A 57,457-nucleotide genomic window follows, 5' to 3' on the forward strand; every position below is an offset into this window, starting at 1 on the left:
GTGATCAAGAGACAGACCCTAGCCCTCCCCTTGAAGGGGAGGGAATGTAAGAGCAAACATTCGTTGAGATCTCCCCTTTCTAAGGGAGGGAAGGTTATGTCACGCATCGAAAGAAGAGAAATATCAAGCCGTTACTTCGCTTCGAGGTGATCAATCATCAATTGCAGTGACTGATTGCCGCGAAACTCATTAATATCAAGCTTATACGCAAGACGCACCGTTTTCACCGACGCATCTGGCCAGCGTCTTAAATCGACATTAAAAGCAATGCCATCGATCATAATGTTGGTTGGGTGGCCTTTGAATAACGGTTCAAGCATCAGTTTCAAATGCTTTTCCCCCACCAGCTTTTGGTGCAGTAGTTTGAACTCACCGTCAAAGAGAGGTTCAGGAAACGCCTGCCCCCATGGGCCACCGGAACGCAAGGTTTCAGCGGTGTGCATCGAGAACTCTTCAGGTGTTAACTCTCCATCGGATAAAATCACGCCCTTGAGCGCGCTTTCATCTAACTCGCGACGTACGGCTTGATCAAACAGCTCAGCAAAACGCTCAAACTCTTTTTCGGCAATAGTTAAACCTGCCGCCATCGCGTGACCGCCAAATTTGGCGATTAAACCGGGGTTTTGTGTATCAATGCGATCCAGCACATCGCGCATGTGTAACCCAGCAACAGAGCGGCATGACCCTTTGATACTGCCATCGCCACCATCGGCAAACGCAATCACAGGGCGATGATATTTATCTTTAATACGTGAGGCTAAAATACCAATTACACCTTGGTGCCAATCACGTTGAAACAGCACTAAACCGTGCGGCAATTCGCTATTTTCACTCAGTTGTAAGCGCTCACAAAAAGCCAGCGCCTCTTGCTTCATACCCTCTTCAATCTCTTTACGAGTTTGGTTAAGGCTATCCAGCTCACTGGCCATTCGACGCGCAGCGTGAATGTCATTGCACATTAGCAGCTCAACGCCAAATGACATATCATCCAAGCGCCCTGCCGCATTGATGCGTGGCCCTAACGCAAAGCCAAAATCCGAGGCAACTAAACGCCTCGCGTCACGTTTAGCAACCTCAATCAAAGCTTGAATACCCGGCCTTGCATGCCCGGCGCGAATGCGTTGCAAACCTTGATGCACTAAAATGCGGTTGTTTTCATCGAGCGGCACAACATCAGCGACAGTACCCAGTGCGACTAAGTCAATCAGCTCCATCAACTTGGGTTCACTCATACCTTGTCGAGTAAACCAGCCGTTTTTTCGCATATGCACGCACAGCGCCATCATCAAATAGAAAGCCACCCCTACGCCGGCTAATGCCTTCGAGGGAAACGGGCAGTTAGACAAATTGGGATTCACCATCGCATCAACCTCTGGCAACTCGTGTCCCGGTAAATGGTGATCGGTCACCAAGACAGTCAGCCCTTGCTGCTTGGCATAACGCACCCCGTCGATAGAGGAGACGCCATTATCGACCGTCATGATCATCTGCGCGCCAAGCTCAATCGCTTGATCGACCACTTCAGGGCTTAAGCCATAACCATCTTCAAAACGGTTAGGCACGAGATAGTCCACATTGTTCGATCCCAACATTCGCAACGCCAAAACAGATAAGGCGCAACTGGTTGCGCCATCAGCATCAAAATCCCCGACGACTATGATGCGCTGCTGCTGCTCAATGGCGTAAAAAAGTAGTTGTACCGCTTGCTCTATACCACCTAATTGTTGGTAGGAATGCAGTGCTTTCGCAGCCTTGTCGAGTTGTTCAAGGTTCGTGATACCACGGTTGATATAGATACGTTTAAGCAGTGTTGGAATCGTGTCAGGAAGTTGCGAAAGATCGGGGGCTGGTCTTTGTTTTATCTCAATCATAAATCAGCGGGCTCAAGAACACTCAAGCCCGACTCCTAAAGTTATTGAATCTGCTGAAGGCGTTGCAACAGTTGCTCTGGTGGTAAATAACCGCCAACCATTTCGCCATTCGGTAGGAAAATCGCAGGCGTGCCGTTGATGCCTAACTCACGCCCGAGCTGATAGTGTTTGGTAATCAACTGCTTAGCTTGTTGGATGTTCTGCCCTGCTTCTGGCAATTGATGATTGGTTTTTGCCTCATTCATCGCTGCCATTTTATCATCTGCATTCCAGATAGCGGCCATTTGATCAGCTACCTGCCCCGTAACGCCTTGACGCGGGTAAGCCATGTAGCGCACGGTGATCCCTAGGTCGTTATACCCTTTCATTTGACTATGCAAACGAGTGCAATAACCACAGGTAATATCAGTAAAAACAGTCACCACGTATTTTTCATTGGCGGCTTTGTATTCGATCATACTCGATTCAAACTGCGCGATCTTCGCCGCATTAACGGGCGCTTGGCGTTTGGCTAACACATCGACATAACCACCATTCTTATCTAATTCATACAAGGTTCCGGCGATAAAATGGCTCGCGTCAGGCGCAGAAAACAGCACGCCACCGGAAGTTTGCACTTCAATCACTCCCGGAATATCAGAGGCTTGAACACTCAGTACTTCCAATCCGAGTTTAGAAAAACGTTGTTCAAAAACCGTTTTATCAAGCGCAGCCGCTTGCACAGCCGCTTGCACAGCCGTTGACGTCACTTGCTCTGTGGTTTCGGCGTTACACGCCACAGCAAAAAGTGGCAATGTAAGAAGAGTCAGTTGGCGTAATACGCTCATTAAATTCACCTTTTCAAGCCCTTGGATGGTGCTCGCTATGTAATTGTTTAAGTCGCTCAGTCGCAACATGAGTATAAATTTGCGTGGTCGATAAGTCACTATGACCGAGCAGCATTTGCACTACACGCAAATCGGCACCGTAATTGAGTAGATGCGTGGCAAAAGCATGCCTTAATACGTGTGGGGAGAGTTTTTCCACATCGATTTGTGCGATCACTGCGTAGTGTTTAATTCGGTGCCAAAAGGTTTGACGAGTCATCTGCCTTGCGCGTCGGCTGGGGAAAACCACATCCGACGTTTGTTCGCCCAGCAGAGTAGACCGCCCTTGTTCAAGAAAAGTTTCAATCCAATCAACGGCATTTTCGCCCATCGGTACAAGACGCTCTTTGCCACCTTTACCAATCACTCTTACTACGCCTTGACGTAAACTGATATTTTCCATGGTCAGTGAAACCAATTCGGTCACCCGTAGCCCTGTTGCATACAAGAGTTCCAACATCGCTCTGTCACGTAATTCTAGAGGATTATTAGTATCGGGAGCATTCAATAAATCTTCCACTTGCTGCTCGGATAAATCTTTAGGCAGACGCTGCGGCAATTTAGGGCTAATTAAGAGCGCGCTCGGATCATCGCCGCGGAGCTTCTCACGGTGAAGATATTGAAATAAACGACGAATCGCCGACAACATGCGCGCCCGCGAGGTTTGCTTATAATCTTGATCAGCGAGCCACGCTTGGTACTGCTGCAAACCAGTGACACTAATAAAATCGAGGCGATAATTATTGTGCTGCATCCATTGCAACAATTTCGTCAGATCATTGCGATACGATGAGAGCGTGTTTTCAGCTAAACCACGCTCCATCCACATCGCATCTAAAAACTGTTCCACAACCCCTTGATCAGGAGAAATATATTCAGACACATCAAACCTCTGTGGTGAAAATCGAGTTGCTCAGGTTATGTGAGCCACTGGTTTAATACCATAAAAAAACATCATCGGCAGGATAATCGCTGCAAAGTGCGTCATTTTATGGTTAGAATTCACTATTCTTGATTTAAAACGAACACAAAATTATGAAGATCGGTCTTTTTTACGGCTCAACAACTTGTTATACCGAAATGGCAGCAGAGAAGATCCGTGCGCTCATCGGTGAGGATTTGGTGGAGATTCACAATGTGAAAGAAACGCCACTCTCTTTGATGAGCAACTATGATCTTTTAATACTGGGCATCTCAACTTGGGACTTTGGCGAAATCCAAGAAGATTGGAGCGCAATATGGGATCAAATCGGTGGCGTGTCGCTAAAAGGCAAGTACGTCGCATTATTCGGCTTAGGCGATCAAGAAGGTTATGGCGAATGGTACCTCGATGCGATGGGGATGCTGCATGACGAGCTAAAACAAATTGGTGCTCAATTGATTGGCTACTGGCCCAACCAAGGCTACCATTTTGAAGCGTCAAAAGCTCTAACGAAAGATGGCCGCCACTTTGTTGGTCTCGCACTCGATGAAGATTCGCAATACGAGCAAAGCGACGAACGCATTCAATGCTGGGTTGAGCAAATTTTAGTGGAATATCACGATTCGATTTAATTCGTTGTTCGCTATTTGTTGTTAGCCATTTGCTGCCAACAAGGCTCGATAGCAACGCCAATCAAACACCAAACCGGGGTCAGTTTTGCGTAGTGGTGCAATGTATTGATGCCCGGTAATGCGTTGATTGGTGATGAGCGGATAACGCCGCTGCAATGCACACGTCAAAGTCGCTAAGGCTTGATATTGCGCAGGTGTATAAGCCGTCTCATCGCTCCCTTCCAATTCAATCCCAATCGAATAATCATTGCATTTTGCACGGCCAGCAAAGCTTGACTGGCCCGCATGCCAAGCTCTGGCATTAAATGGCACAAATTGCACTACTTCTCCCTCTCGCCGAATAAGGCAGTGAGCCGAGACGCGCATCTGGTGGATGGTTTGAAAAAAAGGGTGTTGATTCGGGTCAAGCGTGCCAGTGAAAAACTGCTCAATATATGGGCCGCCGAACTGGCCCGGAGGCAAGCTGATATTATGTACCACCAGCAATGAAATATCTTGCGCATCGCTTCGCTGATCATAAAACGGCGATGGCACTCGACGTGCGCTTTGATACCAACCCTTTTTATCGATCATCAGTTGACCCCTTACACTCACACAAAAATGAACCTTAGCCAGAGGAAATGCGAGATTAGTGGCTGAATTTGAGTAAAACTCAGCGTATCATTCTCACTCTGTTCAACACCATATTAGATTTGCGATGAAAAATACACACAACAGCCAACAACGCCTTGATTATCTGAAACAGCAACTCCCATTGGAAATTACTCGTGCCGTTAGCGATGCACTCAGAGAAGATCTCGGTGGCAGCTTGGATGCGACTGCTGATATCACCGCAAACCTTATTCCAGCGGATGCGCGCAATACTGCGACTCTCATCACCCGTGAACATGGCGTATTTTGTGGCCAAGCATGGGCAGAGGAAGTCTTCAAACAACTTGGTGGTGAAGTGAAAATTGACTGGCATGTCCAAGATGGCGATCAAGTTAAGCCAAACCAAATTTTGTGCACCCTTGAGGGCCCAGCTCGCGCGCTGCTGACTGGTGAACGCAATGCGATGAACTTCATTCAAACCTTGTCAGGTTGCGCCAGCATTACTGCTCAGTATGCCAAACAGCTAGAAGGCACCGAATGCCGACTACTTGATACACGCAAAACTATCCCTGGCCTGCGCAGCGCACTAAAATATGCTGTCGCGTGTGGCGGCGGCTTTAACCATCGTATTGGCGTGTTTGATGCTTATTTAATTAAAGAAAACCATATCATTGCTTGTGGCGGTATAACCCAAGCCATCAGCACCGCTAAACAGCTCAACCCCGGTAAACCTGTCGAAGTCGAAACCGAAAGCCTGCAAGAGTTAGAAGAGGCGATTCAAGCGGGTGCTGACATCATTATGCTGGATAATTTTAGTATTGAGATGATGCGCGAAGCGGTAGCAATTAACGCAGGCCGCGCGGCTTTAGAAAATTCTGGTAACGTCACATTAGAAACCATTGGCGATTACGCGCGAACCGGTGTCGATTACATCTCAGTCGGCGCGCTGACTAAGCACATTAAAGCGCTCGATCTCTCAATGCGCTTTCAGTAATTAATTACATCAATTAATGGAATAAAGATCAAAAATTTCAAATAGTTAAGGAAGCCGGACGAGCTTCCTTTTTTATTGCTTGCGTATCAAAATCAAGACGGCATTTTTAAGTCAGTCGTATTTCAGTGATTGATATATGCAACTAAACAGGTAAAAAATCCAAATCGCTCGCGCACTGCTCTTTATCTCATTCCCACCAACCCACAAGCTTCTTATGCTCTGCCCATCCTTATGCGTTCAAACGGAGCAAATCAAATAATGAACACAAATAAGAAAACGAAACAAAGTGGTTTTACCTTAATTGAATTGATGATTGTGGTGGCAATTATTGGCGTACTCTCTGCGATTGCCGTTCCTGCTTATAAAGATTACGTAACAAAAAGCGAGGTAGCTTCGACTGTTGCAACATTAAAGTCGATTATTACTCCTGCTGAATTGTACTATCAAGAGGAAGGTAGCTTTCCAGCAAATGTTACTGAACTAAATAAAGTAGGTGTCAGCCAGGGCGCGATAAAAAACGGAACTCTTTCTATTGGTACTAACGGTAAAAGTATAGAGCTTACAATCAATGGACTACCAACCGGGGCTAAAGCAATTATTACTAGAGACAGTGACCTCGGTTGGAGCTGTGCAACCTCTGGTTTCTCCACCAAATCAGCAGCAGCACCCACGGGTTGTCCACATAGTTAAAATATATGCTAACCAACCTCCCTGCGATTCTGCGTCAGGCTCAGATATTGAGCCCGACGCAAGAACACGCAGTTATTGAACATATCAAAGCGTCTGGTGCGAGTGTGCCAGAAGCTTTGCTCGCTTTGGATTTTTTCCATCCTCATGATCTGACTGAGCAGTTAAGTACCCTTTTTGGCCTACCGGACACCGACTTAACCCGCTACGACTACCCGCAGCTCTGCCAACAGCTTGGTTTGCGTGATCTCATCACCCGTTACCAAGCACTGCCGATTGCCCATAATGGCCAAACCCTGACCATCGCGGTTTCCGACCCGACCCATTTACAAGTGGAAGATGATTTTCGCTTTGCGACAGGCTTACAAGTCGAACTGGTTTTAGCCGACTACAAAGCGCTGCAAGCAGCCATCCGGCGCTTGTATGGCCGAACAATTCAAGGATCCTCTTCTTCAGGGAAAGAGATCAGCCAAGATGAACTGGCGAACTTAGTTAAGCTGTCTGATGATGAGATTCAATCGATTGAAGACCTCAGCCAAGATGACGCCCCAGTCAGTCGCTTTATTAACCAAATCCTGCTTGATGCGGTGCGAAAAGGCGCATCCGATATCCATTTCGAACCGTACGAAGCGCTTTACCGAGTACGATTGCGCTGTGATGGTATTTTGGTGGAAACGCAGCGTCCCTCAAGCAACTTAAGTCGCCGGCTTGCCGCGCGGCTCAAGATTTTATCCAAACTCGATATTGCCGAGCGGCGCTTACCACAAGATGGACGAATTAAACTGCGGTTGAATCAAGACACCGCCATCGATATGCGCGTTTCCAGCCTCCCCACTTTATGGGGCGAAAAAATCGTACTGCGCCTACTTGATAGCAGCGCCGCTAACTTAGATATCGACAAATTGGGTTATAACGACCAGCAAAAACAGCTCTACTTAGCTGCGCTGAAAAAACCACAAGGGATGATTTTAATGACGGGCCCGACGGGCAGCGGAAAAACCGTCTCGCTCTATACGGGGCTACGCATTTTAAATACTGCTGAAGTGAACATTTCTACCGCTGAAGATCCGGTTGAAATTAACTTATCCGGTATTAACCAAGTTCAAGTGCAGCCAAAAATTGGCTTTGGCTTTGCGCAAGCATTACGCTCCTTCTTACGGCAAGATCCCGACATTGTGATGGTTGGCGAAATCCGCGATTTAGAAACTGCCGAAATCGCCGTGAAAGCGGCACAAACCGGGCATTTAGTCCTTTCTACCTTGCACACTAACTCCGCCGCCGAAACGGTGATTCGCTTAAGTAATATGGGAATTGAAGCGTTTAACTTAGCCTCTTCACTCAGTTTAATTATTGCCCAGCGTTTGGCTCGTCGCCTTTGTCGGCACTGCAAAATTGCCGTCGTGCCCTCAATACAGTTGCAGCAACATTTTCAGCTACTAGCGACGGAAACCATTTATGAAGCGAACCCGCATGGTTGCAACGAATGCACAGGGGGCTATTCAGGTCGAGTCGGCATTTATGAAGTGATGGCGTTTAACCCACAGCTGGCCGAAGCGATTATGCAAAAAGCAAGCATTCATCAAATAGAGCAGATCGCGAAAGCCAACGGAATGCAGACACTACAAGAATCAGGCATTGAAAAGCTCAAAAACGGCGTAACCAGCTTCAAAGAGCTGCAACGCGTGCTCTATTTCTAACGCTTTGATCCCTCTTAGCTAGCCATTGGGTGACTCTATTGTATGAACACAAAAATCAAATCAGAACTCAAAAATTATCGTTGGAAAGGCATAAATAGTTCGGGCAAAAAAGTATCTGGCCAAACTCTCGCTTTAACCGAACTGGAAGTGCGTGACAAACTTAAAGAACAGCACATTCAAATCAAAAAAATCAAAAAAGGGGGCGTCTCTTTTATCACCCGCTTGACTCATCGCGTGAAGGCCAGAGACATCACCATTCTGACACGCCAATTGGCGACCATGCTGACCACGGGCGTGCCCATCGTGCAAGCCTTAAAACTGGTCGGAGATAACCATCGCAAAGCCGAAATGAAATCCATTTTGTCGCAAGTCACCAAAGGGGTTGAAGCCGGAACGCCAATTTCCAAAGCGATGCGTACCGCCAGCACCCATTTCGATACCTTGTATGTTGATCTCATTCACACAGGTGAACAGTCAGGTAACTTGGCTGAAGTGTTTGAGCGGCTAGCGACTTATCGAGAAAAAAGTGAACAACTGCGCGCTAAAGTTATTAAAGCACTCATCTACCCAACCATGGTGGTGTTGGTCGCGTTAGGTGTTTCTTACTTAATGCTTACTATGGTGATCCCTGAGTTTGAAAGCATGTTCAAAGGATTCGGAGCCGAATTACCTTGGTTTACACAGCAAGTATTGAAACTCTCTCATTGGGTGCAAAGTTACAGTTTGTGGGTACTAATCATCATAATCCTCACCACAATTGCCGTGAAAGCAGTACGCCAAAAATCTTTTTTAATACGCTTAAAAACCAGCCGATTAGGATTAAAGTTTCCCATTCTTGGCGGGGTGATAGGCAAAGCCTCTATTGCTAAATTCAGTCGCACACTCGCCACCAGTTTTAGTGCAGGCATTCCGATTTTAGCCAGCTTAAAAACCACCGCCAAAACCGCTGGCAATGTCCATTTTGAGACAGCGATTAATGAGGTCTATCGTGATACGGCAGCCGGTATGCCAATGTATATTGCGATGCGTAATACCGAAGCCTTTCCCGAAATGGTGCTGCAAATGGTGATGATTGGTGAAGAATCAGGCCGATTGGATGACATGCTCAATAAAGTCGCCACCATTTACGAATTTGAAGTCGATAATACCGTCGATAACTTAGGCAAAATTCTCGAACCATTGATCATTGTCTTTTTGGGTACGGTGGTCGGCGGTTTAGTGGTGGCGATGTACTTGCCCATCTTTAACTTAATGAGTGTATTAGGATAGTATTAGCTCTGCTAATCTTTTACTTATCGAGTCTGTGCATGGAAGTTTTTATTTATTACCCTTGGCTCTTTCCACTTTTTGCAGCGTTGTTTGGCTTAATCGTGGGGAGTTTTCTCAATGTGGTCATTTATCGTCTACCTAAAATCATGGAGCGAGAATGGCGACAAGAGTGCGCTGACTGCTTTCCCGAATATCACATTGCGCCACCGGAAGGACAACTCACGCTCAGTGTCCCCCGTTCTAGCTGCCCACACTGTGATACGCCAATCCGTATTATTGATAATATTCCGCTACTCAGTTGGCTCTTTTTAAAAGGGAAATGTTCCCGTTGCCAAGGCCCGATCAGTGCACGCTATCCTTTGATTGAACTGCTCACCGCCATTATGAGCTTTGTCGTGGCTAGCCACTTCGGTTTTAGTTATTTTTCACTAGCGCTATTGTTTTTCACTTTTGTGCTCATCGCGGCGACGTTTATCGATTTCGATACCATGCTGTTACCCGACAAGCTGACACTGCCACTACTGTGGGCGGGTCTCAGCTTATCATTGATGCACATTAGCCCAGTCAGTTTGCAAGATGCGGTGATCGGCGCCATTGCTGGCTATCTGAGCTTATGGTCGATCTATTGGCTGTTTAAACTCGTCACAGGCAAAGAAGGAATGGGTTATGGCGATTTCAAACTGCTGGCTGCTCTCGGCGCTTGGTTGGGCTGGCAATATCTGCCCATCATCATCCTCATGTCATCTGTGGTTGGCATTGTCTTTGGCCTAATTCAATTGCGCTTGCAAAAAAAAGGGATCGACAAAGCCTTTCCTTTTGGCCCCTATCTCGCCATTGCTGGCTGGCTAACCTTGTTGTGGGGTAACGATATGATGAGTTGGTATTTAGGTTCAATTATGGGGTTATCGTCATGGGGTTAGTGGTGGGTTTAACCGGCGGGATTGCCAGCGGAAAAAGCACCGTTGCTCATTTATTTCAGCAGCATTTCTCGATTGATGTCGTGGATGCTGACATCATCGCTCGAGAAGTCGTCGAACCAGATAGTGAAGGATTAACGGCGATTTGCGCGCACTTTGGCCTCACCATATTAAAGCCCGATGGACAATTGGATCGCACCAAGTTAAGAGAAAAGATCTTTGCTGATGAACAAGAAAAGGCTTGGCTTAATCAGCTTCTTCACCCAATGATCCGTGCAAAAATGATTGCTGATTTAGCAAAAACCACCTCGCCTTATGCTTTATTGGTTGTGCCATTATTGATAGAAAATAACCTACAAACCTTAGTTGATCGCATCTTAGTGGTTGATGTTGATCTAAAAACTCAAATCGCTCGCACTATGGCAAGAGACAAGGTATCAGAGCAACAAGTACGTTCGATCTTAGCCGCTCAAGCGAGCCGTGAGCAAAGATTGCAATACGCTGACGATGTGATTAAAAATAGCGCAGAAAACCAAAAACTTTTGCCTCAAATCACAGAATTACACAAAAAGTATCTAGCCATATGCAGCCTAAGTCTGTAAGAATAACCCAGACCGGACCTAAGGCTAGCTAGATGACCACGCATAAGTTTGAACACCCACTGAACGAAAAAACTCGTATCTATTTAAGAGTCGAAGCGCTGCTTAACCAGTTGATGCATTCCGCTCAGTTTCGTGACGGTATTCAACACCAACTCTTCTTTCGTTCATTGTTTGATTTACTCGAAATCTTCGAACAGATCCAACTCAAAAGCGAGTTGGCTAAAGATATTGAAAAACAGCGTTTGAACTACCGTAGCTGGCTCAATGTGGATGGTGTTGATCAAGAAATGTTGCTATCGCTCCTTGAAGAGATCGACGAGGTGCATCGTAATTTAATGAGCGCTGAACGCTTTGGCCAATCACTCAAAGAAGATCGTTTCTTAAGCACGATTCGCCAACGCTTTAATTTGCCGGGCGGGTCATGCTGTTTTGACCTACCAGCGCTGCACTACTGGTTACACATTCCGATAGAAAAGAAGACCCAAGATGCGCACCAATGGATGGAAACGCTGCGACCGTTATCAGATGCGTTGCAACTTTGGTTGAAGTTAACCCGCGAAACGGGCCATTTTAAAGCACGCCTAGCACGATTAGGTTTTTATCAAAGCGATGCAGAAGACGCCAATATCTTGCGCTTGTCGATCCCACTTGAGTATGGGGTATACCCCATGATCTCTGGACATAAAAATCGCTTCGCGATTAAGTTTATCGAATTCCAATCAGGCCAAGCAACAGGGCGCGATATCGAGTTTGATCTCGCCGTCTGCTGTTAATCAATTCCGCTTCAATTCCCGACTGACTCTTACTTTCCATTGCGTTAGGTAATACACTTACGCCTATCCATCGTTACTTGAAGTCCGTTATGTCAAAGAAAATTACCATTGTAAAATGCCCGCAGTGCAAAGCCGATGTCGAATGGGGAGAACAGAGCCCTTATCGTCCTTTTTGTTCCAAACAGTGTCAGATGATCGATTTTGGCGAGTGGGCCGATGAGGAAAAAAGTATTCCCGGTGCACCAGATATGTCAGACAGTGATGGTTGGTCAGAAGATCAATATTAGCGCACATATAAAACACATATAAAAACAGGGGTCGATTACTCGACCCCTGTTTATTACTATGAGAACGCTAGTTTATAGCATTACTTCTTAGCAAGTTTCTCTTTGATACGAGCTGACTTACCAGAACGCTCACGTAGGTAGTACAGTTTGGCACGACGTACTGCACCGCGGCGTTTAACTTCAATGCTATCAACCACTGGAGAGTGAGTTTGGAACGTACGCTCAACACCTTCACCGTTAGAGATCTTACGAACAGTGAATGCAGAGTGTAGGCCACGGTTACGGATTGCGATTACAACGCCTTCAAAAGCCTGTAGACGCTCACGATCACCTTCTTTTACCTTAACTTGAACAACAACAGTGTCACCTGGTGCGAATTTAGGTAGGCCTTGTTTCATTTGCTCTTCTTCAAGAGCCTTGATGATGTTACTCATTTTAAAAATTCCTAGAATAAACTGATACTAAATTAAATAGGTTACTGATGTATTTGAGTTTCTTTAATGAACTCAACCAGTAATAGTTCCTGTTCGTCAGTCAGAGCTAGGTTTTCCAGGAGCTCTGGCCTTCTATGCCAAGTTCGGCCCAACGACTGTTTCAGCCGCCAGCGACGAATATCCTCGTGATTACCGGATTTCAGTACCGCAGGTACTTCTTTTCCATCTAACACTTCAGGACGCGTATAGTGCGGGCAATCTAGCAAGCCATTTGCAAAAGAATCCTCTTCTGCTGATGCGAAATCTCCTAATACTCCCGGAACAAACCGAGAGACAGAATCAATCAACGTCATGGCTGGCAGTTCGCCGCCTGTCATCACAAAATCACCAATCGACCATTCTTCGTCAACTTCTGATTGGATGATACGCTCATCTACCCCTTCATAGCGTCCGCAAATAAGAACCAGGTTCTCATTCGTCGCCAGCTCTTCAACTCCTTTTTGGTCGAGTTTTCGACCTTGAGGAGAAAGGTAAATGACTTTCGTCTTTCCCGGTGCGGCTTGTTTTGCTGCATGAATGGCATCGCGCAAAGGCTGAACCATCATGAGCATTCCAGGACCACCACCGTAAGGTCTGTCATCGACGGTGCGATGTTTGTCATGAGTGAAATCTCGAGGATTCCAAGCTTTAATAGACAGCAAACCTTTTTTAACCGCTTGACCTGTTACTCCAAAATCAGTAACAGAACGGAACATTTCAGGAAATAGGCTTATAACGCCAACCCACATGTGTTCTCTCGCTCTGAAATTTTAGAGTTAGAATGCCGGATCCCAGTCAACTTCGATCCGTCGAGCTTCGCGATCAACATTCTTGATCACTTGCTCTTCAAGGTACGGTACCAACCGTTCCTTTTGGCCAAAAGCATCTTTCAAATTCGCTTTCACAACCAGAACATCGTTGGAGCCAGTTTCTAATAGGTCAGTGACCTCACCAAGGTTATACCCCTTAGTGGTAATAACTTGCATACCGAACAATTCACGCCAGTAGAATTCATCTGCTGACAATTCTGGTAATGATGCGGGATCAATAGCAATTTCAAAGTTGGTGAGTAGATGTGCGTCTTCTCGAACATCTAAACCTTCAAGTTTTACCACCATACTCTTACCATGGCGCTTCCAACTCTCTACTTTGTACTCGATCCACTGGCCTTTTTGGTTAATAAACCAAGGGCTGTAATCAAAAATACTTTCAGCTTCGTCTGTGTAGGAAAAAACTTTGAGCCAGCCACGAATGCCATAGGTAGCACCAAACTTGCCCATAACAATCTTTTCGTTTTCTTTGCTCATTGTTTCTTTACCTTTCATCGACATAAGCTAATGTTCTTCTATAAAAGTAAGAATTAAGCCGCTTTTTGAGCGTCTTTTACTAGCTTAGCTACGCGATCAGATAGAGATGCGCCTTGACCAACCCAATGGTTAACGCGATCTAGATCAACACGTAGGCCTTCTTCTTGGCCAGTAGCCGTAGGATTAAAGAAACCTACTTTCTCGATGAAACGGCCAGTTACTGCGTTACGGCTATCCGCAACTACGATTTGATAAAATGGACGCTTTTTAGCGCCGTGACGTGCCAAACGAATGGTTACCATGTCGTCCTCTTTGCTTTCTCAATAATAAAATTAACCCCAAAAACCATTTACGAAAAACAGTCTGGGGTCTCGTGCCAAAATAAAGCCTCGGAATTTTACTCTTATTCCGAGGCTTTGCAAGGGGTTTAGCTATTTTTTCACCAGCAGAAGCATTATGCTTTTGCAGTGATGGACATCACGCTTTAGTAAATTTTAAGCATCGCAATGAGTTAGGTTAACGACCAAAGAAACCACCGCCGCCCATGCCACCCATTCCGCCCATCATGCCTTGCATATTACGCATCATGCCTTTCATGCCACCTTTCTGCATTTTTTTCATCATTTTCTGCATTTGGGTGAACTGTTTCAGTAAGCGGTTAACATCTTGTACTTGGGTGCCAGAACCCGTCGCGATACGTTTTTTACGTGAACCTTTTATCATGTCTGGGTGCTGGCGCTCGTGCATGGTCATCGAACAGATGATCGCTTCCATCTGCTTGAACATCTTATCATCGACCTTGTCTTTCACGTTCGCTGGTAGGTTTGCCATGCCAGGCAGTTTATCGAGCATGCCCATCATGCCGCCCATATTCTGCATTTGCCCGAGCTGTTCGCGGAAATCTTCTAAATCAAATCCTTTCTTTTCCTTGAATTTTTTAGCTAGGCGTTCTGCTTGCTCGTGATCAACATTACGTTGTAGATCTTCAATTAATGAGAGAACATCGCCCATTCCCAATATGCGTGATGCAATACGATCAGGATGGAAAGGCTCGAGCGCGTCAGTTTTTTCACCGACCCCTAAGAATTTAATCGGTTTACCGGTGATATGACGAACGGAAAGTGCGGCACCACCTCGAGCATCACCATCAACTTTGGTTAAGATAACCCCTGTTAACGGCAGCGCATCACCAAAGGCTTTTGCGGTGTTCGCGGCATCTTGCCCCGTCATGGCATCCACAACGAACAATGTTTCAATCGGATTAATCGCCGCATGCAGATCTTGGATCTCTGCCATCATCAGTTCATCAATAGCAAGACGGCCTGCAGTGTCGACAATCAGCACATCGAAGAATTTCTTCTTCGCATGGTCAATGGCCGCATTGGCGATATCAATCGGTTTTTGGTCGGCTGAAGAAGGAAAAAATTCAACGTCCAGATCGTTAGCTAGAGTTTCAAGCTGTTTTATGGCCGCTGGGCGATAAACGTCAGCCGAAACCACCAGTACTTTCTTTTTATCACGTTCTTTAAGCAGCTTAGCAAGCTTACCAACACTGGTGGTTTTACCCGCCCCTTGTAAACCCGCCATTAAAATCACTGCTGGCGGCTGGGCTGCAAGGTTAAGCGCTTCGTTGGATTCGCCCATTACCGCTTCAAGCTGCGCTTGAACAATCTTGATGAACTCTTGTCCCGGTGTCAGCGATTTAGACACCTCAACACCCACTGCGCCCTCTTTAACGCGCGCGACAAAATCACGCACTACAGGCAGTGCAACGTCCGCTTCAAGCAGCGCCATGCGCACTTCGCGTAGGGTTTCTTTAATATTGTCTTCGGTGAGACGGCCTTTGCCGCTGATATTTTTCAGCGTCTTGGATAGTCGATCCGTTAAATTTTCAAACATCGTTGTCTCTTCGCTAGTTCGGCGATTAATTGGGGTCAGTATACCTTAGCCAATCTAATAGTCATACCCATTGACGCTTCGCGATAAGCGACTTAAACCCGTAAACGTAACATTGGGTCCCCAAAACAGGGGGGTCAAAAAGAGTTATCTCTGCGATTTATCGAATAAAAGCCTTCACCCTGTTAATTATTTGCACCATGACCTCAACTAAGGTGGGTATATGTCAAATCAATCGGTATCCAACGTAGCTCATTATCGTGATGCAAGGTATAATTCGCCAATTCAGCCACCATTTTGTAAGAAGTATGGAAAACTTAATCGCAATAGTCGCCACTATTTTGTATTTTTTATCCATAGCGACCATTATTCCAGGCTTAGTTAATCAAACTGGGATTCGTGCGCAGACAGTATTGTTCAGTTCAGCACTGGCGCTGGCTTTTCATGCGTGGTTACTGAGTGATTTAATCTTCAACGCTAATGGGCAAAACCTCAGTATGCTCAATGTGGCATCATTGATAAGCTTTATCATCTCACTGGTGATGAGCATTGCGATGTTAAAAACGCGATTGTGGTTTCTGTTGCCGGTGGTGTATAGCTTCGCCGCGATCAACGTCAGCGCCGCCTCATTTCTTCCCAGCATGTTCATGACTCACTTAGAAAACAATCCGCCACTGTTGTTGCATATTTCTCTAGCACTATTTTCGTATTCAACCCTTTCGATTGGCGCACTCTACGCTTTGCAATTGGCTTGGCTGGACTACAAGCTAAAGAAAAAGAAGATGCTAACCATCAACCCCAATTTGCCACCACTACTGATGGTAGAAAGGCAACTGTTTAAAATCATCTTGATAGGTAACGTATTACTTACTGGTACCTTGATTACTGGTTTTGATTTTGTCGGTGATATGTTTGCTCAAGGCAAAGCGCATAAAGGCATTTTGTCTTTCATTGCTTGGGTTGTCTATTCTGTATTGTTGTGGGGACATTACCGAAAAGGTTGGCGCGGTAGAAAAGTGACTTGGTTTGCTGTCGCTGGTGCAACCTTACTCACACTGGCCTACTTTGGTAGCCGTTTTGTAAAAGAAATCATTTTGAGCTAACTCAACACGTTTGATAGCGTATTGACACATTCATTTAATTAGATCATTACTTAATCACACTATTTATAAGGAAAAACCACGTTTTGGACGACATTTCAACGGGTATATTGTTTGCACTACTCGCGGGTCTCATCGTAATTTCGGCTTATTTTTCAGGTTCAGAAACCGGCATGATGTCTTTGAACCGCTACCGCTTAAAGCACTTGGCCAATACCGGCCACAAAGGTGCAAAGCGTGTTGAAAAACTGCTTGATCGTCCAGATCGCCTCATTGGTTTGATCCTCATTGGCAACAACCTAGTCAATATTTTAGCTTCTGCAATTGCCACTATTATTGGTATGCGCCTTTATGGGGATCTAGGAGTGGCCATTGCCACTGGTGCGCTGACGTTGGTCGTTCTGGTTTTTGCTGAAGTGACGCCAAAAACATTAGCAGCGCTTTACCCTGAACGCGTCTCTTACGCCAGCAGCATCTTACTGACCTTCTTAATGAAGATATTGTCACCATTGGTGATGTTCATTAACTTCATCACCAATGGTTTCATCCGCTTACTAGGCCTTAAGGCCAAGCATGGGGCGGAGGATCATCTAAGCTCTGAAGAGTTGAGAACCGTCGTCAACGAAGCGGGTGGTCTTATTCCTCGTCGCCACCAAGATATGCTGCTTTCCATTCTCGATCTCGAACATGTTACGGTGAACGACATCATGATCCCACGTAACGAAATTACTGGTATCAATATTAACGATGATTGGAAATCTATCGTGCGTCAGTTAACTCACTCGCCACACGGACGCGTGGTGCTTTACCGAGACAAAATTGATGAAGCGGTGGGCATATTGCGCCTTCGTGATGCTTCTCGTTTGATGTTGGAAAAAAAAGAGTTCAATAAAGAGATGATTTTACGTGCCGCTGATGAAGTCTACTTCATCCCGGAAGGCACACCGCTCAACGTACAATTACTTAAATTCCAACGCAACAAAGAGCGGATTGGCCTGATCGTTGATGAATACGGTGATATCAATGGCTTGATCACTGTTGAAGATATTCTCGAAGAGATTGTGGGGGAATTCACCACCTCGATGGCACCAAGCTTAGCCGATGAAATTACCCCACAAAGTGATGGCAGCTTCTTGATTGATGGCAGCGCAAATATCCGTGACATTAACAAAGGGCTGAAGTGGAAACTGCCAACAACGGGCCCAAGAACCTTAAACGGTTTACTTTTGGAGCACCTTGAAGATATTCCAAGTAGCCATTTAAGTGTCAAAGTCTCTGGCCATGCGATGGAGATTGTGGATGTAGAAGAAAACCGCATTAAGCAGGTTAAAGTCTTTCCACGCAAAACCAAAAAACATTAATCGCCAGTCACTGCATAAAAGAAAGAAAAAAAGCTTGGTCACTGCCAAGCTTTTTGTTTTTAAAGGGCCAGATCTGGCGATCTTTAATCCACTTTCAGCTCTTTGAGCATCGACTCAGGTAAAGCAAGCTCATCATTTTTATTCACCGCAATACCTGCTGTGATAATCGCTTGAGCAATCTCTTTAGCTTCTGTTAACGAGTGCATTGAGGCTGTACCACATTGGTATTCGTTTAGTTCAGGGATCTGATCTTGGCTCTCTACTTTTAGCACATCATGCATCGCCGCTAACCACGCTTGCGCCACTTGCGCTTCTGTTGGCGCGCCAATCAAACTCATGTAAAAACCTGTGCGGCAGCCCATAGGTGAGATGTCGATGATTTCTACATCATGACCATTTAAGTGCGCGCGCATAAAGCCAGCATATAAATGTTCTAAAGTGTGGATCCCTTTTTCTGAAAGAATATCTTTGTTTGGAGCAGTAAAACGGAGATCAAATACGGTGATTGTATCCCCTTTAGGCGTCTGCATATTTTTTGCCACACGTACCGCAGGCGCATGCATACGAGTGTGATCTACAGTAAAACTGTCGAGTAATGGCATTGCTTTCTCCTTATTTGGCAAAGAGCGATGCTCTGCCTATCAATGTTAGATTATGATCGAGAGATCATTTTAGGTACGAAAAATAGCTTTCAAGAAATTCTTCAAAACTTTGAGTATCGTGTTGTTCTATCTGTTGCTGAGCGGCTCGAGAACGCAGCACTTCCTCTTCCATCACAGACTCAGAATAAGTTTGATAGTGATGTGCCAGGTTGGCTTGTCGGTATTCGGTTCCTAATGCACAACCCACCTTACCTAGACCGCCAAACTGTTTAGTCTGTTCAAGTAGTTGGGCGGAAAAGGTTAATTCTGGATTATCAATCCACGAGCTTAGTTTCTCGCATACGGCTTGGTATGCGTTGCCACCACAAGCGTTATCCATTACTTGCGCTATTTTACGTAAGTCATCGAATACATTATGCGCCCACGCTTGCAGCGTCAGTTTCTCACCGCGACAGCCAATTTGTAACTCTAAACCTGGTTTACGACCTTCTAAAATCACTTTGTTCCAGTTATCTCGCCAACATGCCAGCTCACAATTGTCCATCGGATCTGAATCTGAAAGAGCTGTCCAAGTGAGGAACAGATCGAGAAAACGCACTTGATCTTCAGTAATACCAATCGGGCTAAACGGGTTTACGTCTAACGAACGCACTTCGATGTATTCGACTCCGCCTCTCTCTAACGCTTGTGACGGCTTTTCGTCATTTTTGGCCACACGCTTAGGACGGATCGGTGCATAGAGTTCGTTTTCTATCTGCAAAACATTGCTGTTGAGCTGACGATGTTCACCATCGACATACACGCCTAGTTCTGCAAACTCTTTTGATGGAGTGCGGATCGCCTGATTCAACCCTTCTAGATATTGATCCAAGCTATTAAAACCAATTTGCAAGCCACTTTGCGCGCTATTGGTATAACCTAAATCACTGAGGCGCAACGAGGTAGCATGAGGCAAATAAAGCGTTTTACCAATATTTTCAAATGGCAGATGGCTTTCACGTCCGCGCACAAACGATGAACATAACGCAGGTGATGCGCCAAAGAAATAGGGAATAAGCCAGCCAAAACGGTAGTAATTACGAATCACACCAAAATAGGCTTCCGATTTTGTCTCAGTACGCTGGGATTCAGTTTGCTCGCCATGCAAGGCATCCCAAAATGATTCTGGAAATGAAAAATTGAAATGCACGCCAGAAATGATCTGCATTAAGCTGCCGTAACGACGCTTTAAGCCTTCTCGATAAAGGGTTTTCATTTTACCCGTATTCGATGAACCATATTGCGCCAGTTCGATATCATCTTCGCTGCCAACATAACAAGGCATAGAAAGCGGCCACATCTTTTCGTCACCCAATTTGGTTTGAGCAAAATGGTGAATATCCGCCAGTTGTGAGAGTAAAGTCGGCACGTCATGAGAGACTGGTGTAATAAATTCAAGCAATGACTCCGCAAAATCAGTGGTGATCCAACGGTTGGTTAATGCGCTGCCGAGTGCTTCTGGATGAGGAGTCAGAGCTAACGAGCCTTCTGGGGTATAGCGTAACGTTTCACGCTCAACGCCTCGGCCAAACTGCTTAAACACTTCTGATTTTTTAGTGACTTGTTCAAGTCGTGCGGCAAAATTAGTCAAAATAATGATTCGCTTATAGGTGAATGATCCGAATGAAAGCGGCTCTAACTCAGCAAGAGAGTAGAATGGAGGCAAACAATCTGCCCCCTATAAATGTGTACTCTAGCGGATGATTTCAAGCTCTTCTACGGGAATATCTAATTTTTCAAGTTGTGGCTTCAACGTTTTCGCATCACCCACCACGATAATTTGATACTCTTGTGGTGCAAACCATTTAGCGGCGAGTTTATTGAGCGTTGATTTTTTTACGTTTTCTACCAGTTCATTTCGTTGCTGTAGGTAATCTTCATCCAAACTATAGGTCAAAATATTACTAAGCAACTGCGCTTTTTGTGATGGTGTTTCATACGTCAGTGCATCTTGTTGGCCGACAGCAAGGCGCATAAATTTTAGCTCTTGGTCGGTTAAGCCACTTTGACTGAATGTTGCCATCTCTTTTTCTATTTCAACGATTGAAGCTACAGTGGCATCAGCACGCACTTGAGCATTGAAAACGATAGCGCCCACTTCTCGATTGCTCGCGAAATAACTCCCAGCGCCATAGGTGTAGCCTTTATCTTCACGCAAATTCTGATTAATGCGGCTGTTAAAGTTACCCGCTAAATTGAAGTTAGCCAGTTGGCTGAGAAAAAGCTCGCCAGTGGCATCGAAAGGCAACCCTTTTCGCACAAAACGGACGATGCTCTGCGGCGCATCAGGCTTATCAACCAGATATATCTTCCGCTCTGTCAGTGGGTTCACTACTTGGGGACGTAACAAAGGAGAAGCTTCACCGCGCCACTGCCCTAAAAAGGTTAACTGTTTAGCGACCTCTTTTTTGGAAATATCGCCAACGACAACGATTTGCGTACCATGTGGCGTGTAATGTTTCGCATAAAAGCGTTTTACATCTTCTAATGTTAAATCGTTTAGTGATTGCTCAGTGCCTTCACTTGAACGCGCAAAAATAGAGTTGCCAAACAGTACTTGACGAGTAGCTTGTGAAGCAAGCCATCCCGGTGTTTGATGCTGATAAACCAACCCTTCCAGCATCTGCTGCTTCAGCCGTGTAAAATCACTCTCTTTGAAAGCAGGATGAAATAAAACTTCTTCAACCACATCCAATGTTGCTGCAACATTCTTCTTCAAACTAGAGACCATAATACTGGTCGAATACTCATTGGCAGTAACACTGATAGTCGAACCTAACGTGTCGAGTTGAGCTTGAATCGCTTCTACTGAGCGTCGAGTTGAGCCTTCTTCAAGTAGCGCCGCGGTTAAATTAGCTAACCCTTCTTTGCCACGCGCGGCATGTCGCTCCCCTGCTGGTAAATTGATATTAATTAGCACGGTCGGCGTTTCGCTGGTTTGTGTGGCTAATAACTCAATACCGTTATCAAAATAGAGTTCATACAGTGTCGGCATTTGTGCTTTCACACCTTTTGCCACAGAAGGCATGATTGAGCGATCAAATGGATCTTCAACCTGGCGATAAGCCAATTGATCTTCGGTTATCGTTTGATGCTCGGGCAGCACTCTTTTAGGGGGTACGAAATTAGCTTTTTGAACGGCAAGCTCGGCTTTATGTTTAGGCACAACACTTAAGGTAACCTTATGTTGATGAGCAATGAAGCGCTGATAAGCCTGTTGAATTGACTCTGGGGTGACCGCATGAATCTGAGCTAATTGCTGCTCTAGGCGATCAGGCTGCCCATAAAACGTTTCGTTGGACGCAAGCTGCGTCACTTTTCCAGATACGCTTTGCAGCGCAAAGACCGCATTCGCTTCCGCCATACCGGTAATTTGATCAAGTCGACTCTGATCTACCCCTTGCTGTTCAAACTGACTGAGTGTTTGCATTAACTCTCGATACAAGGGAGCAAGCTGAGCTTTTTCACCCGAAGGGGCCATGGCATAAACATAGAAGGTACAAGCCAATTCGGCGCAATCTTGGAATGCACCCGCATTGACGGCTTTTTGAGTTTTGACCAACGCTTGGTAGAGATAACTATTGGTGCCGCTGCCTAACACTTTGGCAAGCGCATCTAACGAGGCTTGACTTTGAGCACCGCGATATTCTGTTGGCCAGCCCACCACAACCATAGGTTGCTGAATGCGATCTTCCAAGGTAATGAAACGATCTTGCGCCAACTGGGCCGGCTGTTTAGGTGCGTTATCAACGGCTGGGCCTGCCGGTATGGTGCCAAAATATTGATTAACCCATTCAAGTGTTTGCTGAACATCAATATCACCACCAATGGTCAGCACTGCATTATTCGGCCCATACCAACGTAAGAAAAACGCTTTAAGATCGTTGACGTCCACTCGGTCAAGATCTTCGACATAACCAATGGTTTGCCATGAATAAGGGTGTCCTTCGGCATACATCGCCTCCGCCATTTTTTCCCACATCAAGCCATAGGGGCGGTTGTCGTAGTTTTGTGCGCGTTCGTTTTTTACTGTGTCACGTTGGATCTCAAATTTACGTTGAGAAACCGCGTTGAGTAAAAATCCCATCCGATCAGATTCGAGCCACAACACTTTTTCTAGCTGATTTGAAGGCACGGTTTGGTAATAATTAGTACGGTCACGGTTGGTACTCCCATTCATGGTTCCTCCCGCTTCGGTGATCAAACGAAAATGTTCTTGATCGCCAACGTGCTCCGTTCCTTGAAACATCATGTGTTCAAAGAAATGAGCAAACCCTGATTTTCCAACCTCTTCACGTGCCGAACCGACATGATAAGTGACATCGACATGCACTAAAGGATCTGAGTGATCCGGTGAGAGCACGACAGTAAGACCATTATCGAGCTGATATTTTGCATAAGGGATCATCACTTTTTCTGGTTGGGCATCCACTTGCTCAATCAGCGTAACCCCTTTCGGTAATGATGAAAAAAAAGCGATAGGTGCGACCGTTGATGAACAGCCATAAATGGCAATAAGAGAAAGGGCACCTAGCCAAATTTTTCTCATAACAGCTCCTTAGAAAAAACCATAGAATACAGCGGCAAGCATGATGTAACGCAGTGCTTTGCCGATCAAAATAATGACAAAAGTAGGTAAAAATTTCATGCGTAGCCAACCTGCGGCCAAACAAAGCACATCACCCACCACAGGTAGCCAACTAAATAAGAGAGCCCAATAACCATATTTATTGAGCCAAGCTAACGCTTTATGACCGTGCTTTTCGCTTTCAGTTCGATTAGGCAACCAGATACCGAGCCAATAGTTGGTCAGACCGCCGAGGGTATTGCCAGCGCTTGCAACGGCGATAACCCAAAATACGGGAAATTGATTCAGGCTTAATGTGGCGAATAAACTCGCTTCTGAGCTTCCCGGTAATAAGGTAGCACTGAGAAAACCACTAAAAAAAAGCACCCACAGAGCAGAGCCAGCAAACCAATACGAGAGCGGTTCCAAATAGGTGCTAAAAATGTCTAACATTTCATATCAAGAAGAACTTTGCCTCGAGTATGGCCTGTTTCAATCTGTTGATGAGCCGCAGCCACTTCCGCCATCGGATAAACAGCTTGAATTTCCGTTTTCAATAAGCCAACGCTGACCATATAAAGCATGGTATCAAGCTGTTCAGGATTAGGATCAACTAACATGCCTGTAGCTTCAAAACCAAGTAATTTTGCTTTTTCACAAATAAGCTCAGCACTTAGAGTCGGAACAGTAACGACACGCGCATGATCTTTCAAGCATTTCAAAGCGTCGAGAGCCGCATCACCCCCGACTAAATCAATCAGCACATCCACTTCTTCTAAACGCTGTGAAGCAGGAGCAAAATTGTAATTAATCGCATGAGCACCAAGAGTCGCTAAATAATCCAAATTTTGTTCGCTGCACGTGGTATACACTTCGGCTTTTGCTGCTAAAGCAATTTGTACCGCTAAGTGCCCGACACCACCAGCGCCCGCGAGGATCAATACGCGATCCCCCTCTTTCACTTGCGCTTTATTTAGGGCTTGCGCCGCCGTTTGCCCTGCCAGTGGCAGCACCGCTGCTGCTTCTAAGGTCACAGCATCAGGAACAAGACTGAGTTCGCTTTCTGCCACACACAGGTATTGGCTGTAACCGCCGCCACGCAACGGAAACCCAACAAAGCCCGCCACATTATCTCCAATTTGAAAGCGGCGATTATCTTCCCCCACCTCAACAACTTGTCCAGAAATATCGTAACCTGGCACCCATGGCAGCTTATCTTTGTTTTGCGCTGCAGCCCACCCCAGACCCGCCCGAGTTTTTACATCAATAGGGTTTACACCAGCAAAAGCCACTTTCATTAACACTTCGCCAGCCTTAGGTTGAGGAACGTCACTGGTTTGAATAACGAGCACCTCTGGTCCACCAAACTCAGTAATTGCGATCTGTTTATTATCCATGTCAAACTTCCCTATTGATAAAAAGAAAGGGATGCCTCAGCATCCCTTTGAATATATACCATTTTATTGCTTCTAGTTAATCTTTAGCTCGCAAAATAACCATCAGCTCGTCTAGGCTTAGCCAACAAGAGCAAGCAAAACGCCTGCTGCAACAGCAGAGCCCAGTACACCTGCTACATTTGGCCCCATGGCGTGCATCAGTAAGAAGTTCTGTGGATTAGCTTCAAGCCCCACTTTGTTCACTACTCGCGCCGCCATCGGTACCGCAGACACACCAGCAGCGCCAATAAGAGGATTAATATCCTCTTTCGAGAATTTATTAAGCACTTTCGCCATCAACACACCACCAGCCGTACCAATACTGAAAGCAATAGCACCGAGCGCCAAAATACCTAATGTTTCCAAGTTCAAAAACTTATCAGCCTGCAGTTTAGAACCAACGCCTAAGCCTAAGAAGATAGTAACGATGTTGATCAGTTCATTTTGCGCTGTCTTGGATAGACGCTCAACCACACCCGATTCACGCATTAAATTACCTAGACAGAACATACCCACTAATGGCGTTGCTGACGGTAAAAATAGAATCGTCATCAATAGCACCGCCAAAGGAAACAGTATTTTTTCTGTCTTCCCAACGTGGCGTAGCTGAGCCATTTTGATTTTTCGCTCTTCAGGTGTTGTGAGTGCCTTCATAATCGGTGGCTGAATGATAGGGACTAATGCCATATAGCTATAAGCCGCCACAGCGATTGCACCTAATAAATCCGGCGATAATTTACTGGCAAGGAAAATAGCGGTTGGGCCATCGGCTCCACCAATGATGGCGATGGACGCAGCATCGGCCATGGTAAATTCCATACCCGGTACATAGTTGAGTAATATCGCACCAAACAGGGTGGCGAAAATACCAAACTGAGCGGCCGCACCTAGCCATAACGTTTTAGGGTTTGCAATCAACGCCCCGAAATCGGTCATCGCGCCCACGCCCATAAAAATCAGCAGTGGAAAAACGCCCGTCTCAATACCAACATGATAAACGTAATAAAGCAGACCGCCGGGTTCGGTAAAACCCGCATTCGGAATATTCGCTAAAATCGCACCAAAGCCGATCGGCAATAACAGCAATGGCTCAAAGCCTTTGCGAATAGCCAAAAACAGCAGTAAACAACCGACCAAAATCATGCAGATTTGGCCTAGCTGAAAATTAGCGATCCCTGTTTCAGACCATAAGGTCAGTAATCCGTCCATGGTTCTCCCTTACGCTAAGCTCAGCAATAGTGCACCAACAGTCACAGCATCACCCTCTTTGACATGAAGATCTTGAACAATACCGCCACGTGCCGCACGGATCTCGGTTTCCATCTTCATCGCTTCCAGAATCACTAACACATCCCCTTCTAACACCTCAGAACCAGCTTGAACATTCACTTTAAAAATGTTGCCAGCGAGTGGTGAAGGAACGGCTTCTGCATTGTTACTTGCTGGCACGCTTGGTGACTGTGCTGCTTGAGACTGGCTGGCAGAAATCGAGCTAAGCTGGCCTTCTGGCCCCACTTCAACCGTGTAAATTTGCCCATCCACTTTAACACTGTAGGTTTCAATACCACCTTTTGTCACAACGGTAGCAGGTGTAGGTTTGGCTGACTCCAAGGTTGGCGCAGGCTCAAATGCATCCGGATTGTGACGATTTTTCAAGAACTTCAAACCGACTTGTGGGAACAATGCGTAAGTCAGAACATCATCCACCGTATCTGCCGCTAATGAAATTCCCTCTGCTTTTGCCTTTTCGAGCAATTCAGTGGTCAACACGACCATTTCTGCATCCAACAAATCGGCTGGACGGCAAGTGATCGGCGTAAGGTTACCCAACACCTTGGCTTGCAACTCAGCATTCACTGGCGCAGGCGTTGCACCGTATTCACCTTTTAATACCCCTGCAGTTTCTTTCGTGATGCTCTTATAGCGCTCACCAGTAAGGACGTTGATCACCGCTTGTGTTCCCACGATTTGAGATGTTGGAGTCACAAGGGGAATGAAACCTAAATCTTTTCGCACACGAGGGATCTCTTCAAGAACCTCATCAAGGCGATCGGCCGCTCCTTGTTCTTTTAGTTGACCTTCCATATTAGTCAACATACCACCAGGAACCTGCGCAATAAGAATACGAGAATCGACACCTTTTAACTGCCCTTCCCATTTAGCGTATTTCTTACGCACTTCACGAAAATAAGTGGCAATCGGTTCAAGCTGTGTCAGGCTCAGACCCGTATCACGCTCGGTTCCTTCAAGCATAGCGACCACTGTTTCGGTTGGTGTGTGCCCGTAAGTTTGGCTCATTGACGAGATAGCGGTATCCAAAATATCGATACCAGCTTCTACCGCTTTAACGGCTGTTGCCGCTGAAAGACCAGTCGTTGCATGGCTGTGCAGCGCTAAAGGTACGGCACAAGAGGATTTAATACGGGTAATCAGATCTTCAGCTTCATACGGCTTGAGCAACCCAGACATATCTTTAATACACAAAGAGTGGCAGCCGAGATCTTCCAACCGCTTGGCAAGATCAACCCAAGTATCTGAATTATGAACAGGGCTAGTGGTGTAAGACAGTGTACCCTGCGCGTGTGCGCCAACATCAATTGTCGCTTTAACCGCTTTTTCAAAATTGCGAACATCATTCATCGCATCAAAAATACGGAAAACATCCATACCATTCGCGTGAGCTCGTTCGACAAACTTTTCAACAACATCGTCAGCATAGTGGCGATAGCCTAGTAAATTCTGGCCGCGTAGCAACATTTGCATTGGGGTATTGGGCATCGCTTGCTTAAGCGAACGTAAACGCTCCCATGGATCTTCACCGAGAAAACGGATACAAGCATCAAACGTTGCTCCTCCCCAAGTTTCCAGTGACCAATAACCGATCTTATCGAGCTCTGCTGCAATAGGCAGCATGTCTTCGATACGCATGCGCGTGGCAAATAGTGACTGATGGGCATCACGAAGGACCACATCCGTAATAGCTAGTGGTTTAGACATGCTCATAAACTCCTTTTCATCCTTTCTATGCTATTTAGCTAATGCGCGGTGCTGATGCACTGCTGCAGAAATTGCCGCCACAATTTGCGGGCTCACAGCTGAAGGGTTTGGTTGAACTTTTCGATGTGGAATCGGCGCTGCGATCGGTTGTGGTACTTCTTCCGGTACCAAGGTTGACATTAACCGAACGAGATAAACGAGAATAGTTAGAAAAATAAAGACTACAGCCATCCCCGTAATCATAAGGGTGGCGGCGTCAACTAATAGGCTTCCAATAGTAGTCATGTTGCTTCCTTTCTGTGTCATCCTGACAACAATTGCTACGCATTTTTACAAATGCGATCTTGGCAAGTGGACTAGGATTATCTCGATTGGTTAATAATTGTCAATTTTGTTTAAGGGACTCTTGTAGATAACACACAAAATCGGCGAACAATTACTCACACAAATCACAAAACTCTGAATTTTCTCTATTAAGAAGGGCATTTAACTAGCCAATACGGCTACGTTAATCAAAAAATGATGCAGATACTGAGAGGGAGTTAAAACATTGCAGATTAACAAGATAAAACAAATAGTTGCCATTTTCAATTTAACAAAATAGCAACAAAAAACCAACATAAAAAAAGCCCCGCACAATGCGAGGCTTCTTAATAAATGGCGCGCTCAGGAGGATTCGAACCTCCGACCGCCTGGTTCGTAGCCAGGTACTCTATCCAGCTGAGCTATGAGCGCGCAAGGTTTTGATATTAATCAGCGATAATCGTTAACAATATCAGGGTCAATGACCCTTTGAATAAGTGGCGCGTCCTGGAGGATTCGAACCTCCGACCGCCTGGTTCGTAGCCAGGTACTCTATCCAGCTGAGCTAAGGACGCGCAGAGTTAATGACAGTATCACTAACTTTAAATAAGTGGCGCGCTCAGGAGGATTCGAACCTCCGACCGCCTGGTTCGTAGCCAGGTACTCTATCCAGCTGAGCTATGAGCGCGCAAAGTTTTGATATTAATCAGCGATGATCGTTAACAATATCAGGGTCAATGACCCTTTGAATAAGTGGCGCGTCCTGGAGGATTCGAACCTCCGACCGCCTGGTTCGTAGCCAGGTACTCTATCCAGCTGAGCTAAGGACGCGCAGAGTTAATGACAGTATCACTAACTTTCAATAAGTGGCGCGCTCAGGAGGATTCGAACCTCCGACCGCCTGGTTCGTAGCCAGGTACTCTATCCAGCTGAGCTATGAGCGCGCAAGATGTGAATTACATCACAAAAATTTTATTTCTGAACAAAAAAATTGACTCATGGTCAATAAATGGCGGTGAGGGAGGGATTCGAACCCTCGATACGGCTATAAACCGTATACTCCCTTAGCAGGGGAGCGCCTTCGGCCTCTCGGCCACCTCACCGCATTTTCACATTCAATCTTACGAAAGAATATGGCGCGTCCTGGAGGATTCGAACCTCCGACCGCCTGGTTCGTAGCCAGGTACTCTATCCAGCTGAGCTAAGGACGCACATTGTTCTTTATTTGGATGCTAAACCAAATAAGCAAGAATGGCGGTGAGGGAGGGATTCGAACCCTCGATACGGCTATAAACCGTATACTCCCTTAGCAGGGGAGCGCCTTCGGCCTCTCGGCCACCTCACCGTCTTGCGGAGGCACATATTACTTTTTACCAAAAATATGTCAAACACTTTCTTGGTAAAAGCGACAAAAATCAAATCAACCGTTGGCTATTTAATCAAAGCGCTGTGAAATTAAACTTTTCTGTCATATCAGTGACTTCAAAGCATAAAAAAGGCCAGCAAAATTCGCTAGCCTTCCTTGTGATAATTAGTAGTTGCTAGGTGCAACACTACCATTACCTTTTTCAGCTTGAATGCGCATGTAGATTTCTTCACGGTGGACAGAAACCTCTTTCGGTGCATTCACACCGATACGCACTTGGTTACCTTTTACACCAAGAACTGTTACTGTCACTTCATCACCGATCATTAGTGTTTCGCCAACGCGGCGAGTCAAAATTAGCATTCTTTGCTCCTTGAGTAATCTCTGTATTATATTGCAACTGCGCTATTATCCACTAAAAGTTATATTTTCGTAAACTATCTATTAGTGCGCTCTCACCCTAAAGAGACATGTTTTAGGTGAAAAGCTAATAGCTCATCTGACGTTATATAGGCCTCATGTAAAATATTGGCTGCCTTATCAACATGTTGTGGCTGCATAACTAGCATTAACGATTGTTTATCAACCGAAAGGGAACTCACTTCGATCCCTTGTTCTGCAAGTAATTCACATGAGCGTTCAACTAATTCCTGAGCTAGTAAACCTACCGTGGTCAATAAACTAACGGGTTCACTATTACGGATTTTGTCATTGAAAACCAGAGCTAATTTAGCACAAGCGTCTCGTTTTATAATGACACCTGTCCATTCTGCCTCTTCGATCACACTCCACACTTCCACACCGAGCATTTGGCACTGCTTGGCTAAACTCGGGAAATGATCATGTTGCACAGTAATAAGCGCCATGTCGCGTTGAATCGCAATGCCACATACTGCTTTATGACACTGCTCACCTTTGATTAGACTGCCTGCGTTTACATCAAAAGTAGACAATACGCGTAAAGGAACTTCATTTTCCCACGCATATTGCACACAAGGTAAATGCAGAACTTTAGCGCCTTTACGTGCCATTTCTTCCATTGACGGGAAATCAACGATCTCTAATTTTTGAGCCGTTGCAACCACACGTGGATCACATGTGTAAACGCCATCCACATCAGTGAATATTTGACACTCATCGGCTTTAAGAGCTCCCGCTAGCGTCACAGCACTAGTGTCAGAACCTCCACGTCCTAAAGTGGTGATATCCCCATTCTCATTCACACCCTGAAAACCCGCTACCACCACAATATGATCTTGTGCCAGCAACTCGGTAATCGTTCGAGTATCAATCATTTTAATCGTCGCGTCATTGTGTTGATTATCGGTCACAATGTTCGCTTGAGCTCCGGTTAGTGAGCGAGCTGAATAGCCTAATTTATTGAGTGTCATCGCTAATAGCGCCATAGACACTTGCTCACCAGCAGAGAGCAAAACATCAAGTTCCCTTGCAGTTGGTACACTATCGATTTGTTGTGCTAAGCCCAACAGTCGATTGGTTTCTCCTGACATTGCAGAAACAACTACAACCACTTGATTACCATCATTCTTCGCCTTAATGATGTGTTCAGCGACGGTATGGATTCGTTCTATTGAACCCACCGAGGTTCCGCCAAACTTTTGCACGATAAGGGGCTTTTTCACCTATCTTCACCTTCCCAAGACCAAAGTCTCATTAGGACCAAATCGAAAGCAGAGCACTATGTTGAGTATCGATTCAGTAGTTACAAAAACAAAACCAAGCAGATAACTGGCTCGTATCCTATTGCGCCAATTAGACCACTTGGTTTGGTAAATAAAATTACGCCCAATCAAAAAACAGTGATTGAGCGTGACTTATTACAGCGGTTTATAGATGCTCAGCAATCCAAGCATCTACGGAAGCTAAAGCGCTAGGCAAGGCATTAACATCCGTACCTCCCGCTTGAGCCATATCCGGACGGCCGCCACCTTTACCACCCACTTGCAAGGCAACCATATTGACCAGCTCCCCTGCTTTAACTTTAGCGGTAAGATCTTTGGTCACACCCGCAATCAAACCCACTTTATCATCAGCCACATTACCCAGCATGATAATGCCACTGCCTAACTGATTTTTTAGCTCATCAACCATACCACGCAGCGCTTTGTTATCAGCGCCATTAAGTTGAGCAACTAGCACTTTCACACCCGCAATTTCTTTTACATTGCTGATCAGATTGGCACTTTCTTTCGCTGCAAGCTTATCTTTTAACTGCTGCAACTCTTTTTCCAAAGATTTCGCTTTAGCCGCCATTTCAGCCACTTTGACTTCATATTGAGCCTGCTGTTGATCCAATAGATCCAGCGCGCCTTCACCCGTAACCGCTTCAATACGACGAATGCCAGCGGCAATACCGCCTTCAGAAACTATTTTGAATAGGCCGATGTCACCGGTGTTACTTGCGTGAATACCACCACACAGTTCGGTTGAGAAATCACCCATCGACAATACACGAACTTCATCGTCGTACTTTTCACCAAACAGTGCCATAGCACCTTTGGCTTTTGCCGATTCGATGTCCATGATATTGGTTTCAATCGTGTGGTTACGGCGAATTTGCGCGTTCACTAGGCGTTCCACTTCTTTTAGCTCTACGGGCGTCATTGCTTCTAAATGAGAGAAGTCAAAACGCAAGCTTTCCGCTTTTACCAATGAGCCTTTTTGCGCCACGTGCGAACCTAATACTTGGCGAAGTGCAGCATGCAACAAATGTGTGGCAGAGTGGTTCAGTGAAATTGCAGCGCGGCGCTTAGCATCAACAATGGCTTTCACTTCATCGCCTTTGGCGAGTACGCCCTCGATAAGTTCACCGTGATGAGCAATGGCGTTGCCGAGTTTTTGTGTATCTTCAACTTTAAACAAGCCCGTGGCCGTTTGAATAACACCTGCATCACCACATTGACCACCGGATTCAGCGTAGAAAGGTGTTTCACCCAAGATCAAAATCGCTTTATCACCCGCAGATAGAGTGTCAACTTCATTGCCGTCAACAAACATAGCGGCAATGCGGCTCTCGCCTTGTGTCGCGCTGTAGCCACAGAAAGCGGTATTGGTATCAACTTTAATGATTGCATTGTAGTCAGTGCCAAATTGGCCCGCTTCACGCGCTCGTTGACGCTGCTCTTCCATCGCTTTTTCGAAACCTTGTTCGTCAATGGTCAGCTCACGTTCACGTGCAACATCATTAGTTAAATCAGCCGGAAAACCGTAGGTATCGTAAAGTTTAAAGACAGTTTCACCATCCAGTACGCTACCCTCTAAATTATCGAGTGCATCATTGAGGATCGCCATACCGCGTTCAAGAGTGCGACCGAAGTTCTCTTCTTCAATGCGCAGCACTTTTTCTACAAGCGCTTGCTGCTTTTTCAGTTCTTCACCAGCCGTTCCCATCACTTGTGCTAATGGGCCAACCAGTTTGTGGAAGAAGGCACCTTGTGCGCCCAATTTATTACCATGACGCACCGCTCGACGAATAATCCGACGCAGTACATAGCCACGGCCTTCATTCGATGGCATCACACCATCCACAATCAAGAAAGCACAAGAACGGATGTGATCAGCAACAACGCGTAGCGATTGATTGGAAAGATCGTCATAACCCGTTACATCAGCGGCGGCTTTAATCAAGGCTTGAAACACATCAATTTCATAGTTTGAGTGAACACCCTGCATGATCGCAGAAATACGTTCAATACCCATACCGGTATCAACGGAAGGTTTTGGAAGTGGCTCCATCGTGCCATCGGCATGACGGTTAAACTGCATGAAGACGTTGTTCCAAATTTCAATGAAACGATCGCCATCTTCCTCTGCAGAACCTGGAGGACCACCCCAGATATGATCGCCATGATCATAGAAAATTTCAGTACAAGGACCACACGGACCCGTATCACCCATTTGCCAGAAGTTGTCTGACTCATAAGCTTTACCACCCGGTTTATCGCCAATGCGAATAATGCGCTCAGCCGGAATGCCTACTTTTTTATTCCAGATATCAAATGCTTCATCATCGGTTTCATACACGGTAACCAGTAGACGATCAGCGGGCAACTTGAGTGTTACAGTAAGAAACTCCCACGCGTATGCAATAGCGTCTTCTTTGAAGTAATCACCAAAGCTGAAGTTACCCAACATTTCAAAAAAGGTATGGTGACGAGCGGTAAAACCAACGTTTTCCAGATCGTTATGCTTACCACCAGCTCGCACACAACGTTGCGCCGTTGTTGCACGTGTATAAGCACGCTTTTCTAAACCAAGAAAACAATCTTTAAATTGGTTCATTCCTGCATTTGTGAACAACAGGGTTGGGTCATTAGCGGGGACTAATGATGAACTATCAACAATTTGGTGTCCTTTACTTTCAAAGAACGAGAGGAACGCGCGGCGAACCTCATCAGTGCTCATAAACATGCAGCTCTTCCTGAAATACTCAAGTTAGAATTTTGCGTTATTGTAAAGCATGGACAAGAGTTCGACTAGTTTTCTTATAGAAAAGGCATGGCAGGAAATAAATTGCGGATCAGACGAAGAGTTAAGCTTCCGATGATGATAAAGCGTAGCTAATTTGCTCGAAGCTAAAACCTCGATACTGCAAAAAACGCACTTGTTTGGCATGTTCTTTTGAACCTTTTTCCGCAGGTTCTCTGAATTTTTTTTCAGCCACCGCTTTTGCCAATTCAAACCAATCTTGAGGCTCTTGATGTAAAGCGGTTTCAATATCATCGCTACTGACTCTTTTTTGGCTCAGCTCTTGTCGAATACGCCGCTCACCATGACCTTTAGTGACATGTTGTCTTATTTGACTTGCGGCATAGCGCAGTTCATCCAAATAATGGTTCTCAAGGCAGTAACTCATTGTTTGAACGATAATTTCCGCATCATACCCTTTACTCATGAGCTTTTGCTGTAGCTCATGCTCGCTGTGATCTCGCCGACTCAGTAATTGCAATGCGCATTCTTTGCACGATAACGTCGATTTGAATTTAGAGGAATACATACTGTCCCTATTGGTCATGGATAAAACAAAGCCCTGCATTGCAGGGCTTTGTTGAAATATAAACGTGGAGAAGATTACAACTCTTCTTCTTGAGGCATTTCGCTCAAAATAGGTTCTTCAACAATTAACTCGGCTGGATTGAGCAGCATTTCACGTAACTTAGTATCAAGAGCCATGGCGGCGGCTGGATTCTCTCTCAAGAATTTACAGGCGTTTGCTTTACCTTGACCAATTTTATCACCGTTATAGCTATACCAAGCACCCGCTTTCTCAACCAATTTATGTTTCACGCCAAGATCAACCAATTCACCTTCACGGTTAAAACCTTGTCCGTAAAGAATTTGAGTATCCGCTTGTTTAAAGGGAGCCGCGATTTTGTTCTTAACCACTTTAATACGCGTTTCATTACCCACGACTTCGTCACCCTCTTTGATAGAGCCTGTACGACGAATATCTAAACGAACTGAAGCATAGAATTTAAGGGCATTACCACCTGTTGTGGTTTCAGGGTTACCAAACATCACACCAATTTTCATACGGATCTGGTTGATGAAGATACACATGCAGTTGGACTGTTTTAGGTTACCCGTTAACTTACGCATCGCTTGAGAAAGCATACGTGCTTGCAAGCCCATGTGGCTATCGCCCATTTCACCTTCAATTTCAGCTTTTGGTGTCAGTGCAGCCACAGAGTCAATGACGATAACATCAATGGCACCAGAACGGGCCAAGGCATCACAAATTTCAAGCGCTTGTTCGCCCGTATCAGGTTGTGAAACCAACAGCTCATCGATGTTTACACCCAGTTTTTTAGCATAAATTGGGTCAAGGGCATGTTCTGCATCGATAAAAGCACAGGTTTTACCCACTCGTTGTGCTGCTGCGATCAATTCCAGCGTTAACGTTGTTTTTCCTGATGATTCAGGGCCGTAGACTTCAACGATACGTCCCATTGGTAAACCGCCAGCACCCAATGCAATATCTAAAGAAAGTGAACCGGTAGAAATGGTTTCAACATCCATTGTACGGTTGTCACCAAGGCGCATGATCGAACCTTTACCAAATTGCTTTTCAATTTGACCCAGTGCTGCGGCTAGCGCCTTCTGCTTATTTTCGTCCATTACTTTCTCCAAACTGTCGCTGTGGGTAGCGGCTCGTTAAATTTTTTATCGACTCTTTAGTCGCCAATTGGGGTTAATTATACTGTTGATTCATACAGTGTCTATAGCTGTGTCGAAAAAATTTCGACTAGGTTCAATTTGGCTGCGATAAAAAGTGACTCACCACTTGTAATGCATGAGTAATCGCCTGCTTGCGCACCTGCGCGCGATCACCTTTAAAACAAAGCGTCTCAGCACGTTCCCAGCCTTGCTTAGAAGCCCATGCAAAGCATACGGTTCCCACTGGTTTTTCTGCGCTACCACCGTCAGGACCAGCAATACCACTGATCGCTACACCAATAGTGGCTTGGGAATGCAAAAGTGCTCCTTGTACCATTTCGCGCACAACGGGTTCTGAAACCGCGCCAAAATCCACCAGTGTCTGTGCTTTGACACCGAGCATCTCTTGTTTAGCGAGATTACTGTAGGTCACAAATGACCGCTCAAACCAAGCCGAACTTCCTGCAACCTCGGTAAGTGCAAATGCCACACCACCGCCAGTGCATGATTCAGCACTGGTGAGGATCTCTTTTTGTGCTAACAATTGCTGACCTAATTGTTCACTTAATGCAAAAATCGCTTTCATTACGCCCTCTCCAAAGCCACGTTATTTTCGCTTGAACCTTTATAGCAGATTGAATCTCCAGAAAACAGAATGGGCACGCAAGCGTACCCATTCTGAATCGTTCTCCGTTGTATTTAGATCTCAAACATTAAACTATCTGCGTCTAAGAATGGCCAACGAATGGTGTGCGGAGTACTGCTCTCCCCACCAAAAAAGTAGCCCACTTGTGGTGTAGCAAAGGTTTTGTCGCCTCGTGTGAGCGGTTGTTCACTCAATGCTCTATGGGTTAATTTTGCTTCCCATAATTGCTCACTCTCCCAGCCGACTGGCGCGAGTTCAACTCGCACTTCAGCGCCGACAGGGTTAACAGAGACCACTTCAAAAGGCAATGAAGCTTGGCTATTTTGTTTGTTCGATAGGCTCAACTCATGGCTGCGCACATACAACTTTCCTGATTGATTAATCGCGTGATCTTTCGGCGGTAAGATAAACGATTGGCCATTGACCCACTGCTCGTTATTCCAGTTGGCTTGGAATACATTCACATTGCCAAAAAAGTCAAAGACGAAGCGACTGTTCGGTTGAGCATAAAGCTGCACTGGCGAGTCGATCTGTTCGATGCGGCCATTGCTCATCACGACCACGCGATCAGAGAGTTCAAGTGCTTCATCTTGATCGTGGGTGACAAATACGCTCGTAAAACCGAGCTCTTCGTGCAAGCTGCGCAACCAGCGGCGCAATTCTTTACGCACTTTGGCATCCAGTGCGCCAAAAGGCTCATCCAGCAGTAGCACTTCCGGCTTTGTTGCAAGAGCGCGAGCCAAGGCGATGCGCTGCTTTTGCCCGCCGGACAGTTGTTCAGGATAGCGCTCAGCTAAATGGCCAAGTTGTACAATATCCAATAGCTGTTTGACTCTTTTGGTGATCTCCGCCGCCGCTGGTCTATGACGGCGATCCATCACTTGCAAACCAAACGCGACATTGTCGGCCACCGTCATATGACGAAAAAGTGCGTAGTTTTGGAACACAAAGCCAACTCGGCGCTCGCGGACGTGGACATGAGTCACATCGCGATCTCTAAAATGAATGGTTCCGCTATCAGCACCTTCAAGGCCGGCAATAATACGCAACAAAGTGGTTTTGCCTGAGCCTGAAGGACCAAGTAAGCCAATCATCTCGCCATCATCAATCTGTAACGAGAGCGGAGAGAGCGCTTGAAATTGACCAAATTGTTTGGAAATGTTGTCTAAACGTATACTCATACCGTCTCTTGCTCTCTGTTCGTTTTTGTCTGATTGTTGTGTTGACGCCATTCAACATAAGCTTTAAAAACTAAGGTTAATAATGCAATGAAAGCCAATAGCGAGGCGCTAGCAAACGCCGCTTCCGATTGATAATCTTCATACAGTAGCTGCACATGTAGCGGTAAGGTATTGGTTTCACCACGAATATTGCCAGACACAACCGCTACTGCGCCAAATTCACCAATGGCACGCGCATTGGTTAGGATGACACCGTAAATCAGTGCCCATTTAATATTCGGTAAGGTGACGCGACGAAACAGTTGCCACCAAGATGCACCCAAAATAACCGCGGCTTCTTCATCCGAGCGGCCTTGCTGCTGCATCAGCGGGATCAGCTCACGCGCGACAAACGGGCAAGTCACAAAAACCGTGACCAATAAAATTCCCGGCCAAGCAAACATCACTTGCAGATCGCGCTCAAACAACCACTCGCCTAACCAGCCGCTGCTGCCGTAAAGCAGTAAATACAGAAGGCCTGCAACAACCGGTGATACGGCAAACGGAATATCAATTAAAGTGGTTAATATTTTTCTACCCGGAAATTCAAAACGAGTCACTGCCCAAGCTAATAACACGCCGAACACTAAGTTAATTGGCACCGTGAGTAGCGCAACTAGCAGTGTTAAACCAATGGCATGACGCGTATCGGGTTCAATTAAATGACTAATATAAGTCGATAAACCACTGGCAAAGGCTTGTTTGAAAATGCTCACTAGCGGGATAATCAGCAACAATGCAACCCAAAACAGCGCAAAGCTAATCAAACTCCACTTCACCCAAGGTGCTTCACCGACTCGTAACGGTTGATGTGCTTTCATCATCGGTTCCTTAATGTCCATGAATTCGACGCAGGTATGCGCCCTGCCATAGATTGATCAGTAGTAGCAGCGATAACGATGCCATCAATACTACCGAGGCAATGGCACTCGCCGCCGGAAAATCAAATTCTTGTAAGCGTACAAAAATCATTAATGAGGTAATTTCACTGACGTAAGGCATATTGCCCGCAATGAAAATCACTGCACCAAACTCGCCCAAGCTACGCGTAAATGAGAGTGCAATACCAACCAATAGTGCTGGACGAATCGAAGGCATGATCACTTTCCAAAATACGGCGCTGTCTGATGCGCCTAACGTCATTCCCGCTTCTTCCTCTTCTTTGGAGATCTCTTCCAAGACGGGTTGTACCGTGCGCACCACAAACGGAATACTGGTAAACGCCATCGCGACAACAATCCCCAAGGGGGTATAAGCCACTTTAATTCCAAGCTCGCCAAGTACGCTGCCCACCCAGCCATTGGATGAGTAAAGCGTCGCCAACGTGATGCCTGCAACGGCGGTAGGCAAAGCAAACGGTAAATCGACTAAAGCATCAAGAATACGTTTGCCATAAAAATCATAACGAACCAGCACCCAAGCGAGCAATAATCCTAGCAAGCCATTAAACAATGAGGCGATGAGTGCCGCGCCCACCGTTACTTTGTAACTGGCCAGTACACGAGGGTCCGCCACCACCTGCCAATACTCGGTGAGCGACATTTGGCTCGTTTGCATAATCAAACCACTGGCGGGCAATAGCAGCACTAAGCTGACAAAAAACAGCGAAGTACCGAGGCTAATACCAAATCCGGGTAGCACCCTTTTATGGCGTGGGCGAGATAAAGAAGCGGTGAAGGAATGGCTCATAAACCCTCGAAACAAAACGGATGCGTAAGAAAACCACCCACACTCAGCGCAGGTGGCGATGACGAATTAACGACGTTGAAGTTGGTCAAGCTTCGCGCCATTGGCAAAATGAAGTTTCATGGCATTTTCCCACCCACCAGCAATGCTCTCAACTGTTAGCAATTCAACTTCAGGGAAGCGATCAGCAAATTCTGCGTTCACTTTTTCATCATGAACGCGGTAATTAAACCCAGCCAGCAAACGTTGCGCTTCTTCACTGTACAGATAAGCGAGATATTCGTTGGCTACCTCAAGCGTGCCTTTACGCTTGGCATTTTTTTCCACCACGGCCACAGGAAACTCGGCCAAGATAGAAGTCTTAGGCACCACGACTTGATATTCATCCACGCCATACTGCTGACGAATATTGTTCACTTCAGATTCAAACGTAATCAGCACATCGCCAATGCCACGTTCAACAAACGAAGTAGTCGCACCACGGCCGCCAGTATCAAATACCGCTACATTAGCTAAAAATTGTTTGAGGAATTGATCCTGCTCGGCTTGGTTCTCTTTGCCAAAAGTCTTTTGTGCATAACCGACCGCGGCCAAATAGGTATAACGTGCATTACCTGAGGTTTTAGGATTGGGGAATACAGAAGCCACATCAGCTTTAGCGAGATCGCCCCAATCTTGAATATTTTTTGGATTTCCCTTGCGCACTAAAAATGCGGTCGTGGAGTAGTAAGGTGAGCTTGCATTGGGCAATTTTTCTTGCCAATTAGCATCGATAAGCTTGCCACGATCGTGCAGCACCTGAACATCTGTTACCTGATTGAATGTCACTACATCGGCGGCTAACCCCTGCAAAATTGAGCGAGCTTGCGCAGATGACCCACCGTGCGACTGTTTGATCTCCACTGTTTGGCCTGTCTTTTGTTGCCAGTGTTTTTCAAACACTGGGTTATAAGAAGCAAACAGCTCGCGAGCGATGTCGTACGATGAGTTGAGAATGGTTTGATCCGCGGCCGAAACATTCAACGATCCTACGGCTAATAAGCTGGCTAAGGCTGACTTGATGAACTTCATATATTGCTACTCCCTAATCACTACGGCCAAAATGGCGTCCTTGGCAATTAGAGTATGAGGAAAATGAATTATAACAAAGAGGATAACTAGAACTTTTTGGAATAAACTCTAGCAATAAATTGTATGCCAATTATCAGCACGACTTTATAGTAGTGTTCGGTAAGGTGGATACGTCATCTTACTCTTCCGACTAAAAAAATTAAGGACAACATGATGGCGGACTTTCCAACGATTGAAGCATATGTCGGGCAAACGCCTTTAGTTCGCTTGCAGCGACTGGCGGCTCACACCTCAAGCACCGTATTGGTCAAGCTAGAAGGCAATAACCCAGCAGGTTCAGTCAAAGATCGCCCAGCACTCAATATGATAGTGCAAGCAGAGCGTCGCCAAGAGCTCCAACCGGGCGATACCATCATTGAAGCGACCAGCGGCAACACGGGTATTGCGCTGGCAATGGCGGCCGCCATCAAAGGCTACAAAATGATTTTAATCATGCCAGATAATGCCACTCAAGAGCGTAAAGACGCGATGAAAGCGTATGGTTGTGAGCTCATTTTAGTCAGCAAAGAGCAAGGCATGGAAGGAGCGCGCGATTTAGCATTAAAAATGCAAAGTGAAGGCAAAGGAAAAGTACTCGATCAATTCAATAACCCCGACAACCCGCAAGCTCATTTCGATTCTACTGGCCCAGAAATTTGGCAACAAAGCCACGGGGAAATCACCCACTTTGTCTCAAGTATGGGCACAACGGGCACCATCATGGGCACTTCTCGCTATCTAAAAACGCAAAATCCAGAGATAAGCATTGTCGGTTTACAACCAGCAGAAGGCAGTGCAATTCCGGGCATTCGCCGCTGGCCTCAAGCTTATTTACCCGGCATTTTTGAATCATCACGTGTTGATGTGGTACTCGATATCGAAGAGCAAGATGCCATCAATACGGCTCGTGCTTTGGCAACCCAAGAAGGTATTTGCGCTGGCGTCAGCTCTGGAGGCGCCGTTTTCGCTGCGTTACAAATCGCGCAACAAAATCCCGGAGCGGTGGTTGTTGCCATCATTTGCGATCGAGGCGATCGTTATCTCTCATCCGGTCTTTTTTCTTAGATCAAATCTCCACCCCAACGGGCTAATCAGTGCTGACGCGCTCATCATTCTTTAGCCCTTGGCTTTGCTTCCACATCAGCATCCCTTGATTGCTCAGCAATAGCGAAGTTTGTTATCCTCTCCAACTATTTAAATGCATGTTCTGACGATTCTTTCTAACTCATGTCAGAGCTAAGGCCGCTGCCATTCCTGTAGGGTGGTCATTTTCACAGTCAGCCATTGATAATCGAGTGACGAATAACATGAGCAAATCCAGCGCATCTTCCGCCGAGTCTTCACCACAGCACACCCCGATGATGCGGCAATATCTGCAATTGAAAGCCGAAAACCCCGATATTCTGCTCTTTTATCGGATGGGCGATTTCTACGAGCTGTTTTACGATGACGCTAAACGCGCATCGCAATTGCTGGAAATATCACTCACCAAACGCGGTGCTTCTGCGGGTGAGCCTATTCCAATGGCGGGCGTTCCCTATCATGCCGTGGAAGGTTACTTAGCGAAATTGGTACAACAGGGCGAATCCGTCGCGATTTGTGAACAAATTGGCGATCCTGCCACCAGCAAAGGCCCCGTTGAGCGTAAAGTGGTACGGATTGTCACGCCCGGTACGGTCACGGATGAAGCCTTGCTCTCTGAGCGAGTCGATAACTTAATTGCTGCCATCTACCACCACGATGGTCGCTTTGGCTACGCAACCTTAGACATCACTTCAGGGCGCTTCCAACTGAGTGAGCCAGAAACCGAAGAGGCGATGGCCGCCGAACTGCAACGCACCGCACCGCGCGAACTGCTCTTCCCTGAAGATTTCACGCCAGTCACTTTAATGGGCAACCGCAAAGGAAACCGTCGCCGCCCTATTTGGGAATTTGAGTTAGAGACAGCAAAACAGCAGTTGAACCAACAATTTGGTACGCGTGATTTGGTCGGTTTTGGCGTAGAACAGGCTAAACTGGGCTTATGCGCCGCTGGCTGCTTGATTCAATACGTGAAAGATACGCAGCGCACTGCACTGCCTCATATTCGTTCGCTGACGTTTGATCGCCAAGATCACTCGGTGATCTTAGATGCCGCCACGCGCCGTAATTTAGAGATCACGCAGAACTTGTCCGGTGGCTTTGATAACACCTTAGCGGAAGTGCTCGATCATTGCGCCACCCCAATGGGCAGCCGCATGCTCAAACGCTGGTTACACCAACCGATGCGCTGTATTGATACGTTGAATCAACGCCTTGATGCGATCGGCGAGTTGAAACAGCTTGCTCTGTTTAGTGAATTACAACCTGTGCTGAAACAGATTGGCGATATTGAACGTATTCTTGCTCGTTTGGCATTGCGTTCCGCTCGCCCAAGAGACTTAGCACGCCTGCGACATGCGATGCAGCAATTGCCGCAGCTCAGTGAAATACTGCAACCCTTATCGCAACCCCACTTAGTTCAGTTAACTCATCATGTACAGCCATTGGATGAGCTGTGCACACTGCTTGAGCGAGCGATCAAAGACAACCCACCAGTTGTGATTCGTGATGGTGGCGTGATTGCCGATGGCTACAGCGCCGAACTGGATGAATGGCGTGATTTAGCCAACGGCGCAACCGAATACTTGAATAAATTAGAAGCTGAAGAGCGCGAACGTCACGGCATTGATACGCTCAAAGTCGGCTACAACGCGATTCACGGTTTCTACATTCAAGTCAGCCGTGGCCAGAGTCACCTTGTTCCTCCTCACTATGTGCGCCGCCAAACGCTGAAAAATGCCGAGCGTTATATTATTGCCGAGCTAAAAGCGCATGAAGATAAAGTGCTCAACTCGAAATCAAAAGCACTGGCAGTGGAAAAGCAGCTTTGGGAAGAGTTATTTGATTTATTGTTGCCTCATTTAGAGCAGATGCAAAACCTTGCATCTTCGCTATCGCAGCTCGATGTGTTGCAAAACCTTGCCGAGCGCGCTGAAAGCTTAGATTACTGTCGCCCGACCTTGAGTAAAGAGCCAGCGATCCATATTCAAGCGGGCCGTCACCCTGTCGTTGAGCAAGTGATGAATGACCCCTTCATTGCCAACCCAATTGAGCTCAATCCGCAACGAAAAATGTTGATCATTACCGGGCCTAACATGGGCGGTAAATCGACCTACATGCGCCAAACTGCATTGATTACTTTATTAGCGCATATCGGTTGCTATGTGCCAGCAGAAGCAGCACGCATCGGTTCGATTGACCGCATCTTCACCCGCATTGGTGCATCGGACGATCTCGCCTCTGGTCGCTCTACTTTCATGGTTGAAATGACCGAAACTGCCAACATTTTGCATAATGCGACACAAAATAGCTTGGTATTGATGGATGAAATTGGCCGCGGCACCAGTACCTATGATGGGTTATCACTGGCTTGGGCAAGTGCGCAATGGCTCGCAAGCCAAATTGGCGCGCTAACGCTATTTGCCACTCATTATTTTGAACTGACCGAGCTGCCAAACCAGTTACCTCACTTAGCCAACGTGCATTTAGATGCCGTGGAACATGGCGATAGCATTGCCTTTATGCATGCGGTTCAAGAAGGGGCGGCAAGTAAATCTTACGGCCTAGCAGTGGCAGGTCTTGCTGGCGTGCCTAAAACAGTGATCAAAAACGCGCGCGCTAAACTGTCGCAGCTCGAGTTATTGAGCCAACAGCAGCCCAATGGCAGCAAAAGCTCAACCGTAGATATTGCTAATCAACTCAGTTTGATCCCAGACCCAAGCGAAGTCGAACAGGCATTAGCAGCTATTGATCCTGACGATCTAACGCCTCGCCAAGCGTTAGAAGCACTTTATCGCTTGAAGAAGCTAATGTAACAATCTGATATTAAAAATAAAAAAGGCATCGATTTTAAGTCGGTGCCTTTTGTGCTTTTATGCTTTTATGCTTTTATGCTTTTATGCTTTTATGCAATAGTTTTATGAATCAATGGTTTTATGAATCAATGGTTTTATGAATCAAGGTCTTGTTGAACCAACCTTTAGTCGTATTCAACATTAAACAGCGCTTCCATGTTCAAGCCTTGTTTAACCAAGATCTCTCTCAAACGACGTAGGCCTTCCACTTGAATTTGACGAACTCGTTCACGGGTTAAGTTAATTTCGCGGCCTACCTCTTCTAAGGTGGACGGTTCATAACCTAATAGCCCAAAACGGCGTGCAAGTACCTCTTTTTGTTTTGGGTTCAGTTCATCTAACCAATTCAGTAGTGATTCACGGATATCATCATCTTGCGTAGAAATTTCAGGATCAGAGTTGTTCGCATCTGGGATAATATCGAGTAGTGCTTTGTCACCATCGCCGCCAATCGGTGTATCAACAGAACTGATACGCTCGTTCAGACGCAGCATTTTACTGACATCTTCTACTGGCTTATCCAGTTGGAACGCAATTTCTTCTGCGGTAGGTTCGTGATCTAACTTCTGCGATAGCTCGCGAGCCGTGCGAAGGTAGATATTCAACTCTTTAACGACGTGAATTGGCAAACGGATAGTGCGCGTTTGGTTCATTAATGCACGTTCAATGGTTTGACGGATCCACCAAGTAGCATAGGTTGAGAATCTAAAGCCACGTTCTGGATCAAATTTTTCTACCGCACGAATCAAGCCTAAATTACCCTCTTCAATTAGATCGAGTAAAGCTAAGCCACGATTACCATAACGGCGAGAAATTTTAACGACCAAACGTAAGTTACTTTCGATCATGCGTTTACGAGCAGCTTCATCGCCTCTCAGTGAACGACGAGCATAAAGTACTTCTTCTTGAGCTGTTAATAATGGAGAAAAACCAATCTCGCTAAGATACATCTGTGTTGCATCTAAGCTTTTTGTTGACGCATCAAATCCTTCTTTGGCATCTTCGATTTGAACATCGTCATCGCTTTGGCTTTTAGTGGTGGTGAGTTCTTCATCAACCTCAATCGAATCCATGATCTCTTGGTCTTCAAACTCTTCGACTTTCGTTACTGCATTGCTGATACTCATAGCGCCTCCCCCTGGCGAGCTAGCAAGACATTACTACTTTCTAATGTCGCTACATGACTCTTTCAAGTATGTTTACGGTAAGTAGCGTTTTGGATTCACCGACTTACCTTGATAACGAATTTCAAAGTGTAAACGAACACTGCTGGTTCCTGAGCTGCCCATGGTTGCTATTTTTTGGCCAGCTTTAACACTTTGTCCTTCTTTTACCAGTAACCGATCGTTATGAGCATAAGCACTGAGGTAGTTATCATTATGTTTAACAATCACAAGATTGCCGTAACCTCTTAATGCATTTCCCGAATAGACAACGGTTCCTGCAGCAGTTGATAAAATGGATTGACCACGCTGTCCTGCGATATCGATCCCTTTATTTCCTTGATCGCCTGCTGAAAAGTTTTTAATTATTCTCCCTTGTGTCGGCCATAACCATTTTGAAACTTTATCATCTTTTGGTTTAGCAAAGGTTACATTAGCATTAACATTTTGCTTACCTTTTGAATCAACATACTCTTTTGATTTCGATTGTTCAACTACCTTAGGAGGATCTTTCTTTGCGACTTTGGTCGAAGAACTTGCGGCATTAGATCCACTATTTTGATTAGAGTTTTTACTCACTCCGTCTACAACCATTGGGGGGGAAACTAAGCCAGCCATTGCACTCGAAGGGGTTGCAGCCACAATGACTTCTGTTACACCACTACCACCGTAAGCAGGAGGCGTGTAATTGGGGATCCATAATTTGAGTTTTTGACCGGGATGAATGGTGTAAGGTTTTTTTAAATTATTGAAACGGATCAAGTCGTTTACATTTTTATCTGTGACATAAGATATAAAATAGAGCGTATCGCCTTTTTGCACTTCGTAAAAACTGCCGCGATAACTACCACGAGGAATGGCATTATAGTCTTTATTGAGCCCAGAAACGGGTGCAGGTGTATGAGCAGCACATCCGATAAGGACGCTACTAATTAGCACCATTATTACTCTGTTTCTTAGGTTACTCATCATCACTAAGCTAAATCACCGGCAACTAAAGGAACAAAACGCACCATCTCAATGGTGTTAGAAATAAAATCATCGCCTTGGCGAACTATTTTCAATAACTGCTGCTCACTGCTGCCGACAGGGATCACTAAACGGCCACCTTCCGCAAGCTGATCAAGCAGCGCATTTGGGACAAATTCAGCTGCCGCCGTAACAATGATCGCATCAAAAGGAGCTTTAGCATCCCAGCCCAACCAGCCATCACCATGCTTAGTGGAGACGTTATAAATATCAAGTTGCTTTAAACGACGCTTCGCATCCCACTGTAATGACTTGATCCGTTCAATCGAATACACATGCTCAACCAACTGGGCAAGCACAGCGGTTTGATAACCCGATCCTGTGCCAATTTCTAAGACCTTACTCTGCGGCTCAAGTTCTAAAAGCTGCGTCATTTTTGCCACAATGTAAGGTTGTGAAATCGTTTGTCCTTGGCCTATCGGCAACGCGTTGTTGTCATAGGCTTGATGCATCATCGCCTGAGAAACAAAGCTTTCTCTTGGCAAACAATGAATGGCATCCAAAACGGTTTGATCTTGGATACCATTCGCGATCAGAAATTCAATTAATCTGTCGGCATGTGGATTGGCCATTACCCTTTTTCCTTCAACCAGTTATCCATACTTGGCAGTGACTCATGAGCCGTGAGATCAACCTGCAACGGCGTCAAGGAGACATAACCATGCTCAATCGCATAGAAATCAGTCCCTTGCCCTGCATCTTGCTCTTTACCCGGAGGACCTAACCAATAAATATCATGCCCACGAGGATCTTTCTGCTTAATCATACTTTCTGCGTGATGGCGAGCACCTAAACGCGTCACTTGAATACCCGCTAACTCCTCAAATGGACGATCTGGTACGTTCACATTCAATAATCGATTGGTTGGGATCGGGGCATTGAGATGCTGTTCGACCAACTGACGTGCTATCTGGGCTGCCGTAGTAAAATTAGCCGTCCCGACCAGTGAAAACGCGATCGCTTGCACCCCAAGAAAGTGCCCTTCCATCGCCGCCGCAACCGTGCCCGAATAGAGCACGTCATCGCCCAAATTCGCACCATGATTGATGCCTGTCAGCACCAAATCAGGCAGATCATCTTTGAGCAGTTCATTGAGTGCAAAATGCACACAATCGGTTGGTGTGCCTTGCACTGAATAGGTATTGGGTGCAATGAAATCCACACGAAGCGGCTGCTCTAATGTCAGCGAATTGGAGGCTCCTGACCGATTACGATCCGGCGCGACAATCACGATCTCGGCGAGATCCGCCAGCGCGCGTGCTAGGGTATTTAAACCTTGCGCGTATACACCATCATCATTGCTTAATAAAATCTTCATCGAGTTTTTTCCTTAGAACTCGCGTTCAACCGCTATCTCTTCAACCAATTCGCGAATGACTGAGGTAGCAAAACTTCCTGCATCTAAATCAAAACGTAACGTCACATTGTCTTGTTCAACTGTCCAAGAAAGATTCTGAGGCTTAAGCATCAGCGCCCGGCGCTCATGACGCATACGATTGCTGCGGATCAGTGCCATCAAGTCAGGTTCAGCATCAAGGTGAACTTGTTCTAAATCTAAAGCCTCACCTTGCGTCGGTAGTGCGTTATCGCCCGCCAAAGCAGCACTTATTTGCACTTCATTCAATGCCAGTTTGTTATTGAGATCGGTAAGATTCGCCAAGGTAACTAAGGTCGTTTTCTCTCCCTCAAGTGCGATATCTCCTTCGATAAATTGGTGTAACTTATCTTGCTCGATACGGGCAGAGACAATTTGGTTGAAAATCCACGAACGGGCCGCCGAAAGATACAAACTGCGCTGATTTTGGTTACGTGAACGCACGTTCTCTTTTCCCCAGCGACGCGCTTCACTGAGGTTATTGCCGTGATTGCCAAAACGTTGGCTACCAAAATAATTAGGCACACCGTGCGTGGCGATGTGCTCTAATCGCGTCACTACTTCGGCGGTGTCGGTGACTTCAGAAAGCGTGATTTCAAAATGATTGCCGACTAAATCTCCGGGGCGCAACTTTTTATTGTGACGCGTAGTTTCCAGAATTTCGATGCTCGGATATTGAGCCAAAAACTCGGTGAAATCTGGCGTCTCACCTTTTGGTAAATGTACACTGAGCCACTGCTGCGTAACCGCATGACGATCTTTCAGACCAGCCCAACTCACATCTTTTGATTTCACACCACATGCTTTAGCCAATTCATTGACCACAAAACTGGTATTTTCACCAGTTTTACGAATATGAACCATTAAGTGTTCACCACTTCCTGCCAGTTCGAATCCTAAGTCTTCAATCACTTTAAAGTGCTCTGGCTTGGCTTTTATTTTGGCTTTAGCGGCTGGTTTACCACAAAGGTAAGCCAATGAAGATAATATATCTGACATGTTTTCATCCGTCGCTGACGCGAGTTGGCGGTAATAATAAAAACAGCGACGCATGAGCCGCTATTGCGCGTTACTGAGCGTGCCATTCGTTGGCGGAAGTCCATCAATAACGTGTTTTTACATAGAAGGAGAGGCAAGTGAATTGCCATTACCTCTTCAATTTGCTGGGTCGTTTTATTAAAGCAATATTATGCTTTGATCAACCGTGCATTTAATCTGTAGTACATTTGATCAATAAGACAACCGCTTCGCAAGCAATACCTTCTTTGCGCCCAGTGAAACCAAGGCGCTCGGTTGTGGTTGCTTTGACGTTAATATTATCTAGCGTCGTTTCAAGATCTTGCGCAATGGCAGCGCACATCGCTTCAATATACGGCGCCATCTTCGGCGCTTGCGCGATAATGGTGACGTCGGCATTGCCTAAACGGTAGCCTTGCGCTTTCACACGGCGATAGACATCTTTCAATAATTCACGGCTATCTGCCCCTTTCCATTTATCATCGGTATCGGGGAAATGGCGGCCAATATCACCTGCGGCAATCGCGCCAAGCAGCGCATCACTTAAAGCATGCAAGGCGACATCACCATCGGAATGAGCAATTAAGCCTTGCTCATAAGGAACGGCAATTCCCCCAATGATGACTGGGCCTTCACCGCCAAATTTATGAACATCAAAACCGTGGCCAATTCTAATCATGGTTATTTCCTATTGCGGCTAGTGAAGAAGTACGACCTAAATAAAACTCAGCTAAAGCGAGATCTTCGGGTTGTGTAATTTTGAGATTATCCGCTCGCCCAGCGACCAACGCTGGATGTAACCCTTGCCACTCCATTGCGGATGCTTCATCGGTGATGGTGACTTGCTGATCTAACGCGTCCGACAAAGCCTCAAAAAGCGGCTTGGCTCTAAACATCTGGGGGGTGAGTGCGTGCCATAATGCGACGCGATCAACGGTATGATCAATGTTGTTTTCGCCATCAGCACGCTTCATTGTGTCTCGAACAGGTGCAGCTAAAATCGCACCTACTGGATGCTCTTTAGCTGTCGTAATCAATCGGTCAATATCTGCAAAAGTAAGACAAGGCCGCGCTGCATCATGCACGAGAACCCATTCACCTAGGGAATTAGCTAAAACATATTGCAGCGCCGAGAGCACCGAGTCGGCTCGCTCTTGACCACCGCTGACGCGAATAACATTGGGGTTAGTGGCTAATGGCAGAGCAAAATAGTAAGGATCATCGTCACTGACGGCGACAACAACGCGATCAATATTAGGGTGCGCGAGCAGCGTCGCTATTGTGTGTTCGAGAACGGTTTTGTTGTGTATGGTTAAATACTGTTTCGGACGATCTGCTTGCATTCGGCTGCCAACACCAGCAGCCGGTACAATCGCGGTAAGAGAAAGCGTACTGTGCGGCATTTATTGACTATCCTCACCGACCAATCGATAGAAAGTTTCACCTGCTTTTATCATTCCTAATTCATGACGCGCTCGCTCTTCAATCGCGTCCAATCCTTGTCGTAAATCATCAATTTCGACGAACATTTCCGAATTTCGTAGCGTTAGGTTTTCGTTTACTTGTTGCTGCACGTCAATTTCATCGACAATGGTTCGATAATCAGCAATGCCATTTTTACCGAGCCACAAATCGTACTGTAATAAACCGAATAATAACGCCAATGTCACCGCAAAAAGTCGCATCACATCTATAACCATTCAAAACGTTCACTATGAAAGAGAACGTAAACGATAAACAAAGCGTGCTGTTTAAAAAAAGTGACGCTCTAACACAGCACGAAAATGATGGCTATTTATACCACAAGCCTTTATTTAACTCATCATTAGGAACGCAAATAAGCCGCCACCCAGAATTAAACGGTAAATGACAAACGGAGTCATACCCATTTTAGAAATCAGTTTTAAGAAGAAATGGATACAAATATAAGCACTGATAAAGGAGGTCAGGATACCCGTTGTTAAGAAACCAAAATGCACAGGTTCGCCACTGGTCACCAGCTTTAACCCTAAATAGCCACCCGCCAAAACAATGATAGGAATCGACATCAAGAAAGAAAAACGCGCGGCCGCTTCACGAGTAAAACCAAGATACAACGCCGCAGTGATGGTCGCTCCTGAGCGAGAGGTACCGGGGATCACCGCAACTGCTTGTGCCAAACCAATCATCAGCGATTTTTTCCAATCGGCTTGGTATTCATCATCCGCTAATGGAGCGTTTTTATCGACATACCACAGTAATAGACCAAAAATAATAGTGGTGGTTGCTATCACCCAAGCACTGCGTAGGTAGAGTTCAACAATATCTTTCATAAAAAAGCCGAAAATACAGGCAGGAATGGTTGCTAGTACGATCATCCATGCCAGTTTCGATTCTTTACTGCGCTCGCCTTTAAAAATCGAGGCAAAAAAAGCGCGCAGTAAAGTCACGACTTCTTTCCTAAAATAGATAACCACGGCAGCTAATGTGCCGACATGCACCGCCACATCAAAGGCAAGACCTTGATCTTCCCAGCCTAAAATGGCTGAAGGCAAAATTAAATGGGCGGAGCTGGAGATAGGTAAAAATTCGGTTAAGCCTTGAATCAAAGCCAAAAAAAACGCTTCTAAATAACTCATTACTGACTCTTATTAATTAATGTCGAACCAAAGTTTGACAGGGGTGAGCGATTCTAAGTTGATCGCCTGTTGCCATATTTGACGCACACTACGACCATCATTGGGAACGATCCGTTCCGGTGACAAATCGTAAAGTGGTTGTATGACAAATGGATATTTAAAGATATCACTGCGTGGCAGTTCAGGATCTTGCGCTGAAATTTCTTCACCAAACAAGATGATATCGAGATCTAAGGTGCGATCTTGAAATTTTTTCGCCTGCGGGTCGCGCCCCCATCGAGCTTCAATCGCTCGAAGTTGCGCCACGAAATCACTCAACGAAAGCCTTGTTTCCAGCGCAACAACTAAATTATAAAAGGCCGCACTATTGAACCCAACCGATGCACATTCGTAAATGGTCGAGATCTGTAGATGATTTCCGATGGTCGACAATTCCTCGATGGCCGCTTCGGTATGTTTGCGTCTTTCAATATTAGAACCGACGCCAACATAGACCGCCGTCATGCATGGCCTCGTTCAATGATAACGCCAACACTGGATGCCTGTGCTACCGCGCCGGGCTTTGCTAAGCGAATTTTAACCCAAGGAACAGAAAAACGCTGCATCAGAAGCTCTGCTACTTCTTCTGCAACACGCTCTACCAATAAAAAGCGACCATTTTCAATATGTGCGATCACCGCTTGACTCACTTGTGCGTAGTCTAATGCATCGATCACATCATCACTTTTACCTGCAGGTTGATTGTCGTGCGCCATTTCGATGTCGAGCACCAACTTCTGCTTAATCTCTTGTTCCCAATCATACACGCCAATAGTCGTGATTACCGTCAGCTGCTCAATAAAGACTTTGTCCATTTTTGCGTCTCTTCCTCTAGAGGTCGGATACCCTAATTACGTAAAAAATCGTACTATTTTGCCTAATCGCGATATCATATACCCAAACTGAGTCGAGATGCGAAATCCAAAACATTTTTTTGCTTTTCATCATGGTTAACAATGGCTTGTGAACTTGCTTTAGGGCATTTCCACTGCAGAGGTACTTATGACACCACTCGCACTGATAATGATCATTTCTGCCTATTTACTGGGTTCGATCTCAAGTGCGGTGTTGATCTGCCGTTTATTACGCCTGCCCGATCCTCGCAATATGGGCTCAAATAACCCCGGAGCAACTAACGTATTACGCATTGGTGGAAAAAAAGCCGCCATCGCGGTACTGCTGTGTGACATGCTCAAAGGTACTATTCCCGTATGGGGCAGCTACTATTTGGGAATTGACCCCATTCTATTGGGCCTAGTCGCCATCGCCGCTTGCCTTGGCCATATGTATCCTATTTTCTTTCATTTTAAAGGCGGAAAAGGTGTTGCAACAGCACTGGGAGCGATCGCACCGATCGGTTTAGATCTCACCGCACTTATCATATTGACTTGGGTCAGCGTTGCATTTTTATTTCGCTATTCATCCTTAGCGGCTTTGGTTACCGTGCTGCTCGCTCCGTTCTACACTTGGTTGATCAAACCGCAATATACCTTACCGGTAGCGATGCTGTGCTGCCTTATCGTGTTTCGTCATCACCAAAATATTAAACGGTTATTGGCTGGCACTGAGCCGAAAGTGGGTGAGAAAAAAACACTTGGTTCTTGAGCTAGCTTGGATGATGGATAAACCCGCTTGCAAATAACGTCAATGACGAATAAGCAAAAGGCCTCTTACGAAGCCTTTTTTGATTAAGCATGACCCGGTAATTAGAGAAGACTAGCTAAGCGCTTTTTTCAAGAAACGGGTCAACATGGCGGTAACGTATTCAGGTTGCTCTAAGTTACTGATATGTCCAGCATTAGCAATAACCTCTAACTCACTGCCGTGAATGGCATCATTCATTAAGTAAGCCTCAAGAGGCGGACGAGGCATATCTTCAGCGCCAGCTGCAATCAGCACTGGCAACCTCAATTGCTCCACCTCTTCAATCATGTCACGACGACCGAAGATCATTTTCCCCAACCGAGCCACTTCCACCGCTTGTTGACCAGTAAGCGCCGATAAATGTTGCTTGAATCCAGCCACTAATGCCGGAGCTTGCTGCTCGCCATCTTTTGCAAAAAACATCGGTACAACTGCATCAACAATCGGTGCTGGCACTTGCTGCATCGCCGCAATCGCATCGAGCATGGCAAAATATTTTGTATGGCTGACTTCAGGCTCTAGACCAACAAAGGTATCCATCATCACTAATGATTTCACGCGTGCAGGCGCAAGAACGGCTAACTCAGCCCCCCACATTCCGCCTACAGAAAGACCAATGATAGAAAACTGCTCAATCGATAAGTGGTCCATCAAAGCCAAAATATGCTGAGCATAATCTTTCAGTGTATTCATGGATGACGGTGCAAAATCTGACTGACCATGCGCCCATAAATCAGGCACGATACAGCGGTAGTGTTGACTCAACGCTTCCACCTGAGGTGCCCACATTGCGCTATCCCACAGATAACTGTGACCGAAAACAAGCACTTCACCTTGCCCTTGATCCAAATAACGCATCTGGCAATCATCAATAACAAATGTCTTCATTGTGAATCCAATATTAGTAAAGTAGGTTGGCATTGTAGCATTGATATGAGCGATAACAGCTCAGAGCAGAATGTAAGCAATGGCTAATTAAAATCAATACAGAACGCCACAGAAACGGAAGTACCAAAGAACAAAACGGCCTCTAAAAAGAGGCCGTTGCGACACCCGCTAAATAATGGATTTAAGTTGATCAATCGGCCAGCGAGGTGTTGCCTGCACCGCTAAATCGACTGTTTCACCATTTTTTAAACGCTGCATACCCGCATAAGCAATCATTGCACCGTTGTCGGTACAAAACTCAGTACGCGGGTAATACACTTCGCCACCAATTTTTTTCGCCAGTGCGCCAAGCTCTGCGCGTAACTGCTTATTGGCACTCACGCCACCGGCAATAACAATGCGTTTCATGCCAGTTTGCTCAAGGGCGCGTTTGCACTTAATCACTAAAGTGCCACACACCGCCTCTTGAAAGGCATACGCAATATCCGCTCGGGTCTGATCATCATTCTCATTAGCTGCAATCGTATTGGCTGTAAATGTTTTTAAACCAGAGAAACTCATGTCTAACCCTGGTCGATCCGTCATCGGACGCGGAAACTTAAAACGCCCTGGCGTTCCTTTTTCAGCCAAACGAGCCAACAATGGCCCCCCGGGATAATCAAGCCCCATCAGCTTCGCGGTTTTATCAAACGCCTCACCGGCCGCGTCATCAATAGACTCTCCGAGGATCTTATATTCACCAATCCCTTTCACCTCTACCATCATGGAATGACCACCGGAAACCAGTACGGCCACAAACGGAAACGGAGGCGGATTATCTTCAAGCATCGGAGCTAAAAGGTGCCCTTCCATATGGTGAACAGGCACCGCTGGCACACTCCACGCATAAGCCAAACTACGGCCAATCGTCGCGCCAACAAGCAGCGCACCCACTAAACCAGGACCTGCGGTGTAAGCCACGCCATCAATATCCGCAGGCGTCAAATTCGCTTCAGCCATCGCTGCTTTTATCAGTGGAATGGTCTTTTTAACATGGTCTCTAGAAGCAAGCTCCGGCACCACACCGCCGTAATCGGCGTGCAGTTTTACTTGGCTGTACAATTGATGAGAAAGTAAGCCTTTCTCTTCGTCATAAATGGCGATGCCAGTCTCGTCACACGAGGTTTCAATACCAATAATGCGCATAATTTTCTCAGCACGCTTTCATCAACAATTGGAAATGGCCACCATGTTACCCCGCCTTGGCTCCGTAAACAAATTTTGTACAGACTATAATCGACAAAGTGCTTTACAAAGCTATTGCGATCGGATTAAAATTCCGCACCATTTTTGATCAAGCTGATAACCGAGCAAACAGACAAGAAATCTTGTGGTTTAAGCCTCAAAATATCAGCGTTAACGAATAACCCCTGAGGTGAAAGGCATATGCCAATAGTTAAAGTACGTGAAAACGAACCGTTCGATGTTGCATTACGTCGTTTCAAGCGCTCTTGCGAAAAAGCAGGTATCCTTTCTGAAGTGCGTCGTCGTGAGCACTATGAAAAACCAACTACCGTTCGCAAACGCGCTAAAGCAGCAGCTCAAAAGCGTCACGCTAAGAAGCTAGCTCGCGAAAACGCACGTCGCGTTCGCCTGTACTAATAACCTTTTTCCATTAAGGAACGAGAGTTATGGCTCTAATTGATATCCTCAAAGAAGAGCAAAAATTAGCGATGAAAGCCAAGGATAAAGTACGCCTTGGCACTATTCGTTTAGCCTTATCCGCGATCAAACAACGAGAAGTCGACGAGCAGATCACTCTGAACGACGACGATATTCTTGCTGTGATGGTAAAAATGGTTAAACAGCGTCGCGACTCTGTCGCTCAATATGAAGCTGCCAATCGTCAAGATCTCGCAGATGCAGAGCAAGCAGAAATCACTATCCTTGAGGCATTTATGCCTCAGCCGTTGAGCGATGATGAAGTGAGCGCATTAATTGATGATGCGATCACCCAGTCCGCTGCTGCTGGCATGCAAGACATGGGGAAAGTGATGGCTGTCTTGAAACCGCAAATTCAAGGGCGTGCAGATATGGGTAAAGTCAGCGGATTAGTTCGAACTAAACTCGCTTAAATGCCCGCATCAAATTGCATCAAGCCGTGCTATCCTCTGGAGCGCACGGCTTGTTTGTATCTAATCATTCGTTTTAATCTTTTCTTTTAGGTTTTATGGCAGGACACATCCCTCGCAGTTTTATTGATGATCTCCTTGCTCGACTTGATATTGTCGACATCATAGACGCACGTGTGAAACTTAAGAAAAAAGGTAAGAACTACGGTGCTTGCTGCCCATTTCATAATGAAAAAACGCCCTCATTTAGTGTAAGCCAAGAAAAACAGTTCTATCACTGCTTTGGTTGTGGCGTGCATGGCAACGCCATCGACTTCATGATGGAATATGAACGCCTTGAATTCGTCGAGGCCATCGAAGAATTGGCTTCTTTTGTGGGGCTAGAAGTTCCCCGAGAGCAACGCTCTAGTGGCCATTTCTCATCAGCCCCTAAAGCCAATAGTGAAGAAAAACGCACCCTTTATGACTTAATGGGCAGCATTGCGCAGTTTTACCGCAACCAACTCAAAGTTCCGGGTAATCGTCATGCCATCGAGTATCTGAAAGATCGCGGTCTTTCTGGCGAAATCGTGCAGAAATTTGGTATTGGCTATATCGCTGACGAATGGGATTTAGTGCGCAAAAACTTCGGTCAGCAACAAGAAAGCCAAGAGATGCTCGTCACTGGCGGTATGTTGATCGAAAATGACAAAGGCAACCGCTACGATCGTTTTCGTGGACGTATTATGTTTCCCATTCGCGACCGCCGCGGACGAGTGATCGGCTTTGGTGGACGCGTTACGGGTGATGGAACGCCAAAATACCTGAACTCCCCAGAAACCCCCATTTTCCATAAAGGTAAAGAGCTGTATGGCCTATACGATGTCATGCAAGCCTATCGTGAACCCCCGCAAATATTAGTTGTTGAAGGTTATATGGATGTGGTGGCACTGGCGCAATATGGAGTGGACTACTCGGTTGCTTCGCTAGGAACCTCAACTACTGGCGATCACCTGCAACTGCTTTTTCGCCAAACCAATACGGTGGTCTGTTGCTATGATGGTGACCGAGCAGGGCGAGAAGCGGCGTGGCGCGCACTGGAAAATGCGTTGAGTTATCTCAAAAGTGGCAATATTCTTAAATTTCTGTTTTTACCTGACGGTGAAGACCCAGATAGCTACATCAGAACCCATGGAAAAGCGGCCTTTGAACAGTTAGTGCAAGATGCTGAACCCCTATCCAAATACCTATTCACCAACCTACTG

General features: G+C 46.0%; 57 protein-coding genes and 8 tRNA genes (1 of these 65 cut by a window edge). 17 read left to right on the plus strand and 48 right to left on the minus strand.

What is annotated here, in order from left to right; all coding sequences use genetic code 11:
• Positions 1-131: 131 nt before the first annotated feature.
• Genes recJ through xerD form a run of 3 tightly spaced genes read right to left on the minus strand, consistent with a single transcriptional unit; the run spans position 132 to position 3,620 of the window.
• On the minus strand, positions 132-1,871 hold the full coding sequence (recJ, locus tag DD616_RS15235; RefSeq protein WP_208871883.1) for a single-stranded-DNA-specific exonuclease RecJ: 1,740 nt from the start codon (positions 1,869-1,871) through the stop codon (positions 132-134).
• 41 nt (positions 1,872-1,912) lie between these two features.
• Entirely contained in the window at positions 1,913-2,698 is a 786-nt protein-coding gene (locus DD616_RS15240; protein ID WP_208871884.1) for a thioredoxin fold domain-containing protein, read from the minus strand.
• A gap of 13 nt (positions 2,699-2,711) precedes the next feature.
• A complete protein-coding gene (gene xerD, locus DD616_RS15245) occupies positions 2,712-3,620 on the minus strand; it encodes a site-specific tyrosine recombinase XerD (RefSeq protein WP_013857679.1) in 909 nt (302 codons plus the stop codon).
• Between the two features lie 152 nt (positions 3,621-3,772).
• On the opposite strand from xerD, the gene fldB reads away from it, so the two are divergent.
• Positions 3,773-4,291, plus strand: a complete 519-nt coding sequence (gene fldB / locus DD616_RS15250; protein WP_094145252.1) for a flavodoxin FldB — start codon at positions 3,773-3,775, stop codon at positions 4,289-4,291.
• Between the two features lie 21 nt (positions 4,292-4,312).
• On the opposite strand, the gene ampD is transcribed toward fldB, so the two are convergent.
• Positions 4,313-4,864 (minus strand): 1,6-anhydro-N-acetylmuramyl-L-alanine amidase AmpD, encoded by a 552-nt coding sequence (ampD, locus tag DD616_RS15255; protein WP_212752689.1) that lies wholly within the window; start codon positions 4,862-4,864, stop codon positions 4,313-4,315.
• Between the two features lie 124 nt (positions 4,865-4,988).
• Here ampD and nadC point away from each other — a divergent pair, with 124 nt between their 5' ends.
• The 8 genes from nadC to yacG all read left to right on the plus strand — a co-directional run bounded on the left by nadC (position 4,989) and on the right by yacG (position 12,108).
• The gene (gene nadC, locus DD616_RS15260; RefSeq protein ID WP_017043701.1) at positions 4,989-5,876 is read left to right on the plus strand and encodes a carboxylating nicotinate-nucleotide diphosphorylase; all 888 of its coding nucleotides are present in this window, start codon (positions 4,989-4,991) and stop codon (positions 5,874-5,876) included.
• A gap of 255 nt (positions 5,877-6,131) precedes the next feature.
• On the plus strand, positions 6,132-6,566 hold the full coding sequence (locus DD616_RS15265) for a type IV pilin protein (RefSeq protein WP_050934217.1): 435 nt from the start codon (positions 6,132-6,134) through the stop codon (positions 6,564-6,566).
• Positions 6,567-6,571: 5 nt separating this feature from the next.
• Complete coding sequence (gene pilB, locus DD616_RS15270; RefSeq protein ID WP_094164340.1) at positions 6,572-8,260, plus strand: type IV-A pilus assembly ATPase PilB; 1,689 nt, start codon at positions 6,572-6,574, stop codon at positions 8,258-8,260.
• Between the two features lie 42 nt (positions 8,261-8,302).
• Positions 8,303-9,529: a type II secretion system F family protein gene (locus tag DD616_RS15275; RefSeq protein WP_047688859.1), complete on the plus strand. Its 1,227-nt coding sequence runs from the start codon at positions 8,303-8,305 to the stop codon at positions 9,527-9,529.
• 38 nt (positions 9,530-9,567) lie between these two features.
• The gene (locus DD616_RS15280) at positions 9,568-10,449 is read left to right on the plus strand and encodes a prepilin peptidase (RefSeq protein ID WP_208871885.1); all 882 of its coding nucleotides are present in this window, start codon (positions 9,568-9,570) and stop codon (positions 10,447-10,449) included.
• The gene (coaE, locus tag DD616_RS15285; RefSeq protein ID WP_208871886.1) at positions 10,440-11,048 is read left to right on the plus strand and encodes a dephospho-CoA kinase; all 609 of its coding nucleotides are present in this window, start codon (positions 10,440-10,442) and stop codon (positions 11,046-11,048) included. Before DD616_RS15280 ends, coaE begins: the two co-directional genes overlap by 10 nt.
• 32 nt (positions 11,049-11,080) lie before the next feature.
• Positions 11,081-11,821: a cell division protein ZapD gene (gene zapD, locus DD616_RS15290; protein WP_013857689.1), complete on the plus strand. Its 741-nt coding sequence runs from the start codon at positions 11,081-11,083 to the stop codon at positions 11,819-11,821.
• 89 nt (positions 11,822-11,910) lie between these two features.
• Complete coding sequence (yacG, locus tag DD616_RS15295) at positions 11,911-12,108, plus strand: DNA gyrase inhibitor YacG (protein WP_010319526.1); 198 nt, start codon at positions 11,911-11,913, stop codon at positions 12,106-12,108.
• Positions 12,109-12,188: 80 nt separating this feature from the next.
• Here the strand turns inward: yacG and rplS are convergent, their stop codons facing one another.
• From rplS to ffh, 5 genes are all read right to left on the minus strand, one after another.
• Positions 12,189-12,542, minus strand: a complete 354-nt coding sequence (rplS, locus tag DD616_RS15300; protein WP_010319525.1) for a 50S ribosomal protein L19 — start codon at positions 12,540-12,542, stop codon at positions 12,189-12,191.
• A 41-nt stretch (positions 12,543-12,583) separates the two neighbouring features.
• A complete protein-coding gene (gene trmD, locus DD616_RS15305) occupies positions 12,584-13,330 on the minus strand; it encodes a tRNA (guanosine(37)-N1)-methyltransferase TrmD (RefSeq protein ID WP_208871887.1) in 747 nt (248 codons plus the stop codon).
• A 27-nt stretch (positions 13,331-13,357) separates the two neighbouring features.
• Complete coding sequence (gene rimM / locus DD616_RS15310) at positions 13,358-13,912, minus strand: ribosome maturation factor RimM (protein ID WP_013857691.1); 555 nt, start codon at positions 13,910-13,912, stop codon at positions 13,358-13,360.
• A 29-nt stretch (positions 13,913-13,941) separates the two neighbouring features.
• Positions 13,942-14,190, minus strand: a complete 249-nt coding sequence (gene rpsP / locus DD616_RS15315) for a 30S ribosomal protein S16 (protein ID WP_010319522.1) — start codon at positions 14,188-14,190, stop codon at positions 13,942-13,944.
• A 214-nt stretch (positions 14,191-14,404) separates the two neighbouring features.
• Positions 14,405-15,787, minus strand: coding sequence for a signal recognition particle protein (ffh, locus tag DD616_RS15320; protein WP_019281904.1), 1,383 nt, complete (start codon positions 15,785-15,787; stop codon positions 14,405-14,407).
• Positions 15,788-16,092: 305 nt separating this feature from the next.
• Between ffh and DD616_RS15325 the strand changes: the two genes are divergently transcribed.
• Complete coding sequence (locus DD616_RS15325; protein ID WP_026027563.1) at positions 16,093-16,887, plus strand: cytochrome C assembly family protein; 795 nt, start codon at positions 16,093-16,095, stop codon at positions 16,885-16,887.
• A gap of 83 nt (positions 16,888-16,970) precedes the next feature.
• Positions 16,971-18,245, plus strand: a complete 1,275-nt coding sequence (locus DD616_RS15330; RefSeq protein WP_017046996.1) for an HlyC/CorC family transporter — start codon at positions 16,971-16,973, stop codon at positions 18,243-18,245.
• An 83-nt stretch (positions 18,246-18,328) separates the two neighbouring features.
• On the opposite strand, the gene luxS is transcribed toward DD616_RS15330, so the two are convergent.
• The 26 genes from luxS to cysP all read right to left on the minus strand — a co-directional run bounded on the left by luxS (position 18,329) and on the right by cysP (position 40,355).
• Positions 18,329-18,847: an S-ribosylhomocysteine lyase gene (gene luxS, locus DD616_RS15335; protein ID WP_010319518.1), complete on the minus strand. Its 519-nt coding sequence runs from the start codon at positions 18,845-18,847 to the stop codon at positions 18,329-18,331.
• A gap of 64 nt (positions 18,848-18,911) precedes the next feature.
• Positions 18,912-20,477 carry a glutamate--cysteine ligase gene (gshA, locus tag DD616_RS15340; RefSeq protein WP_208872333.1) on the minus strand — a complete coding sequence of 522 codons (1,566 nt, stop codon included), beginning with the start codon at positions 20,475-20,477 and terminating at the stop codon, positions 18,912-18,914.
• 102 nt (positions 20,478-20,579) lie between these two features.
• Complete coding sequence (locus tag DD616_RS15345) at positions 20,580-23,435, minus strand: M16 family metallopeptidase (protein ID WP_208871888.1); 2,856 nt, start codon at positions 23,433-23,435, stop codon at positions 20,580-20,582.
• A gap of 9 nt (positions 23,436-23,444) precedes the next feature.
• A complete protein-coding gene (locus DD616_RS15350) occupies positions 23,445-23,906 on the minus strand; it encodes a YqaA family protein (protein WP_013857698.1) in 462 nt (153 codons plus the stop codon).
• The gene (locus DD616_RS15355; RefSeq protein ID WP_013857699.1) at positions 23,900-24,850 is read right to left on the minus strand and encodes an NADP-dependent oxidoreductase; all 951 of its coding nucleotides are present in this window, start codon (positions 24,848-24,850) and stop codon (positions 23,900-23,902) included. The genes DD616_RS15350 and DD616_RS15355 overlap by 7 nt, the downstream gene beginning before the upstream one ends.
• Positions 24,851-24,967: 117 nt before the next feature.
• Positions 24,968-26,098, minus strand: coding sequence for a sodium ion-translocating decarboxylase subunit beta (locus DD616_RS15360; protein WP_013857700.1), 1,131 nt, complete (start codon positions 26,096-26,098; stop codon positions 24,968-24,970).
• 9 nt (positions 26,099-26,107) lie between these two features.
• Positions 26,108-27,886, minus strand: coding sequence for a sodium-extruding oxaloacetate decarboxylase subunit alpha (gene oadA / locus DD616_RS15365; protein ID WP_208871889.1), 1,779 nt, complete (start codon positions 27,884-27,886; stop codon positions 26,108-26,110).
• 30 nt (positions 27,887-27,916) lie between these two features.
• Positions 27,917-28,171: an oxaloacetate decarboxylase subunit gamma gene (locus DD616_RS15370; RefSeq protein WP_026027802.1), complete on the minus strand. Its 255-nt coding sequence runs from the start codon at positions 28,169-28,171 to the stop codon at positions 27,917-27,919.
• 373 nt (positions 28,172-28,544) lie between these two features.
• Positions 28,545-28,621 (minus strand) — tRNA-Arg (locus tag DD616_RS15375).
• A gap of 66 nt (positions 28,622-28,687) precedes the next feature.
• Positions 28,688-28,764 (minus strand) — tRNA-Arg (locus DD616_RS15380).
• A 36-nt stretch (positions 28,765-28,800) separates the two neighbouring features.
• A tRNA-Arg gene (locus tag DD616_RS15385) sits at positions 28,801-28,877 on the minus strand.
• A 66-nt stretch (positions 28,878-28,943) separates the two neighbouring features.
• A tRNA-Arg gene (locus DD616_RS15390) sits at positions 28,944-29,020 on the minus strand.
• A 36-nt stretch (positions 29,021-29,056) separates the two neighbouring features.
• Positions 29,057-29,133 (minus strand) — tRNA-Arg (locus tag DD616_RS15395).
• Positions 29,134-29,199: 66 nt separating this feature from the next.
• Positions 29,200-29,292: transfer RNA gene (locus DD616_RS15400), tRNA-Ser, on the minus strand.
• Between the two features lie 31 nt (positions 29,293-29,323).
• A tRNA-Arg gene (locus DD616_RS15405) sits at positions 29,324-29,400 on the minus strand.
• A 41-nt stretch (positions 29,401-29,441) separates the two neighbouring features.
• A tRNA-Ser gene (locus DD616_RS15410) sits at positions 29,442-29,534 on the minus strand.
• A gap of 186 nt (positions 29,535-29,720) precedes the next feature.
• On the minus strand, positions 29,721-29,918 hold the full coding sequence (gene csrA / locus DD616_RS15415) for a carbon storage regulator CsrA (protein ID WP_010320440.1): 198 nt from the start codon (positions 29,916-29,918) through the stop codon (positions 29,721-29,723).
• Positions 29,919-30,010: 92 nt separating this feature from the next.
• Positions 30,011-31,198: an aspartate kinase gene (locus DD616_RS15420; protein ID WP_013857703.1), complete on the minus strand. Its 1,188-nt coding sequence runs from the start codon at positions 31,196-31,198 to the stop codon at positions 30,011-30,013.
• A 205-nt stretch (positions 31,199-31,403) separates the two neighbouring features.
• Positions 31,404-33,986, minus strand: coding sequence for an alanine--tRNA ligase (gene alaS / locus DD616_RS15425; RefSeq protein WP_088731696.1), 2,583 nt, complete (start codon positions 33,984-33,986; stop codon positions 31,404-31,406).
• Between the two features lie 121 nt (positions 33,987-34,107).
• Positions 34,108-34,611 (minus strand): recombination regulator RecX, encoded by a 504-nt coding sequence (recX, locus tag DD616_RS15430; protein ID WP_017047536.1) that lies wholly within the window; start codon positions 34,609-34,611, stop codon positions 34,108-34,110.
• Between the two features lie 35 nt (positions 34,612-34,646).
• A complete protein-coding gene (gene recA / locus DD616_RS15435) occupies positions 34,647-35,693 on the minus strand; it encodes a recombinase RecA (RefSeq protein ID WP_010320444.1) in 1,047 nt (348 codons plus the stop codon).
• A gap of 133 nt (positions 35,694-35,826) precedes the next feature.
• Complete coding sequence (gene pncC / locus DD616_RS15440) at positions 35,827-36,318, minus strand: nicotinamide-nucleotide amidase (protein WP_013857707.1); 492 nt, start codon at positions 36,316-36,318, stop codon at positions 35,827-35,829.
• A 113-nt stretch (positions 36,319-36,431) separates the two neighbouring features.
• Entirely contained in the window at positions 36,432-37,559 is a 1,128-nt protein-coding gene (locus DD616_RS15445; RefSeq protein ID WP_017043744.1) for a sulfate/molybdate ABC transporter ATP-binding protein, read from the minus strand.
• On the minus strand, positions 37,556-38,419 hold the full coding sequence (gene cysW, locus DD616_RS15450) for a sulfate ABC transporter permease subunit CysW (protein ID WP_017047535.1): 864 nt from the start codon (positions 38,417-38,419) through the stop codon (positions 37,556-37,558). The genes DD616_RS15445 and cysW overlap by 4 nt, the downstream gene beginning before the upstream one ends.
• 10 nt (positions 38,420-38,429) lie before the next feature.
• Positions 38,430-39,287 (minus strand): sulfate/thiosulfate ABC transporter permease CysT, encoded by an 858-nt coding sequence (cysT, locus tag DD616_RS15455; RefSeq protein ID WP_026027977.1) that lies wholly within the window; start codon positions 39,285-39,287, stop codon positions 38,430-38,432.
• Positions 39,288-39,353: 66 nt separating this feature from the next.
• Entirely contained in the window at positions 39,354-40,355 is a 1,002-nt protein-coding gene (cysP, locus tag DD616_RS15460; protein WP_010320449.1) for a thiosulfate ABC transporter substrate-binding protein CysP, read from the minus strand.
• Between the two features lie 213 nt (positions 40,356-40,568).
• On the opposite strand from cysP, the gene cysM reads away from it, so the two are divergent.
• Together cysM and mutS are read left to right on the plus strand one after the other, a co-directional pair.
• Positions 40,569-41,459, plus strand: a complete 891-nt coding sequence (gene cysM, locus DD616_RS15465) for a cysteine synthase CysM (RefSeq protein WP_026027976.1) — start codon at positions 40,569-40,571, stop codon at positions 41,457-41,459.
• A 242-nt stretch (positions 41,460-41,701) separates the two neighbouring features.
• On the plus strand, positions 41,702-44,290 hold the full coding sequence (mutS, locus tag DD616_RS15470; protein WP_026028369.1) for a DNA mismatch repair protein MutS: 2,589 nt from the start codon (positions 41,702-41,704) through the stop codon (positions 44,288-44,290).
• 164 nt (positions 44,291-44,454) lie between these two features.
• Here mutS and rpoS read toward each other — a convergent pair whose 3' ends face one another.
• From rpoS to folB, 11 genes are all read right to left on the minus strand, one after another.
• Positions 44,455-45,456, minus strand: coding sequence for an RNA polymerase sigma factor RpoS (rpoS, locus tag DD616_RS15475; RefSeq protein ID WP_017047531.1), 1,002 nt, complete (start codon positions 45,454-45,456; stop codon positions 44,455-44,457).
• A 72-nt stretch (positions 45,457-45,528) separates the two neighbouring features.
• Entirely contained in the window at positions 45,529-46,461 is a 933-nt protein-coding gene (gene nlpD / locus DD616_RS15480) for a murein hydrolase activator NlpD (protein WP_208872334.1), read from the minus strand.
• 5 nt (positions 46,462-46,466) lie between these two features.
• Positions 46,467-47,093, minus strand: a complete 627-nt coding sequence (locus DD616_RS15485; RefSeq protein WP_013857716.1) for a protein-L-isoaspartate(D-aspartate) O-methyltransferase — start codon at positions 47,091-47,093, stop codon at positions 46,467-46,469.
• Positions 47,093-47,839, minus strand: coding sequence for a 5'/3'-nucleotidase SurE (gene surE / locus DD616_RS15490; RefSeq protein WP_017046714.1), 747 nt, complete (start codon positions 47,837-47,839; stop codon positions 47,093-47,095). The genes DD616_RS15485 and surE overlap by 1 nt, the downstream gene beginning before the upstream one ends.
• A 12-nt stretch (positions 47,840-47,851) precedes the next feature.
• Positions 47,852-48,949 (minus strand): tRNA pseudouridine(13) synthase TruD, encoded by a 1,098-nt coding sequence (gene truD / locus DD616_RS15495; protein WP_017048938.1) that lies wholly within the window; start codon positions 48,947-48,949, stop codon positions 47,852-47,854.
• A gap of 157 nt (positions 48,950-49,106) precedes the next feature.
• Positions 49,107-49,592, minus strand: coding sequence for a 2-C-methyl-D-erythritol 2,4-cyclodiphosphate synthase (gene ispF / locus DD616_RS15500; protein ID WP_013857718.1), 486 nt, complete (start codon positions 49,590-49,592; stop codon positions 49,107-49,109).
• Complete coding sequence (gene ispD, locus DD616_RS15505; protein WP_208871890.1) at positions 49,585-50,316, minus strand: 2-C-methyl-D-erythritol 4-phosphate cytidylyltransferase; 732 nt, start codon at positions 50,314-50,316, stop codon at positions 49,585-49,587. Before ispD ends, ispF begins: the two co-directional genes overlap by 8 nt.
• Entirely contained in the window at positions 50,317-50,598 is a 282-nt protein-coding gene (ftsB, locus tag DD616_RS15510) for a cell division protein FtsB (protein ID WP_026028366.1), read from the minus strand. It lies immediately after the preceding gene.
• 129 nt (positions 50,599-50,727) lie between these two features.
• Complete coding sequence (locus tag DD616_RS15515) at positions 50,728-51,531, minus strand: undecaprenyl-diphosphate phosphatase (RefSeq protein ID WP_013857720.1); 804 nt, start codon at positions 51,529-51,531, stop codon at positions 50,728-50,730.
• Between the two features lie 12 nt (positions 51,532-51,543).
• Positions 51,544-52,035 (minus strand): 2-amino-4-hydroxy-6-hydroxymethyldihydropteridine diphosphokinase, encoded by a 492-nt coding sequence (gene folK, locus DD616_RS15520; protein ID WP_208871891.1) that lies wholly within the window; start codon positions 52,033-52,035, stop codon positions 51,544-51,546.
• Positions 52,032-52,385 (minus strand): bifunctional dihydroneopterin aldolase/7,8-dihydroneopterin epimerase, encoded by a 354-nt coding sequence (folB, locus tag DD616_RS15525; protein ID WP_017046709.1) that lies wholly within the window; start codon positions 52,383-52,385, stop codon positions 52,032-52,034. Before folB ends, folK begins: the two co-directional genes overlap by 4 nt.
• Positions 52,386-52,572: 187 nt before the next feature.
• On the opposite strand from folB, the gene plsY reads away from it, so the two are divergent.
• On the plus strand, positions 52,573-53,175 hold the full coding sequence (gene plsY, locus DD616_RS15530) for a glycerol-3-phosphate 1-O-acyltransferase PlsY (RefSeq protein WP_017047525.1): 603 nt from the start codon (positions 52,573-52,575) through the stop codon (positions 53,173-53,175).
• A gap of 111 nt (positions 53,176-53,286) precedes the next feature.
• On the opposite strand, the gene DD616_RS15535 is transcribed toward plsY, so the two are convergent.
• Entirely contained in the window at positions 53,287-54,135 is an 849-nt protein-coding gene (locus DD616_RS15535; RefSeq protein ID WP_047688239.1) for an alpha/beta fold hydrolase, read from the minus strand.
• A gap of 135 nt (positions 54,136-54,270) precedes the next feature.
• Positions 54,271-55,287: a tRNA (adenosine(37)-N6)-threonylcarbamoyltransferase complex transferase subunit TsaD gene (gene tsaD, locus DD616_RS15540; protein ID WP_208871892.1), complete on the minus strand. Its 1,017-nt coding sequence runs from the start codon at positions 55,285-55,287 to the stop codon at positions 54,271-54,273.
• Positions 55,288-55,527: 240 nt separating this feature from the next.
• On the opposite strand from tsaD, the gene rpsU reads away from it, so the two are divergent.
• The 3 genes from rpsU to dnaG form a co-directional block, all read left to right on the plus strand.
• On the plus strand, positions 55,528-55,743 hold the full coding sequence (rpsU, locus tag DD616_RS15545; RefSeq protein WP_004396009.1) for a 30S ribosomal protein S21: 216 nt from the start codon (positions 55,528-55,530) through the stop codon (positions 55,741-55,743).
• A gap of 29 nt (positions 55,744-55,772) precedes the next feature.
• Positions 55,773-56,216 (plus strand): GatB/YqeY domain-containing protein, encoded by a 444-nt coding sequence (locus tag DD616_RS15550; protein WP_010318215.1) that lies wholly within the window; start codon positions 55,773-55,775, stop codon positions 56,214-56,216.
• Between the two features lie 95 nt (positions 56,217-56,311).
• Positions 56,312-57,457: the 5' portion of a DNA primase gene (gene dnaG, locus DD616_RS15555; RefSeq protein WP_208871893.1), read on the plus strand. It continues 597 nt past the right edge of the window; the window shows 1,146 of its 1,743 coding nt (coding positions 1-1,146); it begins with the start codon at positions 56,312-56,314; its stop codon lies beyond the right edge, outside the window.

It is taken from the genome of Vibrio anguillarum (assembly GCF_003390515.1).
Lineage (GTDB): Bacteria > Pseudomonadota > Gammaproteobacteria > Enterobacterales > Vibrionaceae > Vibrio > Vibrio anguillarum.

What these genes read in the sequence shown, in the direction of transcription:
- DD616_RS15550 (WP_010318215.1), top strand. Translation starts at nt 55,773, where the DNA reads ATGGCTCTAATTGATATCCTCAAAGAAGAGCAAAAATTAGCGATGAAA.
- ispD (WP_208871890.1), bottom strand. Translation starts at nt 50,316, where the DNA reads ATGCCGCACAGTACGCTTTCTCTTACCGCGATTGTACCGGCTGCTGGT.
- luxS (WP_010319518.1), bottom strand. Translation starts at nt 18,847, where the DNA reads ATGCCATTACTCGACAGTTTTACTGTAGATCACACTCGTATGCATGCG.
- recA (WP_010320444.1), bottom strand. Translation starts at nt 35,693, where the DNA reads ATGGACGAAAATAAGCAGAAGGCGCTAGCCGCAGCACTGGGTCAAATT.
- DD616_RS15535 (WP_047688239.1), bottom strand. Translation starts at nt 54,135, where the DNA reads ATGCCAACCTACTTTACTAATATTGGATTCACAATGAAGACATTTGTT.
- tsaD (WP_208871892.1), bottom strand. Translation starts at nt 55,287, where the DNA reads ATGCGCATTATTGGTATTGAAACCTCGTGTGACGAGACTGGCATCGCC.
- cysM (WP_026027976.1), top strand. Translation starts at nt 40,569, where the DNA reads ATGGCGGACTTTCCAACGATTGAAGCATATGTCGGGCAAACGCCTTTA.
- DD616_RS15275 (WP_047688859.1), top strand. Translation starts at nt 8,303, where the DNA reads ATGAACACAAAAATCAAATCAGAACTCAAAAATTATCGTTGGAAAGGC.
- DD616_RS15445 (WP_017043744.1), bottom strand. Translation starts at nt 37,559, where the DNA reads ATGAGTATACGTTTAGACAACATTTCCAAACAATTTGGTCAATTTCAA.
- DD616_RS15355 (WP_013857699.1), bottom strand. Translation starts at nt 24,850, where the DNA reads ATGGATAATAAACAGATCGCAATTACTGAGTTTGGTGGACCAGAGGTG.
- csrA (WP_010320440.1), bottom strand. Translation starts at nt 29,918, where the DNA reads ATGCTAATTTTGACTCGCCGCGTTGGCGAAACACTAATGATCGGTGAT.
- DD616_RS15325 (WP_026027563.1), top strand. Translation starts at nt 16,093, where the DNA reads ATGGAAAACTTAATCGCAATAGTCGCCACTATTTTGTATTTTTTATCC.
- pilB (WP_094164340.1), top strand. Translation starts at nt 6,572, where the DNA reads ATGCTAACCAACCTCCCTGCGATTCTGCGTCAGGCTCAGATATTGAGC.
- recX (WP_017047536.1), bottom strand. Translation starts at nt 34,611, where the DNA reads ATGCAGGGCTTTGTTTTATCCATGACCAATAGGGACAGTATGTATTCC.
- DD616_RS15370 (WP_026027802.1), bottom strand. Translation starts at nt 28,171, where the DNA reads ATGACTACTATTGGAAGCCTATTAGTTGACGCCGCCACCCTTATGATT.
- truD (WP_017048938.1), bottom strand. Translation starts at nt 48,949, where the DNA reads ATGCGTCGCTGTTTTTATTATTACCGCCAACTCGCGTCAGCGACGGAT.
- DD616_RS15345 (WP_208871888.1), bottom strand. Translation starts at nt 23,435, where the DNA reads ATGAGAAAAATTTGGCTAGGTGCCCTTTCTCTTATTGCCATTTATGGC.
- pncC (WP_013857707.1), bottom strand. Translation starts at nt 36,318, where the DNA reads ATGAAAGCGATTTTTGCATTAAGTGAACAATTAGGTCAGCAATTGTTA.
- cysT (WP_026027977.1), bottom strand. Translation starts at nt 39,287, where the DNA reads ATGAGCCATTCCTTCACCGCTTCTTTATCTCGCCCACGCCATAAAAGG.
- rplS (WP_010319525.1), bottom strand. Translation starts at nt 12,542, where the DNA reads ATGAGTAACATCATCAAGGCTCTTGAAGAAGAGCAAATGAAACAAGGC.
- plsY (WP_017047525.1), top strand. Translation starts at nt 52,573, where the DNA reads ATGACACCACTCGCACTGATAATGATCATTTCTGCCTATTTACTGGGT.
- DD616_RS15515 (WP_013857720.1), bottom strand. Translation starts at nt 51,531, where the DNA reads ATGAGTTATTTAGAAGCGTTTTTTTTGGCTTTGATTCAAGGCTTAACC.
- ffh (WP_019281904.1), bottom strand. Translation starts at nt 15,787, where the DNA reads ATGTTTGAAAATTTAACGGATCGACTATCCAAGACGCTGAAAAATATC.
- cysP (WP_010320449.1), bottom strand. Translation starts at nt 40,355, where the DNA reads ATGAAGTTCATCAAGTCAGCCTTAGCCAGCTTATTAGCCGTAGGATCG.
- ampD (WP_212752689.1), bottom strand. Translation starts at nt 4,864, where the DNA reads ATGATCGATAAAAAGGGTTGGTATCAAAGCGCACGTCGAGTGCCATCG.
- folB (WP_017046709.1), bottom strand. Translation starts at nt 52,385, where the DNA reads ATGGACAAAGTCTTTATTGAGCAGCTGACGGTAATCACGACTATTGGC.
- oadA (WP_208871889.1), bottom strand. Translation starts at nt 27,886, where the DNA reads ATGTCTAAACCACTAGCTATTACGGATGTGGTCCTTCGTGATGCCCAT.
- recJ (WP_208871883.1), bottom strand. Translation starts at nt 1,871, where the DNA reads ATGATTGAGATAAAACAAAGACCAGCCCCCGATCTTTCGCAACTTCCT.
- trmD (WP_208871887.1), bottom strand. Translation starts at nt 13,330, where the DNA reads ATGTGGGTTGGCGTTATAAGCCTATTTCCTGAAATGTTCCGTTCTGTT.
- ftsB (WP_026028366.1), bottom strand. Translation starts at nt 50,598, where the DNA reads ATGCGACTTTTTGCGGTGACATTGGCGTTATTATTCGGTTTATTACAG.
- alaS (WP_088731696.1), bottom strand. Translation starts at nt 33,986, where the DNA reads ATGTTTATGAGCACTGATGAGGTTCGCCGCGCGTTCCTCTCGTTCTTT.
- coaE (WP_208871886.1), top strand. Translation starts at nt 10,440, where the DNA reads ATGGGGTTAGTGGTGGGTTTAACCGGCGGGATTGCCAGCGGAAAAAGC.
- DD616_RS15360 (WP_013857700.1), bottom strand. Translation starts at nt 26,098, where the DNA reads ATGGACGGATTACTGACCTTATGGTCTGAAACAGGGATCGCTAATTTT.
- rpoS (WP_017047531.1), bottom strand. Translation starts at nt 45,456, where the DNA reads ATGAGTATCAGCAATGCAGTAACGAAAGTCGAAGAGTTTGAAGACCAA.
- rpsU (WP_004396009.1), top strand. Translation starts at nt 55,528, where the DNA reads ATGCCAATAGTTAAAGTACGTGAAAACGAACCGTTCGATGTTGCATTA.
- rpsP (WP_010319522.1), bottom strand. Translation starts at nt 14,190, where the DNA reads ATGGTAACCATTCGTTTGGCACGTCACGGCGCTAAAAAGCGTCCATTT.
- zapD (WP_013857689.1), top strand. Translation starts at nt 11,081, where the DNA reads ATGACCACGCATAAGTTTGAACACCCACTGAACGAAAAAACTCGTATC.
- fldB (WP_094145252.1), top strand. Translation starts at nt 3,773, where the DNA reads ATGAAGATCGGTCTTTTTTACGGCTCAACAACTTGTTATACCGAAATG.
- surE (WP_017046714.1), bottom strand. Translation starts at nt 47,839, where the DNA reads ATGAAGATTTTATTAAGCAATGATGATGGTGTATACGCGCAAGGTTTA.
- yacG (WP_010319526.1), top strand. Translation starts at nt 11,911, where the DNA reads ATGTCAAAGAAAATTACCATTGTAAAATGCCCGCAGTGCAAAGCCGAT.
- mutS (WP_026028369.1), top strand. Translation starts at nt 41,702, where the DNA reads ATGAGCAAATCCAGCGCATCTTCCGCCGAGTCTTCACCACAGCACACC.
- DD616_RS15240 (WP_208871884.1), bottom strand. Translation starts at nt 2,698, where the DNA reads ATGAGCGTATTACGCCAACTGACTCTTCTTACATTGCCACTTTTTGCT.
- cysW (WP_017047535.1), bottom strand. Translation starts at nt 38,419, where the DNA reads ATGAAAGCACATCAACCGTTACGAGTCGGTGAAGCACCTTGGGTGAAG.
- rimM (WP_013857691.1), bottom strand. Translation starts at nt 13,912, where the DNA reads ATGTCGATGAAAGGTAAAGAAACAATGAGCAAAGAAAACGAAAAGATT.
- DD616_RS15280 (WP_208871885.1), top strand. Translation starts at nt 9,568, where the DNA reads ATGGAAGTTTTTATTTATTACCCTTGGCTCTTTCCACTTTTTGCAGCG.
- DD616_RS15350 (WP_013857698.1), bottom strand. Translation starts at nt 23,906, where the DNA reads ATGTTAGACATTTTTAGCACCTATTTGGAACCGCTCTCGTATTGGTTT.
- folK (WP_208871891.1), bottom strand. Translation starts at nt 52,035, where the DNA reads ATGACGGCGGTCTATGTTGGCGTCGGTTCTAATATTGAAAGACGCAAA.
- nadC (WP_017043701.1), top strand. Translation starts at nt 4,989, where the DNA reads ATGAAAAATACACACAACAGCCAACAACGCCTTGATTATCTGAAACAG.
- ispF (WP_013857718.1), bottom strand. Translation starts at nt 49,592, where the DNA reads ATGATTAGAATTGGCCACGGTTTTGATGTTCATAAATTTGGCGGTGAA.
- DD616_RS15485 (WP_013857716.1), bottom strand. Translation starts at nt 47,093, where the DNA reads ATGGCCAATCCACATGCCGACAGATTAATTGAATTTCTGATCGCGAAT.
- nlpD (WP_208872334.1), bottom strand. Translation starts at nt 46,461, where the DNA reads ATGAGTAACCTAAGAAACAGAGTAATAATGGTGCTAATTAGTAGCGTC.